The sequence below is a fragment of the Methylobacterium sp. WL19 genome (genome assembly GCF_008040005.1).
In the GTDB taxonomy this organism is placed as follows: domain Bacteria; phylum Pseudomonadota; class Alphaproteobacteria; order Rhizobiales; family Beijerinckiaceae; genus Methylobacterium; species Methylobacterium bullatum.
In genome coordinates, this window is the sequence record NZ_VRVC01000014.1 from 1 (window position 1) to 52,405 (window position 52,405).

Sequence of the window (52,405 nt, forward strand, 5' to 3'; positions counted from 1 at the left end):
GGCTGGCGGGTGCCGCCCGGCGACGCGCCGGCTCTGGCCGAGGCCCTGCTCGAAGCGCTCACCCTCGGGGCCAGCGCACGGGACGCCATGACCCGCCGGGGGCGCGCCCATGTGGAGGCGCATTTCTCCCTCGATGGCATGGTGGGCGCCACCCTCGACATCTATGCGGAACTTCTCGCCCGACGCCCGCGCTGACACTGTATGGGCCGGTTCGTGAACCAAACCCGCTCCTGCCTGTTGACACGGGACGCAGTTCGGACATGGTGTCCGCAACCGGATTGCCGGAGCGATTGGTGGCAGGTCTAGCCCTCCGGGCGATGTCCGCAGGCTGCCGTTTCGTCGTTCACTAGGAGATTGAAGCCATTCGTAGACCAATGAGAGCCATGCCGGCCCCGCAGAAGGACGGGCCGCGCGCCAATCGGGACATCCGTGGCGTCCGCGAGGTGCAGCTCATCGATGATACCGGGCAGAACCGCGGTGTCGTCGCCTTCTTCGATGCGCTCGCCCTTGCCGAAGAGGCGGGCCTCGATCTCGTGGAGATCGCGCCGAACTCCGTCCCTCCCGTCTGTAAGCTTCTCGATTACGGCCGCTTCCGCTTCAACGAACAGAAGAAGCAGAACGAGGCCCGCAAGAAGCAGAAGACGGTCGAGGTCAAGGAGATCAAGCTCCGCCCCGGTATCGACAAGCACGATTACGACACCAAGATGAAGGCGGTCATCCGCTTCTTCGAGGAGGGCGACAAGGTGAAGGTCACCCTGCGCTTCCGTGGCCGTGAGATGGCGCACCAGGATATCGGCCTGCGCCTGCTCGAACGGGTGAAGAACGAGACCCAGGAAATCGCCAAGGTGGAAAGTGAGCCGATGCTCGAAGGCCGCCAGATGATCATGATCCTGGCGCCGCGCTGAGGTCGCTTTCGTCCCACCACGGGACATGGACGTTCTGAAAGCCGCTTCCTCGGGGAGGCGGCTTTTTTTATCGCCTTACAGCCGGTCTCGAATGTCGTGTGATTCGGGGCAGCTTCGTGCTTGCCGCGAGGGTAGGGGGGCAGCCTGGGAGCCGCCCCCAAGTCCCAGGATTTATTTCACCACGGACACCTGCGCGTCGCCCACCCGCCTCAGCACGTTCACCGTGACGTCGCTGCCGTAGCGCTGCACCCGCAGGTCGATCCGTGAGTCGCCGAGCTTCAGGTTGAAGATCGAAACGCCTTCGAGGAAGTCCGGGAGGGTGGGGTTGCGCAGGCGGATGCGGTTGCGGTCGTGCTGGATCTCCAAACCGATGCAGGCCGAGAGGAAGGCGAACGGAGCCGCCGCCGCCCAGGCCTGGGGCGAGCAGGCCACAGGGTAAGAGACGGGGCCGCGCTGATTGCGGCGCATGAAGCCGCAGAACAGCTCCGGCAGGCGCTTCTGGTCCTGGTAGAGGGCGGTGTCGAACATGCCCTGGAAGATACGGGAGGCCTCCGGCTTCAGGTCGTAGCGCGCGAGGCCCATGGCCACCAGGGCGTTGTCGTGCGGCCAGATCGAGCCGTTGTGATACGACATCGGGTTGTAGCGGGCCTCGCCGCGCGCGATCGTGCGGACGCCCCAGCCGTTGAATCCGTCCTTCGACAGCAGGTTGGCGGCGACGCTCGCGGCGCGCTCCGGCAGGGCGATGCCGGTGAAGAGGGCGTGGCCGGCATTGGACGAGCGCACGGCGCATTGCTTCTTCGCCCCGTCCAGGGCCAGCGCGTAGGTGCCGATCTCCTCGCACCAGAAGGCCTTGTCGAAGTTTTCGCGAAGGGCCAGCGCCTCCTTTCCGAGGCGGGTGGCGAGGTCGTCGTGCCCGAGCAGTGTGGCGAGCTTGGCCATGCCGTTCTTGGCGGCATAGACGTAGCCCTGGACTTCGCACAGGGCGATCGGCCCCTTGGCGAGCTGTCCATCGGTATGGAAGATCGAATCGTGGCTGTCCTTCCAGCCCTGGTTCTCCAGGCCCTTGTCGGTGTCGCGGGCATATTCGACGAAGCCGTCGCCGTCCCGGTCGCCGTACTCGTTCATCCACGTGAGGGCGAGTTCGAGGGCGGGCCAGATGCGCTTGATCGTCTCGATGTCGCCGGTGACCGCGTAATACTCGTAGGCCAGCATGACGAAGAGCGGCGTTCCGTCGATGGTGCCGTAATAGTGGCGGAACGGCACCTCGCCGAGCATCGCCATCTCGCCGCGCCGGGTCTCGTGCAGGACCTTGCCCGGCTGGGCATCGGCGGCGGGGTCCACGGCCTTGGCCTGTGTCGAGGCGAGGTAGCGTAGGACGCCCTTGGCGAAGTTCGGGTCGATCCAGAGCGCCATCATCGCCGTGATGATGCCGTCGCGGCCGAACACGGTGGAGTACCAGGGGATGCCGGCGAAGGGGTAGATGCCCTCGGGCGTGCGGCTCGCCAGCATGTAGAGGTCGGCGGTGGCGCGGCAGGCCGCTTCGTTGAACTGGTCGTTCGACGAGATGATCGTGGTGATCCCGGCGGTGAGCTGGCGCAGGTCCCGGCGCGCGTCGCGATAGGCGCGGGCGAAGATCACGCCCTCGCCGAGGCCCTTGGGATGGCGTGCGCCGGCGCTGCTTCCCGCCGCCTGCGACAGGCCGGCGGCGGCGTCCTCGCCGACCTTCTCCGCGGCCGGAGCGCTGGTGAAGGCGCGGTGCGATTCGAAGACGACGCGGATGAACAGGGACGTCCGGCCGCCCGGGGGCAGCGAGACCTCGAACTCGGCGCGGCCCGGCTCGATACGGTGCGGCTTCGGACCGAAGTGGAGGCTCGTGGTGCGCACCACCTCGTCGAGGCCGACATAGCGAAACTGGACTTCCGATTCGTTCGCCACCTGCACGCTGCGCTTGCCGCGGACCGGCCGGTCCATTCCGCGCACCTCGAACAGGTCGCGGTAATCGGCGTCGAAGGTCACTCCGATCTTGAGCTTCCAATGGCGCGAATCGTAGTTGCGCAGGCCGATCCGGTCGTAGCAGGCACCCTTGAACAGGAACTTGGTGCGCTCGATGGCGATCAGCTCACGGGGGATCGTGGTCTCGTCATGGGCATCGATGCGGATGTCCGGCGTCGTCATGTCGACGCTCAGCGCGCCGTTGTCGTCCTGCATCACCGAGGAGAGCAGCAGCGGGCGCTGGTCCTCGATGGTGAAGCCGAGGCGCGACAGGTAGCGCGTATCCTGGAAATACAGGCCCTCGGGCCCGGGCAGCACGCCGATATCGCCGTAGCTGTCGAGGACGGCGAAGGCCTCGCCGTATTTCAGGGAGCGTAAGGGGCGCTCCACCAGCGAGGTCTGTGCCTCGATATGGTATTGCGGCAGCACCTCGTCGGCATCCTGGAAACCCTGCCCCAGCCCGTTCGTGCTGCTGTGACCGTCCTGTGTCGTCGCCGTGGAAGTGTTCGCCGCCATGCCTGAACGTCTCCGGGAAGTGGACTGTCGGACCCGCGGTATCGAAGCCGGGCCTCTCCGGCCCGATGTCGCAGATCGTCTCGGGCGCGTCGACGGGCTCGATCAAGCGACGTTCGCTCTCTGGCCCGAAGCGCTGGATCGTCTATCGCGAATCAAAAGGCCGCCGGTCGCGAAAGGGCGATCCAGCGGCCTTCGATAACCGGTATCGGTGGATCTCACGAATGAGGGCCGTCGACTCGGGAAGAGGTTAGCAAGGCTGGTGCCGTATGGCATCAGCCTTTCTGCAAGGATTTTCAGGCCGGCATGGCAGCCGCGGACAGCGACGGGCGGGCCGAGCCGTTCAGATCGCCGTAATGCGGGGTGAATGCCCCGGCGCGTGGCATCTTGATGATGGTCTTCTCGTTCTCGATCAGCTGCTCGTAGACCGCCACATACTTCTTCACCATGCACTCGGCGGTGAACTGCGTCTCGAAGTGGCGGCGCACGCCGGCGCGGCTCATGGTCTTGACCTTGTGTACGGCCGCGATGGCATCGTCCATCGTGTCGCACAGGACGCCACTGACGCCGTCGGCGATGACCTCCGGCACGGAGCCGTTGCGGAATGCGATCACCGGCGTGCCGGCCGACATCGCCTCGATCATGACGAGGCCGAAGGGCTCCGGCCAGTCGATCGGGAAAGCCAGGGCCAGGGCGTTGCCGAGGAAGTCCTTCTTCTGCTCTTCGTTGATCTCGCCGATGAACTCGACGAGCGGGTGGTGGATCATCGGCTCGATGACCTCGTCCCAATAATCCTGATCGGCCTTGTCCACCTTGGCGGCGATCTTCAGCTTCACGCCGGACTGGATCGCCATCTGAATCGCCCGGTCGGGGCGCTTCTCGGGGGAGATGCGGCCGAGGAAGGCGAGGTAGCCGCCCTTGGCTTCCGGATAATACGGGCAGTTCTCGGACGGCAGGCCGTGATGGATCGTCGCCTGCCAGTTCGAGTTCGACGGCATGGGCTCGCGCTGGTTGTCGGAGATCGACACCAGGGGCATGCCCGTGAAGGTGCGGTAGACCGGCATGAAATCCGGAACGTCGAGGCGACCGTGCATGGTCGTGACGCACTTGTGGTAGAGGTCTTCGAACATCGGATACTGCAGCAGATCGATGTGGAAGTGCAGCACGTCGAACTCGTGCGCCCGTTTGTGGACGGCGTGCAGCATCGCCAGATGGCTCGCGGTGTGATCGCGGTAACCGAGAAGGCGAAGACCCTCGGGCGTGCAGGCGGCGAGCTTGGCGGACGTCTCGGAATCGCCGCTGGCGAACAGGGTCACGTCATGTCCCTGCCGGACGAGTTCCTCCGTGATCCACGATACGACGCGCTCGGTGCCGCCGTAGAACTTCGGAGGCACGGCCTCCGAGAGCGGAGCAATCTGGGCAATGCGCACGAAACGTCTCCTGTAAGGTCGAATATTGCGACGACCTAACGCCATCCGGCCTGAGTGGGACATGAACGGAACTCACGGCCAAGGTTCTGGTTCCGTGTGCCCCATGAGTGCCGTTCCTCGCTATCTCCTCCGCCCGGATGTCCCCGAAATCCTCGGTCCCATCTCCCCCGACGGGGTCATCGAGCAGGGGCGGGGCCATGCAGGAAACCGGCCAGACCGGACACCGGCGACGACCGCGGGATTGCTGCTTGAGGGACCTGCGCGGATCGGTCGTGTTGCCGGATACGATCCGCCCCATACTTCCTGAGCATGGCCGGATTTGTGCGACGCACGACGCCCTTGTTTCGCTCAAGGGGGTCGTCTAAGCCTCGCGCCTGCGCAGTCTGGCATTGGAGCAATTCCATACCACACCGGCGCTCGCGAGGCGCTTCGCCCGCCACGAACACGAGAGGTGTCGCATGACAAGCCTGCTGGCGGATTACCTGCCCCTCATCGTTTTCATCGGCGTGTCCTTGTTCATCGCCGTGGCGCTGCTCGTCGCACCGTTCCTCGTCGCTCATAACAGCCCCGACCCGGAGAAGCTCTCTGCTTACGAGTGCGGCTTCAATGCTTTCGACGACGCCCGCATGAAGTTCGACGTGCGGTTCTACCTCGTCGCTATCCTATTCATCATCTTCGACCTTGAAGTCGCGTTCTTGTTCCCCTGGGCGATCACCTTCGGCGAACTCGGCTGGTTCGGTATGTGGTCGATGATGGCCTTCCTCGGCGTGCTCACGGTCGGGTTCGTCTACGAGTGGCGCAAGGGCGCCCTCGAATGGGACTAGACGTCCCGTCGACCTGACAATCGCATTGCCCGAAGCCGGATCCCGAGAAACCGATGGCCTTCAGTCCCGACATGACCCGGATCCCCGCCGTCGCACCCGCGCCGAAGGGGATCATCGATCCGAATACCGGCCGGCCCATCGGCGCCGACGATCCGACCTTCCTGTCGATCAACAGCGAACTCGCCGACCGCGGCTTCCTCATCACTTCGACCGACGACCTCATCAATTGGGCCCGCACCGGGTCGCTGATGTGGATGACATTCGGCCTCGCCTGTTGCGCGGTCGAGATGATGCAGATGTCGATGCCGCGCTATGATTGCGAGCGCTTCGGCTTCGCGCCGCGTGGCTCGCCGCGCCAATCCGACGTGATGATCGTCGCGGGGACTCTGACCAACAAGATGGCCCCCGCCCTGCGCAAGGTCTACGATCAGATGCCGGAGCCGCGCTACGTTATCTCGATGGGCTCCTGCGCCAATGGCGGCGGCTATTACCACTATTCCTATTCGGTGGTGCGCGGCTGCGACCGGGTGGTGCCCGTGGACATCTACGTGCCCGGCTGCCCGCCCACGGCGGAGGCGCTGCTCTACGGCGTGCTCCTCCTGCAGAAGAAGATCCGCCGCACCGGCACGATCGAGCGCTGAGGGGCCGGCATGAGCAACGGAATTTCGATCCTCGCCCATACCGCGGCCCCGGCCGACGGCTCCCTCCAGGCGCTCAGCGACCATGTCGGGTCGGCGCTGGGTCCGGCCATCGTCTCGCGGACCATCGCCTTCGGCGAACTCACGCTGAATGTGCAGGCGAGCGACATCGTCTATGCGCTGACCTATCTGCGCGACGACCCCGCTTGCGCCTTCCGCTGCTTCATCGACATCTGCGGCGCGGATTACCCGAACCGCGAAAAGCGCTTCGACGTCGTCTATCATCTGCTCTCCCTGCGCCATAACGCCCGCATCCGAGTGAAGGTACAGACCGACGACCAGACCCCGGTCCCCTCCGTCATCGACGTGTTCCCGGCCGCCAACTGGTTCGAGCGCGAGACCTACGACCTCTACGGCGTCCTCTTCTCCGGACATCCCGATCTGCGCCGCCTGCTGACGGATTACGGGTTCGAAGGGCATCCCCTGCGCAAGGACTTCCCCCTCACCGGCTTCGTCGAGGTCCGCTACGACCAGGACGAGGCCCGCGTGGTCTACGAGCCGGTGAAGCTGGCGCAGGAATTCCGGAACTTCGACTTCCTCTCGCCCTGGGAGGGCACCGAATACGTGCTCCCGGGCGATGAGAAGAAGTCGGCTTGAACAGCGGAGCGAGGCCATGACCGAGCACAACATCCGCAACTTCGCGATCAATTTCGGGCCCCAGCACCCGGCGGCGCACGGCGTGCTGCGCCTCGTGCTGGAACTCGACGGCGAAATCGTCGAGCGGGTCGATCCGCATATCGGCCTGCTCCATCGCGGCACCGAGAAGCTGATCGAGCACAAGACCTACCTGCAGGCCACGCCGTATTTCGACCGGCTCGACTACGTGTCGCCGATGAACCAGGAGCATGCCTTCTGCCTCGGCATCGAGAAGCTGCTCGGCCTTCAGGTGCCGCGCCGGGCCCAGCTCATCCGCGTGCTGTTCTGCGAGATCGGCCGCATCCTCTCACACCTCCTCAACGTGACCACGCAGGCCATGGATGTGGGCGCGTTGACGCCGCCGCTCTGGGGCTTCGAGGAGCGTGAGAAGCTGATGATCTTCTACGAGCGCGCGTCGGGTGCGCGTCTCCACGCCAACTACTTCCGGCCCGGCGGCGTGCATCAGGACCTGCCGCCGGCGCTGATCGACGACATCGAGGCCTTCATCGACCCGTTCCTGCAGGTGGTGGACGACCTCGACAACCTCGTCATGGGCAACCGCATCTTCAAACAGCGCAACGTCGACATCGGCATCGTCACCGTGGACGAGGCCATGGCCTGGGGCTTCTCCGGGGTGATGGTGCGCGGCTCCGGCATCCCGTGGGATCTGCGCAAGTCGCAGCCCTACGAGTGCTACGAGGAGATGGAGTTCGACGTCCCGGTGGGCAGGAACGGCGACACCTACGATCGCCAGGTCATCCGCATGGAAGAGATGCGCGAATCGGCCAAGATCATGCGGCAATGCTGCGTGAAGCTGCGCGAGCCCGCCGGACAGGGGCCGATCGCGGCCACCGACGGCAAGTTCGCCCCGCCGCCGCGCCGCGAGATGAAGCGATCGATGGAAGCGCTCATCCACCACTTCAAACTCTACACCGAAGGCTTCCACGTCCCGGCCGGCGAGGTCTACGCAGCGGTCGAAGCCCCCAAGGGCGAGTTCGGCGTCTATCTCGTCGCCGACGGCACCAACAAGCCCTACCGTTGCAAGATACGCGCTCCGGGTTTCGCCCATCTCCAGGCCATGGACTGGATGTGCCGCGGCCACATGCTGGCCGACGTGTCCTGCGTGCTCGGCACGCTCGACATCGTGTTCGGCGAGGTGGACCGGTGAGAACAGCTCTCTCGGTCACGGTAGCGTCGATGCTTGCCGGCAACTTGCCGGCTTGGGCCGACGTTTCCTGCGCCCAGTACGAAACGCTTCGCAGCCTGCCTGATGCCTTCAAGGAGACCGGCCGCGGGACTGTTGAGCGCCGCATCGGCGAGCCCGGTACGCCGGGTTTCACCGATCTCGTGCGGCATTCAGACTCGCATTGTGATTGCTTCAACATGCCCATGATCGAGAGGGATCGTGGTCGGCCGATTCCGGACGGTAAGTTCTGGGAGTGCGGTGCTGCCGAGACCGGTACGCCGCTGCCTGCTGACATAAAGGACGCCGAATAAGCTATGGCGAACCGCAGACTCGCCCCCGCCGCCGAGCAGCCCGCGTCCTTCGCGTTCTCTTCCGAGAACGCCGACTGGGCGAAGGGTCAAATCGAGAAATACCCGGAAGGGCGTCAGGCCTCGGCCGTGATTCCGTTGCTGTGGAAGGCGCAGGAGCAGAATGGCGGCTGGCTGCCGCAGAAGGCGATCGAGGCTGTGGCCGCCGAACTCGGTATGCCGCATATCCGCGTGCTCGAAGTGGCGACCTTCTACACGATGTTCGCCCTCGAGCCGGTGGGCCGGTTCTGGATCCAGCTCTGCGGCACGGTGCCGTGCGATTCCTGCGGCGCGCGCGAGTTGAAGGACTACCTTCACGAGCGTCTCGGTGCGCCCGGCCATGTGAGCGCCGACGGCAACTTCTCCTGGCTCGAAGTCGAGTGCCTCGGCGCCTGCTGCAATGCGCCTATGGCGCAGATCAACCAGGATTACTACGAGGACCTGACGCCGGATCTCCTCGGCACGCTGATGGACGATCTGGCGGCCGGCCGCCCGGTGAAGGTCGGCTCGCAGGTGGGGCGCACCTCGTCCGAGCCGAAGGGCGGCGCCGACACCCTCACCGACGCGACCTTGTTCGACGGCTCCCGAGTGGGCGCCTGGCGCAAGCGTTTCGAGGAGCATGCGGCCGACGACACCACGTCCGAGGGCAAATCCGAAGCTGCGTCTTCCGAGCAGCGCGCCGCCACCGATCCCAAACCCGCTAAACCCGATGCAGGCCGCGCCGCCGCCTCGTCGGCCTCGGACGGCCCTGCCCAGCGTTCGGCCGGAGGCGAAGAGCCGGTGAAGGCCGGTGATAAGGCTGATGCCGCGGATGCCACGGACTCCAAGGCCCAGCCGGGTCATCCCACGGCCGATGCCGGGGTGACGGTTGCGCGCGCCGAAGCCGCCGGAGCCGAAGCGGGAACGCAATCCGACCTGCCCCGGGACGAGCCGCCGCCGCAGCCCCTCGCCTCGGGTGCCAGCGAGGATCTGGGGCCGGACGACGCGACGCCGCCTCCGACGGCCGCCAAGCCGAGGAAGACGGCGCCCAATCCCGGCGCTCCGAAGACGGAGGGGAACTGACATGCTCTCCGATCAGGATCGCATCTTCACCAATCTGTACGGCCTTCATTCCCCCGGTCTCGACGAGGCCAGGAAGCGTGGTGCCTGGGACGGCACCAAGTTCCTGCTGGAAATGGGCCGCGACTGGATCATCGACGAGATGAAAGCGTCCGGGCTTCGCGGGCGCGGCGGTGCCGGCTTCCCGACGGGCCTGAAATGGTCGTTCATGCCCAAGAAGTCGGATGGGCGGCCGCATTACCTTGTGGTCAACGCCGACGAATCCGAGCCGGGCACCTGCAAGGACCGGGAGATCATGCGGCACGATCCGCATCTCCTGATCGAGGGCTGCATGCTAGCCTCGTTCTCGATGGCCGCCCATGCCTGCTACATCTACATCCGCGGCGAGTACGTGGCGGAGAAGCACGCCCTGCAGAAGGCGGTGGACGAGGCTTATGCGGCCCGCCTCGTGGGCAAGGACAACGTCCACGGTTACCCGTTCGACATCTACGTCCATCACGGTGCCGGCGCTTATATCTGCGGCGAGGAGACGGCGCTGCTGGAAAGCCTCGAGGGCAAGAAGGGCATGCCGCGGCTGAAGCCGCCTTTCCCGGCCAATATGGGCCTCTACGGCTGTCCCACCACGGTGAACAACGTCGAGTCCATCGCGGTGGCGGGCACCATCCTGCGCCGGGGCGGCGCCTGGTTCGCAGGGTTGGGCGGCAAGAACAACACCGGCACCAAGCTGTTCTGCGTGTCGGGCCACGTCAACAAGCCCTGCAACGTCGAGGAAGAGCTCGGCATCACCTTCCGCGAGCTCATCGACAAGCATTGCGGCGGCATGCGCGGCGGCTGGGACAACCTGCTCTGCTCCATCCCCGGCGGCTCTTCGGTGCCCCTGGTGCCGGCCGAGCAGATCATCGACGCCAAGATGGATTTCGACACCCTGCGCGGCCTCGGCTCCGGCCTCGGCACGGCGGCGGTGATCGTTCTCGACCGCTCCACCGACATCGTCTCGGCCATCGCCCGCATCGCCTATTTCTACAAGCACGAGAGCTGCGGCCAGTGCACGCCCTGCCGCGAGGGCACCGGCTGGATGTGGCGCGTGATGCTGCGCATGGCTGAGGGCCGCGCCCAGCGCCGCGAGATCGACATGCTCCTCGACGTGACGAAGCAGATCGAGGGCCACACGATCTGTGCCCTCGGCGACGCGGCGGCCTGGCCGATCCAGGGCCTCATCCGCCATTTCCGCCCCGAGATCGAAAAGCGCATCGACCGCTACAGCGCCAACCCGCATAGCGATCCTGTGCGGATCGCGGCGGAGTGATCGCCATGTCTTTCGGACCGATGTTCGACACCGAGAAGCACGCATGACCAAGCTCATCGTCGACGGCACCGAGGTCGATGTTCCGGCCGAGTACACCCTGCTGCAGGCCTGCGAAGTCGCGGGCGCGGAGATCCCGCGCTTCTGCTTCCACGAACGGCTGTCCATCGCCGGCAATTGCCGCATGTGCCTGGTGGAGTTGAAGGGCGCTCCGAAGCCCGTGGCCTCCTGCGCCTACGCGGTGAAGGATTGCCGGCCCGGCCCAAACGGCGAGCCGCCCGAGATCCTCACCCGGTCGGGAACCACGAAGAAGGCCCGCGAGGGGGTGATGGAGTTCCTCCTCATCAACCACCCGCTCGATTGCCCAATCTGCGACCAGGGCGGCCATTGCGACCTGCAGGATCAGGCCATGGCCTACGGCGTCGATTCGACCCGCTACGGCGAGAACAAGCGGGCGGTCGAAGAGAAATACATCGGCCCGCTGGTGCGGACCGCCATGAACCGCTGCATCCATTGCACCCGCTGCGTCCGCTTCCTGGCGGAAGTGGCCGGCGTGCCCGATCTCGGCGCCATCGGCCGCGGCGAGGACATGGAGATCACGAGCTATCTCGAGAGCGCGATGGGCTCGGAGCTTCAGGGCAACGTCGCCGATCTCTGCCCGGTGGGCGCCCTCGTCCATAAGCCGCAGAGCTACGAGGTGCGGCCCTGGGAGCTGTCGAAGACCGAATCCATCGACGTGATGGATGCCGTCGGCTGTGCCATCCGCGTCGATGCCCGTGGCCGCGAGGTCATGCAGATCGAGCCGCGCGTCAACGAGGACATCAACGAGGAGTGGATCTCCGACAAGACCCGCCACGCGGTGGACGGCCTGCGCGCGCAGCGCCTCGACCGTCCGTATCTGCGCGAGAACGGCCGCCTGCGTCCGGCCTCCTGGGGTGAGGCCTTCGCGGCCATCGCCGCGAAGACGAAGAGCGCCGATCCGAAGCGCGTCGGCGCCATCGTCGGCGATCTCGCCGCCGTGGAGGAGATCTATGCCCTGAAGACCCTGATGGGGTCGCTCGGCGTGACCAATCTCGATTGCCGTCAGGCCGGCGAGGCGATCGATCCCGCCTGGGGCCGGGCCGCCTACGCCTTCAATCCCACCATCCCGGGGATCGAGGATGCGGATGCGATTCTCCTGGTCGGGACCAATCCGCGCCTGGAAGCCTCGCTCCTCAACGTGCGCATCCGCAAGCGCTGGCGGATGGCGCCGCTGGCGGTGGGCCTCATCGGCGAGGCCGTGGATCTCACCTATCCCCATACCTATCTCGGCGCCGGCCCCGAGACCCTGGCCGACATCGCCGCCGGCCGGCACAGCTTCTCCGAGGTGCTGAAGGGCGCGAGCCGTCCCCTCGTCATCGTCGGGACCGGGGCGCTGTCCCGTCCGGACGGAGCCGCCATCCTCGCGGCGGCGGCCAAGCTCGCCAAGGACGTCGGGGCGGTCACCTCGGAATGGAACGGTTTCGCCGTGCTCCAGACCGCCGCCGCCCGTGTCGGCGCCCTCGATCTCGGCTTCGTGCCGGGGGAGGGGGGGCTCGACTTCGCCGCGATGGCCGAGCCGGGTGCCCTGGACGTGTTGTTCAACCTCGGCGCCGACGAGGTCGAGATCGGTGCCGGTGCCTTCGTGATCTACCAGGGCACCCACGGCGACCGTGGCGCCACCCGCGCCGACGTGATCCTGCCGGGGGCCGCCTATACCGAGAAGAACGCCACCTTCGTGAACCTCGAAGGCCGGGTGCAGACCACCAACCGCGCCGGCTTCCCGCCGGGCGACGCCCGCGAGGATTGGGCGATCCTGCGCGCCCTGTCCGACGTTCTCGGCAAGCGCCTGGCCTTCGATTCCCTCGGCGCCCTGCGGCGCGCGCTCTATGCGGAATATCCGCATTTCGCCGCCCTCGACGCGGTGGCGCCGGTCGACGTCGCCGCCACGGTCGAGACCCTGGCGGGCCTCGGCGGCGAGGCGAACCGCTCGTCCTTCGCCTCGGCGGTGCCGGACTTCTATCTCACCAACGCCATCGCCCGCGCCTCGCGCGTGCTGGCCGAATGTTCGAGCCTCGCGCGGACGCGCGGCCTCGAAGCGGCGGAATAGGGGCTGCCGACCATGCTGGAAATCGTCGGCACCGTCCTGCTTCTGGTGCTCAAGAGCTTCGTGCTCCTGGCGCTGCTTCTCGTCTTCATCGCCTACGCGCTGCTGGCCGATCGCAAGATCTGGGCGGCGGTGCAGCTGCGGCGCGGCCCCAACGTGGTCGGGCCCTGGGGCCTGCTGCAATCCTTCGCCGATCTCCTGAAGTTCGTGCTGAAGGAGCCGGTGATCCCGGCCGGCGCCAACAAGGCGTTGTTCCTGCTAGCGCCCCTGGTCTTCGCCACGCTGGCCCTGGCGGGCTGGGCGGTGATCCCGCTGGCGGAAGGCTGGGCCATCGCCGATCTCAATGTCGGCATCACCTACATCTTCGCGATCTCGAGCTTGGGCGTCTACGGCGTGCTGATGGGCGGCTGGGCCTCGAACTCGAAATACGCCTTCCTCGGCGCCCTGCGCTCCGCCGCGCAGATGATCTCCTATGAAGTGTCCCTCGGCTTCGTCATCATCTGCGTCCTGCTCTGCGCCGGCTCGCTCAACCTCTCGCGCATCGTCATGGCGCAGGACACTTCGCTCGGCATCCTCGGCTGGTACTGGCTCTGGCTGTTCCCGATGTTCGTGGTGTTCTTCATCTCGGCACTCGCCGAAACCAACCGCCCGCCCTTCGATCTGCCGGAGGCCGAATCGGAGCTCGTGGCGGGCTACATGGTCGAGTATTCCTCGACGCCGTACCTGCTGTTCATGCTCGGCGAGTACGTGGCGATCATGACCATGTGCGCGCTCGGAACGGTGCTGTTCCTCGGCGGCTGGCTCTCGCCGATCCCGTTCGCGCCCTTCACCTGGGTGCCGGGGCTGATCTGGTTCGCCCTGAAGGCGAGCTTCCTGTTCTTCATGATCGCCATGGTGAAGGCCATGGTGCCGCGCTACCGCTACGACCAGCTCATGCGCCTCGGCTGGAAGGTGTTCCTTCCGCTCTCGCTCGTCTCGGTCGTCGTCGTCGCCTTCGTCCTCAAGCTCACCGGTCTCGCGCCGGGGGCATGATGCAACGCATAAGGGAGATCGCGCCATGAAGCTCGATCAGGTCGCCAAGGGTCTGCTGCTGAAGGAGTTCGTGTCGGGGTTCGCCCTCGCCATGCGCTACTTCTTCAAACCCAAGGCCACGATCAACTACCCTTTCGAGATGGGGCATCGCGGTCCGCGCTTCCGCGGGGAGCATGCGCTGCGCCGCTATCCCAACGGGGAAGAGCGCTGCATCGCCTGCAAGCTGTGCGAGGCGATCTGCCCGGCGCAGGCCATCACCATCGAGGCCGGCCCGCGACGTAACGACGGCACGAGGCGCACCACGCGCTACGACATCGACATGGTGAAATGCATCTATTGCGGCATGTGCCAGGAGGCCTGCCCGGTGGATGCCATCGTCGAGGGGCCGAATCTCGAATTCTCCGTGGAGACCCGCGAGGAGCTTCTCTACGACAAGGACAAGCTGCTCCTGAACGGCGACCGCTGGGAGCGCGAGATCGCGCGCAACATCGCGGTGGACGCGCCATACCGGTGATGACGGGAGCCCCGGCGGTTGTGCGCCGCAGGGGTGGGTTCTATAGACGGGCGGCCTGCACGGGCTGGTTTGAATTTCGGCAGAAGGGGCCGTCCTCGGGACGGCTGATCTCCATAGTCGCATGAGTGCAGCCGCAGCCTTCTTCTACCTGTTCGCCGGCATCGCGATCGCGTCCGCGTTCATGGTGATCACCTCGCGCAATCCAGTCGCGTCGGTGCTCTTCCTCATCCTGACCTTCGTCAACGCGGCGGGCCTGTTCGTCCTGATGGGCGCCGAGTTCCTCGCGATGATCCTCGTGGTGGTCTATGTCGGCGCGGTCGCCGTTCTGTTCCTCTTCGTCGTGATGATGCTCGACGTGGATTTCGCGCAGCTGCGCCAGGGCTTCCAGCAATACCTCCCCGTGGGGGCGCTGATCGGGGCCGTCTTCCTCATCGAGCTCCTGCTCGTGGTGGGCTCCTGGACGATCGATCCCGGCCTTATGCAGGCGCCACTGGGTCCGCTCGCCAGTGTCGAGGGCGTCACCAACACCCAGATGCTCGGGCGCGTGCTCTACACGGATTATGTTTTCTACTTTCAGCTGGCCGGGCTCATCCTGCTGGTGGCGATGATCGGTGCCATCGTGCTCACCCTGCGCGACAGGCCGGGCGTGAAGCGCCAGAACATCTCCGTGCAGAACGCGCGGACGCAGGAGATGGCGGTGGAGACCCGCAAGGTGCCCTCGCGCCAGGGTGTCGAGGTCTGATGTCGGCTCTGCAGAAGGATCAGCGCTCATGATCGGCTTGAGCCATTATCTCACAGTGGCGGCGATCCTGTTCACGCTCGGCGTGCTCGGCATCTTCGTGAACCGCAAGAACATCATCGTCATCCTGATGTCGGTGGAGCTCATCCTGCTCGCGGTGAACATCAACCTCGTGGCGTTCTCCACCCATCTCAACGACATCACCGGCCAGGTCTTCGCCCTGTTCGTGCTCACGGTGGCGGCGGCGGAGGCGGCCATCGGGCTCGCCATCCTCGTCGTCTTCTTCCGAAACCGCGGCTCCATCGCGGTGGAGGACGTGAACATGATGAAGGGCTGATCTTCCCCCAAGCCGAGCCGCGCGGCACCCCGCGCGATCCCATTGACGAGAATGGAGCGAGGCCGGTCATCCGGTACGCTTCCGGAGGCCGGGCCAGCCAGCGATGTATCACGCGATCGTCTTCTTCCCGCTCATCGGCGCCCTGCTCGCCGGCCTGTTCGGCCGCCAGCTCGGCCCTCGCGTGTGCGAGTACATCACCACCGGCTTCCTCGCCTTCTCCGCCCTCCTGTCCTGGGGCGCCTTCTTCGAGGTACCGGGCTCGGACCACGCCACCCGCGTGCAGGTGGCGACATGGTTCACCGCCGGCGACCTCGTCGTCGACTGGGCTTTCCGGATCGACACGCTCACCGTGGTGATGCTGGTGGTGGTGACGACGGTCTCGACCCTCGTCCACCTCTACTCCGTGGGCTACATGGCGGAGGATCCGCACCGGCCGCGCTTCTTCGCCTACCTGTCGCTGTTCACCTTCGCCATGCTGATGCTGGTGACGGCCGACAACCTCGTGCAGATGTTCTTCGGCTGGGAGGGCGTCGGCCTCGCCTCCTACCTGCTGATCGGGTTCTGGTACGAGAAGCCCTCGGCCAATGCGGCGGCGATGAAGGCGTTCATCGTCAACCGCGTCGGCGATTTCGGCTTCTCGCTCGGCATCTTCCTCGTCTTCGTCCTGTTCGGTTCCGTGGCCTTCGACGGCATCCTGCCGCGCGCCGCCGAGTTCAAAGACGCCACCTTCCACTTCCTCGGCTACGACTGGAACGCCATGACGCTGGCGTGCCTGCTCCTGTTCATGGGCGCCATGGGCAAGTCGGCGCAGTTCCTGCTCCACACCTGGCTCCCCGATGCCATGGAGGGGCCGACCCCGGTCTCCGCCCTGATCCATGCCGCGACCATGGTCACCGCCGGCGTGTTCATGGTGGCGCGCCTGTCGCCCCTGTTCGAGGTGGCGCCCAATGCCCTCATCGTGGTGACCGTCATCGGCGGCATCACCGCGTTCTTCGCGGCCACGATCGGCATGGTGCAGAACGACATCAAGCGGGTCATCGCCTACTCGACCTGTTCGCAGCTCGGCTACATGTTCGTGGCGCTCGGCGTCGGCGCGTATTCGGCCGCTGTCTTCCACCTCTTCACCCATGCCTTCTTCAAGGCGCTGCTGTTCCTCGGCGCTGGCTCGGTCATCCACGCGATGCACCACGAGCAGGACATGCGGAACATGGGCGCTTTGCGCCGCTACATTCCCTTCACCTCGGCGATGATGACCATCGGCACCCTGGCGCTGATCGGCTTCCCCTTCACCGCCGGCTACTACTCGAAGGATGCGATCATCGAGGCGGCCTACGCCTCGACGCGGCCGGGCCACACGCTCGCCTTCCTGGCCACCGTCATCGCCGCCCTGATGACCTCGTTCTATTCCTGGCGTCTGTTCTTCATGACCTTCGAAGGACCGGCGCGCTGGGCCGGTCATGGCTCCGATCACGGCGCCGCTCATCATGACGACCATCACGCGGCACCGGCCTCGGCGAATGCGCACGTGGCGGTCCAGGCGGACGGTGCGCCGGGCCACCACGAAGGCGTCGCCCATGACGACAAGGGCCACGACGTCGAGCCCGCGTCGCACAGCGCCATCGAGCACCACGACCATGCGCACACGCCGCATGAGAGCCCGTTGGTGATGACGATCCCGCTGGCGATCCTCGCCTTCGGCGCGCTCTTCGCCGGTCTGATCTTCAAGAACCGCTTCATCGGCGAGGGCATGGAGTCGTTCTGGGGGCATGCCCTCGGCCACGGCCCCGACAACCACATCATGCACGACATCCATTCGGTGCCGGCGCTGGTCGCTTACTCGCCCTTCATCATGCTGGTGATCGGCTTCCTGCTGGCCTTCTGGATGTATATCCGCCGGCCGGAACTGCCGGGCCAGCTCGCCGCGCAGCAGCCGAGCCTGTACCAATTCCTGCTCAACAAGTGGTATTTCGACGAACTCTACGAGCGCATCTTCGTCCGGCCGGCCAAGAACTTCGGCAAGTTCCTCTGGAAGGAGGGCGACGGTCGCGTCATCGACGGGCTCGGCCCCGACGGGATCGCCACGCGCGTGCTCGACGTCACCCGCGGCGTGGTCCGGCTCCAGACCGGCTACGTCTATCACTACGCCTTCGTCATGCTCATCGGCGTCGCCGCGATCATCAGCTGGTACATGCTCACCGGCCTGCCGAAGGTCGGGCACTGATGTCTCGCGCAATGACGGTCGCCAACCCGTATCGGAGTGCCCGCTAGATGTTCGGCCTCGGCATTCTCTCAGGCCTGCTGATCGTACCGCTCTGCGGCGCGGCCTTCATCCTGTCCCTCGGCGATGAATCCGAGAGCGTGAAGCGCAATGCCCGCTGGGCAGCACTCGCGACCACCATCGTCACCTTCCTCCTCAGCCTCGTGGCCTGGGGCCGGTTCGATCCGTCGACGTCGAGCTTCCAGCTCGTGGAGACCCACGGCTGGCTCGCCGAGACGATCAAGTTCAAGCTCGGCGTCGACGGGTTCTCGATGCCGCTGATCCTGCTGACCACGTTCCTGATGCCGTTCTGCATCGGCGCGTCGTGGCTCTCGGTGAACACGCGGGTGAAGGAGTATTTCGTCGCCTTCCTCGTCCTCGAGACGACGATGATCGGCGTGTTCCAGTCCCTCGACCTCGTGCTGTTCTACCTGTTCTTCGAGGCCGGCCTGATCCCGATGTTCCTCATCATCGGCATCTGGGGCGGCAAGCGCCGGATCTACGCGAGCTTCAAGTTCTTCCTCTACACCCTGCTCGGCTCGGTGCTGATGCTCCTCGCCATCATGGCGATGTACTGGCACGCCGGCACCACCGACATCCCGACCCTGCTGCACACCCGCTTCCCCGTCGGCATGCAATACTGGCTGTGGCTCGCCTTCTTCGCCTCCTTCGCGGTGAAGATGCCGATGTGGCCGGTCCATACCTGGCTGCCCGACGCCCACGTGGAGGCGCCCACCGCCGGTTCGGTGATCCTCGCCGGCATCCTGCTCAAGATGGGTGGCTACGGCTTCATCCGGATCTCGCTGCCGATGTTCCCGGATGCCAGCGCCTATTTCGCGCCGATGGTCTTCGCCCTCTCGGTCATCGCGATCATCTTCACGTCGCTGATCGCGCTGATGCAGACCGACATCAAGAAGCTCATCGCCTATTCGTCGGTGGCGCATATGGGCTTCGTGACCCTGGGCCTGTTCACCCTCAACGAGCAGGGCATCCAGGGCGCCCTGTTCCTGATGATCTCGCACGGCATCGTCTCGGGCGCGCTCTTCGTCTGCGTCGGCGTGGTCTACGACCGGATGCATACCCGCGAGATCGCGGCCTATGGCGGCCTCGTGAAGCGCATGCCGCTCTATGCTGCGGCGATGATGGTGTTCACCATGGCCAATGTCGGCCTGCCCGGCACGTCGGGCTTCGTCGGCGAGTTCCTGGCCATGATGGGGGCCTTCAAGGCCAACCCCACCGTCGCCTTCTTCTCCGTCTTCGGCATCATCCTCTCGGCCGGATACGCCCTGTGGCTCTATGCCCGGGTGATCTACGGCAAGCTCGAGAAGCCCAACCTCCAGGGCATCCTCGATCTCGACCTGCGGGAGAAGATCATCATCGCGCCGCTCGTCGCCCTGACGATCTATTACGGCGTGCATCCCGCGCCCATCCTCGACACCTTCGCCCCCTCCACGGAGGCGCTGATGCAGAGCATGAAGACCGCGCTCTCGAACACGCAGACCGCGGCGGTGATCCCGCCCGTGGCGCGCTGAAGGTCTACGTCAGATGACCGCTATCCAGGCCGTCCTGCCCTCGCTTTCGCCGGTGATGCCGGAGCTGATCCTCGCGATCGGCGTGCTGGGGCTGATCCTCTACGGCGCCTTCCGGGGCGAGCGCTCTGTCGAGACCGTCAATGTCGGCGCACTCATCCTGCTGATCCTCGCCTTCTTCGTGGTCGTGTCGCAGTCGGGCGCGAAGGTCACGACCCTCAACGGGTCGTTCATCGTCGACAATTTCTCGAAGGTGATGAAGGCGCTGATCCTGCTCGGCTCGGCGGCCACGATCCTGCTGTCGCGCGACTATTTCCAGCGCGAACGCATCGACCGGTTCGAGTTCCCGATCCTGATCGTGCTCTGCACCATCGGCATGATGGTGATGGCCTCGGCCAACGACCTGATCGCCCTCTATCTCGGCCTCGAACTGCAGTCGCTGGCGGCCTATGTCATCGCCGCCTTCCACCGCGACAACCTGAAATCCACGGAAGCCGGGCTGAAATACTTCGTCCTCGGCGCCTTGTCGTCGGGGATGCTGCTTTACGGCTCGTCGCTGGTCTATGGCTTCACCGGAACCGTCTCCTTCCCCGGCATCGTCTCCGCGCTCAACGACAATGCCGGCATCGGCATCGTGCTCGGCATCGTGTTCGTGGCCGCCGGCGTCGCCTTCAAGATGTCCGCCGTGCCGTTCCACATGTGGACGCCGGACGTCTACGAAGGGTCGCCGACACCGGTGACGGCGTTCTTCGCCTCGGCGCCGAAAATGGCTGCCGTCGCCATGACCGTGCGAGTCTTCATCGGCGCCTTCCCGGATGTGACGTCGATCTGGCAGCAGATCATCGTCTTCGTCGCCATCGCGTCGATGACGCTCGGCTCCTTCGCGGCCATCGGCCAGCGCTCGATCAAGCGCCTGATGGCCTATTCCTCCATCGGCAATATCGGCTACGCGCTGATCGGTCTCGCCGCCGCCTCGGAGGAGGGGATCCGCGGCGTGGTGATCTACATGATCATCTATCTCGCCATGACGCTCGGCGCCTTCGCGGTGCTCCTGTCCCTGCGGCGCGGCGGCCAGATGTACGAGACGGTGGACGACCTCTCCGGTCTCTCGCGCACGCATCCGGTCCTGGCCTTCTGCCTCGCCGCGATGATGTTCTCTCTCGCCGGCATTCCGCCACTGGCCGGGTTCTTCGGCAAGTTCTACGTCTTCGCCGCCGCCATAAAGGCCGATCTCGTCGGTCTCGCGGTGATCGGTGTCGTCACCTCCGTGGTCGGCGCGTTCTACTACCTGCGCCTCGTCAAGGTGATGTATTTCGACGAGCCCCAGGCCCCGTACGAGACCATGGCGCCGGGCCTGCGCATCGTGCTGGGCCTGTCGAGCGCGGTGGTGGTGCTGTTCTTCCTCGTTCCGTCTCCTCTGGTCAGCGCGGCGGGGGCCGCGGCCAAGTCGCTGTTCTAGGATTGTGTCGGGATATCGCCTCGGCCCGGCGGCCAAGGCCGCCGGGCATCGTCTTCACGTTCACGAGAGCCTAGGCTCCACCAACACCCAGGCGATGGAGCTCGCGCGCCAGGGCGAGAGGGGGCCGCTCTGGGTCGTCGCGCTCAGGCAGGAGGCGGGGCGTGGTCGCAGGGGAAGCACCTGGGCCTCCCTGCCCGGCAACCTCACCGCCAGCCTGCTCTGGCCGGTCTCGGACGTCGATCCGGTCCAGGTGCCGAGCTTGGGGTTCGTGGCAGGCGTCGCGCTGATCGCGGCTCTGAAGCGAACGATCAAATTACCTCTTCATCCTGAGGCGCCGGAGCGCAGAGGAGGCTTCGCAGGAGGGCTCCAGTTCTCGCGCGATCCACGGGAGCCCTCCTGCGAGGCCGCTGGCGCGGCACCTCAGGATGAGATCGATTGTCTGAGATCTGGTGGGATAAGCCCCTTCCGGCTGAAATGGCCCAACGACGTTCTGGTCTCCGGCGCGAAGCTCGCGGGTCTGCTTCTGGAAGCGGAGACTCATCCCGGCGGGCGCAGATCGGCGGTGATCGGCTTTGGCGTCAACGTCGCCGCGTCACCGCAGGACTTGCCTTATCCCGCGACAAGCCTCAGTCAGAGTTCGTACGAAACGCGCGCCGAGGATCTGTTCGATTACCTGTCGGACGAGATCGTCGCTGCAGCGCGACTCTGGAGCCGGGGCGGCGGATTCTCAGCGATCCGCCGGCTTTGGCTCGACGACGCCGCCGGGATCGGCGCACCGGTCTCGGTGCGGATCGGCGGCGAGATCGTGCAAGGAATTTTCGAGACGATCGACGAGGCGGGGCGGCTCGTCGTCCGATCGGATGATGGGACGCGACGGACCGTGACGGCGGGCGAGGTGCATTTGGGTTCGGCCGCGACGGCGGCTTGAGGTTTGACAGTGATGACGACAGGGCAAGACGAACTCGTCTTCGTGCCGCTCGGCGGCGTGGGCGAGATCGGCATGAATGCGGCGCTCTACGGCTTCGGGCCGGAGAAGCGGCGGAAATGGATCATGGTCGATTGCGGGATGGGCTTTGCCGGGGAAGAGGGCTTCCCCGGCATCGACCTGATGTTCCCCGATCTCAGCTTCATCGAGGAGCGCAAGGACGACCTCCTCGCCATCTTCATCACCCATGCGCACGAGGACCATATCGGCGCCATCGGTGAGCTGTGGCCCAAGCTCAAGGCGCCGGTCTACGCCACGCGCTTTGCCAAGAACCTGCTCGAGGCGCGCCGTCTCAGCGAGCCGGGCGCGCCGAAGGTGATCCTGCGCGAGATCGCGGCCCACAAGCCGGTGACCGTCGGCCCGTTCGAGATCGAGTACGTTCCGGTCTCGCACTCGATCCCGGAATCGAACGCGGTCGCCATCCGCACGGCGCACGGCCTCGTCCTGCATACGGGCGATTGGAAGCTCGACGCCACGCCGATCCTCGGCGACGTCACCTCGGAAGCCTCGTTCCGCAAGCTGGGCGACGAGGGCATCCTCGCCATGATCAGCGATTCGACCAATGTCGTGCGCGAGGGCCGCAGCCCGAGCGAGGCCGAGGTCGCCGCCACCTTGCGCGAATTGATCGCCGAAGCCCCTCACCGGGTCGCCGTCACCACCTTTGCCTCCAACGTCGCCCGCATGCGGGCGGTGGCCGAAGCGGCACGCGATTGCGGCCGCGAGGTCATCGCCGTCGGCCGGGCCATGGACCGGGTCATCGGCGTCGCCCGCGAATGCGGCTTCCTCGACGGCCTGCCCGATTTCCGTTCCGCCGACAGCTACGGCTACCTTCCCCGCGACAAGGTGGTCTGCCTGCTCACCGGCTCGCAGGGCGAGGAGCGCGCGGCGCTGGCCCGTGTCTCCCGTGACGATCATCCCGACGTGACGCTGGCTGCGGGCGACCGCGTGATCTTCTCGTCCCGCGCCATTCCCGGCAACGAGCGGGCGGTCGGCGCGATCATCAACGACCTGATCAATGCCGGCATCGAGGTGGTGACCGACCGGACGAAGCTCGTCCACGTCTCGGGCCACCCGCGCCGCGACGAGATGGCCGAGATGTATGCCTGGACCCGGCCGAGGACCGCGATCCCCGTTCACGGCGAGGCGCTGCATCTCGACGAGCACGCCCGCTTCGCCCTGGCCCAGGGCGTCGGCAACGTGGTCAAGGCCCGCAACGGCAGCGTCGTGCGCCTCGCCCCCGGCACGCCGGAGATCGTCGAGCACGTGAAGGCCGGCCGCCTCTTCAAGGATGGCAACATCCTCATCGACGCCAAGGACCGCGCCATCCCCGAGCGGCGCAAGCTGTCGCAATCCGGCGTTGTGTCCGTCGCCATCGCCATCGATGTCCAGGGCGAGGTTCTGGGCGAGCCGGCCATCGACATCATGGGCCTGCCCAATCGCGGCAAGAACGGCCAGCCGATGCTCGACGTTGCCGTCGAGGCGGTGACGCGCACGCTCAGCGGTCTGTCGAAGCAGAAGCGCAAGGATGCCGAGGCCGTCGAGAAGGCGGTCGACCGCGCGATCCGCTCGGCCGTGAACGAGGCCTGGGGCAAGAAGCCCGCCTGCCACGTGCAGGTGGTGGAGGTGTGAGACAAACAGGGGCGGAGCGGCGGATGAACCCGTCCTTCCGCCCCACAACCTCATCCTGAGGTGTCCGGAGCGTAGCGAAGGCCTCGAAGGAGCCCTCCAGTGCGCGTTGCGATCACTGAAGGGCTCCTTCGAGGCCGCTGGCGCGGCACCTCAGGATGAGGGGGATGGGTAGGATCACAAGAACCAAAAGAGGGAGCAGACCATGATCGGACGCCTGAACCACGTGGCCATCGCCGTGCGCGACCTCGACGCGGCTTGTGCTATCTATCGTGACACCCTCGGCGCCACTGTCACCGAGCCCCTGCCGCAGCCGGAGCACGGCGTCACGGTGGTGTTCGTGAACCTGCCCAACAGCAAGGTCGAGCTGATGTCGCCGCTGGGCGAGGGCTCGCCTATCGAGAGCTTCGTGGAGCGCAACCCGAATGGCGGCGTGCACCATGTCTGCTACGAGGTCGACGACATCATCGCCGCCCGCGACAAGCTGAAGGCCCAGGGCGCCCGCGTCCTCGGCACCGGCGAGCCGAAGATCGGCGCCCATGGCAAGCCGGTTCTCTTTCTCCACCCCAAGGACTTCCTCGGCACCCTCGTCGAGTTGGAGCAGGTGTGAGCGGCGTGAACGCCCTCGTCCGGACCGTCTCGGCGACGGTCTGGCGCACGCTGGCCACCATGGTCGTCATCGTCTCGGCCGTGGCGGCTCTGGCCGTGGTGTTGTTCAAGCTGACGGTGTTCGGGGCCTTCGCCCTGTATTTCGTGGTGTGGTGGACGCTGCTCTTCGTCATCCTGCCGCTCCGCAATCAGGTCGAGACCGATCCGTCGCGGATCGTGCCTGGGCAGGATCCGGGGGCGCCCGCGGCGCCGCGTCTGCTCGAGAAGGCGATCTGGACGACGTTGCTCGCCAGCCTCGTGTTTCTCGTGGTGATCCCGATCTTCGAGCTGTCGGGGCTGTAGCACCGCGATCCGGTGACGGGCCGGATCGGTCCCCACCCATATCCGCGGGTCGGTTCCGGCCATAAAAAAAGCAAGGCGCGAGCCTTGCTTTTGAGACGACAGATGACGTGTCAGCCTATTTTATCTCACGCATTTCTGACGGCGTGGCGGCTGAAATTTCCTCCCGAGACTCGGACCTCGCGCTGCCTCTCCGGGCGTCGCGACCATCACGGGGGCGCTTATAGGAACTGGATTGCGCATTGTCACGCCTTCGGAGATGATTCCTGGCGTTTTTTTGCAAGAGTTGGCGGGTTTGGGCTCCATTTTCGCCTGCGACCTACTTCCGTGACCATGCGGGGCTTTCGCTAAGCCGCACGGCGCTTGTCTTTTCTCGATGCAATGTGTTGTGTGCCCCGCAACGATGCGCGGTACGATCGCGCTCCAAAACGATCCAGGGTTCCCGATGCGTCTCTCCCGCTATTTCCTGCCGACCCTGCGCGAGACGCCCAAGGAGGCGGAGATCGTTTCCCACCGCCTGATGCTGCGGGCCGGCCTGATCCGTCAGGAAGCGGCGGGCATCTATGCGTGGCTGCCCCTGGGCCTGCGCGTGCTCAACAGGGTCTGCGCGGTGGTCCGCGAGGAGCAGGATCGGTCCGGCGCCATCGAGCTGCTGATGCCGTCGATCCAGTCGGCGGAGTTGTGGAAGGAATCCGGACGCTACGAGGCCTACGGCAAGGAGATGCTGCGCATTTCCGACCGGCACGACCGCGAGATGCTGTTCGGCCCCACCGCCGAGGAAGTGATCACCGAGATCTTCCGCGGCAGCGTGCGCTCCTACAAGGACCTGCCGAAGAATCTCTACCAGATCTCCTGGAAGTTCCGTGACGAGGTGCGGCCGCGCTTCGGCACCATGCGCTCGCGCGAGTTCCTGATGAAGGACGCCTACTCGTTCGATATCGATCAGGCGGCGGCCCGGCACGCCTACAACAAGATGTTCGTCGCCTACCTGCGCACCTTCGCCGGCCTCGGCCTCAAGGCGATCCCCATGCGCGCCGATACCGGCCCGATCGGCGGCGATCTCAGCCACGAATTCATCATCCTGGCCCAGACGGGCGAGAGCGAGGTGTTCTGCGACAAGCAGTATCTCGATTTCGATATCCCGCCGGTGACCACCGATTTCGACGACGTCGCCGGCCTCCAGGGCACCGTGGACCGTTGGACCTCGCTCTACGCCGCCACCTCAGAGATGCACGAGCCCGCCGCCTTCGCCGAAGTCGGCGAGGACAAGCAGATGGCCGCGCGTGGCATCGAGGTCGGGCACATCTTCTATTTCGGCACCAAGTATTCCGAGGCCATGGGCGCCAAGGTCACCGGGCCGGACGGCGTCGACCGCCCCGTGCATATGGGTTCCTACGGCATCGGCCCGAGCCGGCTGGTTGCGGCGATCATCGAGGCCTCGCACGACGAGGCCGGCATCATCTGGCCGGATTCCGTGGCGCCCTTCGACGTCGCCCTCATCAACCTCAAGACCGGCGACGCGGCAACCGACGCGGCCTGTGCCGAGATCCAGGCCAACCTCGAGGCCAGCGGCCTGACGGTGCTCTACGACGACCGTGACGAGCGTCCCGGCGCCAAATTCGCCACCGCCGACCTCATCGGCCTGCCCTGGCAGGTCGTGGTGGGTCCGCGCGGCCTCGCCGAGGGCAAGGTCGAGATCAAGCGGCGCTCCGGCGGCGAGCGCGAGAGCGTGGCTCCCATCGATCTGATCTCGCGCCTGAAGCGGAGCTGAGGCCGGTATGGCTCTGGCAGAGACGGTGAAGGAACGGCTGGCGGGTCTCTCCGGCCTGTTCAAGCGCGGCAGCACGCCGCCCTTCGCGGCCTTCGAGTGGATCATCGCCGGGCGCTATCTCCGCGCCCGGCGGCGCGGCGGCGGCGTCTCCGTCGTCGCCTTCTTCTCCGTCCTCGGCATCACCCTGGGGGTCGCCACCCTCATCATCGTGCTCTCGGTGATGAACGGGTTCCGTACCGAACTGCTCTCGAAGATCGTCGGTATCAACGGCCACGTCTTCGTCACGCCTATCGACAAGCTGTTCACCGATTACGTCGATCTCTCCGACCGCCTCTCCAAGGTCGCCGGCGTCCGCTCGGCGATTCCCCTCGTGGAAGGTCAGGCCTTCGCTTCGTCGCCCTATGGCGGCAGCGGCGTCCTGGTGCGCGGCATCAGGGGCGAGGACATCGATTCCATCGGGTCCATCGCCAAGACCATCCGGGGCGGCACGCTCGATGGGTTCGACGACGGCACCGGGGTCGCCATCGGCCGGAGGCTCGCCGAATCCCTGGGCCTGCAGGCCGGCGACCAGATCACCCTGTCCACGCCGAAGGGCGCGACGACACCGTTCGGCACCGCGCCGCGCACCAAGGCCTATACGGTCAAGGCGATCTTCGAGATCGGCATGACCGAGTTCGACGCTACTTTCGTGTTCATGCCGCTGGCCGAATCCCAGGCCTTCTTCAACCGTGACAGCGACGTCAGCCTGATCGAGGTCTATCTCGACAATGCCGATGCGGTGGCGCAGCTGCGGCCGGATCTCGAGATGGCGGCAGAGCGGCCCGTCCTTCTCACCGACTGGCGCCAGCGCAACCGAACCTTCTTCGGGGCGCTGGAGGTGGAGCGGAACGTGATGTTCCTCATCCTCAGCCTGATCGTCGTGGTGGCGACCCTCAACATCGTCTCCGGCCTGATCCTGCTGGTGCGCGACAAGTCGAGCGACATCGCGATCCTGCGGACGATGGGGGCGACCCCCGGGACGGTGATGCGAGTCTTCCTCATCAACGGGGCGCTCATCGGCGTGGTCGGGACGCTGGGCGGGCTGGCACTGGGCACGCTCATCACCCTCAACATCAAGCCGATCCAGCGGGTGCTGTTCCCCTCCGCCTGGGACCCGACCGTGCGGTTCCTCGCCGAGATCCCCGCCGAAATGAATTCCGGTGAGATCACGGTGGTGGTCCTCACCTCTATCGCCCTGTCGCTCGTGGCGACGCTCTATCCCTCCTGGCGCGCCGCCCGGCTCGATCCGGTGCAGGCCCTGCGTTACGGCTGAGGGGAGATTCAACCATCATGACCACCTCTGCCGACCAGGCCGGTGCGCCGCCGGTCCCGGCCCTGTTCTTCGCCAAGGTCGAACGCCGCTACGCGCAGGGAACGGGAGCCCTCGACATCCTGCGCGGCGCCGATCTCGCGATCTGGCCCGGCGAACTCGTGGCCCTGGTGGCACCCTCGGGGGCCGGTAAATCCACGCTTCTGCATCTCGCCGGCCTATTGGAGCGGCCGGATGGGGGCGAGGTCTATATCGGCGGCCAGCCCACGGCGGCCATGCCGGACGCCGAGCGCACCCGGTTTCGCCGCGAGGAGATGGGCTTCGTCTACCAGTTCCACCACCTCCTGCCGGAATTCTCGGCCCTGGAGAACGTGGTGATGCCCCAGCTCATCCGAGGCCTCGGGGCCAAGGAGGCCAAGGCGCGCGCCACCGAGCTTCTGAGCTTCCTCGGCCTGAAGGAGCGTCTGGTCCACCGCCCGGCCGAATTGTCGGGCGGCGAGCAGCAGCGCGTCGCCATCGCGCGGGCCGTCGCCAACGGCCCGCGCCTGCTGCTGGCCGACGAGCCCACCGGCAACCTCGATCCGCACACGGCGGCGCATGTCTTCGGCATCCTCGTCTCGCTGGTCCGCGCTTCGGGCCTCGCCGCGCTCGTGGCCACCCACAACATGGAGCTCGCCGCCCGCATGGACCGGCGCGTCACCATCCGGGACGGGTTGATCGAGCAGCTGGCCTGAGGCCAGACCGCCCTGCCTCCGTCCCCGCCGGCGGCGCGCCATCTGCCTGATTGAGCTTTCAAGTGCTCCGGAGTCGAACGGCTTACGCAGGGAGGACTATCTGTCCGCTTTACGACGAAGCTCAAGGATAGGTCGCGGGAGTCTCGGGCATGGCCGTAGGGGAGCATGTCGGGCGGCGGAGCAAACCGTCGACGCATGGCGCATGGGGGAGGGCACCGCGCTCCAGCGGCGTGTTTACTGCCCGCTAACCACGAAGCGGAGTGCGCTGAATTCCCGCTTTACACAGAACAAAACAAGAACAAAGATCGCCGCGTCAACGAGAGGCGATCACAATGCTCAAGCGGATGATCCTGACCGGCGCGGTGGAATTCATGGCCTTCGGGTTGCTCTCCGGCGCGTTCGTCGTCTGGGCGGTGGCGCTGGCACCTCTGCGGTAGGGGGCCTGCCTTAACGTTCGGTGAGCTTCAGCTCGATGCGGCGGTTGCGGGCGTAGACGTCGTCGCTGGTACCGGCCTCAATGGGCTGGAATTCACCGAAGGCGGCGGCGAGCAGGCGCTGGGGCGGGATGCCCCTTCCCGCCATGTACTGCACCACGGCGATGGCGCGGGCGGCCGAAAGCGACCAGTTCGACGGGAATTGCGAACTGGCGATGGGACGGGCATCGGTATGCCCGTCGACACGCAGGACCCAGGGAATGTCCGCCGGAATCTGCTTCGACAGATCGAGGATGGCGGTGGCGATCCGGTCGAGTTCGGGCGCCGCTTCGGGCTTCAGGCTCGCCGAGCCCGCCGGGAACAGCACCTCCGATTGCAGGACGAACCGGTCGCCGACCACGCGGATGTCGCTGCGGTTGCCGAGGATCTGGCGCAGGCGGCCGAAGAAGTCCGAGCGGTAGCGCGCGAGTTCCTGAACCTTTTGGGCGAGGGCCACGTTCAGCCGGCTACCGAGATCGGCGATGCGGGCCTGGCTCTCGCGGTCGCGGCTCTCGCTGGCGGCCAGCGCGTCTTCCAGGGCGGCGAGCTGGCGGCGCATGGCGCCGATCTGCTCGTTGAGGAGATCGATCTGCGACGCGGCGCGGGCATTGGTGGCGCGCTCGGCCACCAGCTGCTTGTCGAGCTCGCCCTGGCGGTTGTCGCCGCTCGCGGCGGCGCCGGCCTGTTCCTTCAGCTTGTCGCGCTCGGCCTCGGTGCCCAGAAGCGTGGTGCGCAGGTTCGAGGCCTTCTCCTCCTGCGCCCGGCGCGTGGAGCGCTCCAGCGCCAGGAGGTCGGTGAGGTCGGCGATCTGCCGGTTGAGCCGGTTCAGCACCGAATCGCGGCCCGTGATCTCCTGGGACAGGAAGAACTGCCCGACGACGAAGATCGTCAGCAGGAAGACGACGGCTAGCAGCAGCGTCGCCAGGGCGTCGACATAGCCCGGCCAGACGTTGAGGCTCCGGTCCCGGCGCGTGCGCAGCGAGGCCATCAGGTCTTCTCGCGGCCGAGCCGGTCGAGCACCTGCTTGAGTTCACGTTCCCGCGTCGCCTGAGCCTCGACCCAGTCGCGGATCATCTGCTGCTCGGCCCGCATGTGCTGGACGAGCCCCTGGATGCCCTCCGCGAGGTTGGTCATCGCCTGGGTCGCCACGCGGCCGTTGGCGCCCTCCGAGATGATGGCCGAGAGCCGGTCCACCGCCTCGGTGAGTTCACGGGCCGAGGCCGGCTCCTGCGCCGCCACGGGGCGCGCCGCGACGGCCTGCTCCTCGCCGGAGACCAGCCAATCTTCCAGTTCGTTGTGGAAACGGGCATGGGCCTGGCCCGCCTGGAGATCGAGGAAGCCGGTGACGAGCGAGCTCGACAGGCCGAACAGCGAGGCGGAGAAGGCGAGGCCGATGCCGGAGAGCGGCTTGGCGAGGCCGTTCTTCAACTCGTCGAACATCGCGCTGGCCTCGCCGCCGCCGCGCATGCTCTGGATCACGCTGCCCACCGCGCTCAGCGTGTCGATGAGGCCCCAGAAAGTGCCGAGCAGGCCCAGCAGGATCAGCAGCCCGGCGATGTAGCGCAGGATCTCGCGGCCCTCGTCGAGGCGGGCGGCCACGGTGTCGAGATAGGAGCGGATGCCGGTCTGCGTCGTGCCCTCGCGCCGCGCCAGGATCGCCGGGGAGAGGGGCGCCAGGAGCGAGGGCGGCTTGGCCGAATCCTCACTGGCCGCGACCGCGTTGACATAGGCGACCTCGCGGAAGAGGCGGATCACCTGGCCGAAGGCGAGCAGGATGGCGATGAGGAGGACGCCGAGGATCAGCCCGTTCAACCCGGCATTGGCGAGGAAGGCCGGCGTGATCTGCCGGAACAGGACGAAGGCGAGAAACCCGACCAGGGTCAGGAAGACCAACATCCGGATCAGGTAGATGCCCGGGCGGCTCAGGGGGGCAGTCGCGGAGCGGGTCGCCATGGGATGTCGGGGACTCTATCTGCGCGGGCTCGCGAAACGGGCGAGTCGACCGTGCCCGCACCTTGGCTTCATGCCCCGCTGCGATCAAGCCGCAGTGAGGCTCATCACCAGCTCAAGGGGCCTAATCCCAGGAGCGAGGCCAGGTTTCTTCGAGATGCGGGCCGAGGCGGACCGCCGAGACCATGGTGGCGAGTCCCGTCGCATTGTCGGTCTCGACGGCGATCCCGCACAACGTGCCCTTGCCCTGGGCCGCTTCCAGGCGCGCGCCGGGGGTCTTCTGCAGGAAGCGCCGCAGGGGCTCGTCCTTCTGCATGCCGAGGATCGAATCGTAATCGCCGCACATGCCGGCATCCGACAGGTAGGCGGTGCCGCCGGGGAGGATGCGGTGGTCGGCGGTGGGGGTGTGGGTATGAGTGCCGACGACGAGGCTGGCGCGGCCGTCGAGGAAGTGCCCGAAAGCCTGCTTCTCGCTGGTCGCCTCGGCATGGATGTCGACGATGACGGCGTCCGCCACCTCGCCCAGGGGGCAGGCGGAGAGTTCGCGCTCGGCGGAGGCGAAGGGATCGTCCAGCGCATCCATGTAGATGCGGCCCATGACGTTGAGGACGAGGACGCGGGCGCCCCCCCGCGTCTCCACCACGGTGGCGCCGCGACCCGGAGTACCGGGCGGGTAGTTCGCCGGGCGGACGAGGCGCGTCTGCCGCTGGATGAAGACGAGGGCTTCGCGCTGGTCGAAGGAATGGTTGCCCAGCGTCACCGCATCGGCGCCCGCCTGGAGGAGTTCGTCGCAGATCGCCTCGGTGATGCCGAAGCCGCCGGCCGCGTTCTCGCCGTTGATGACCACGCAATCGAGGCGCCAGCGCTCGCGCAGTTTCGGCAGCCGGTCCATCACCGCATTGCGGCCGGGGCGGCCCACCACATCGCCGAGGAAGAGAAGTCGCATGTGTCGGTGTCAGTCCCGGACGAGCGGGACCGGTCCCGCTTCGGTGATGAGATGGTCGAGGGGCTGGTCGTGCGGCTCGGACGGCACGGTCTCCACTTCCTGGACGGAGAACGCGATACCGATCGTCAGGACCGGGCCGTTGCGGGAGAGCCGCTCGATGGCCTGATCGTAATAGCCGCGACCGTAGCCGATGCGATGCCCGCGCCGGTCGAAGGCGGCGAGCGGCACGATGAGGGCGGTGGGATCGAGGGGCGGAAGGTCGTCGCGCGGCTCGCTGAGGCCGAAGGAGCCCGGCACCAGCGCTTCTCCCGCCCGCCATTCGCGGAACACGAGGCCGTCCGGCGTCACCTTGGGGAGGGCGACCCGTTGTCCGCGCGCGAACAGCATCTCGATGAGGGGAAGCGGATCGACCTCGCTGCGGATCGCCCAGAAGGCACCGACGATGGCCGCATCGGCCAGGGCCTCGACCCGCATGACGCTCTGCGCGATCCGCAGGCCGCCGGCCCGGCGGGTCTCGGGATCGAGTCCGTCACGCCGGGCGAGGGCCTGCTTGCGAAGCTCGGCTTTCAGGGCGGGGAAATCAGAGTGCGGAGCCACGTGAGCCGTTGGAGTTGCGATCCCGGGAAACCTACAGTGTAGGTGGGCGCCGTGTTGGCCAAGTCCAGGGACAGGGCCAGGGACAGCTCCCTGGGGAGTCGATAAGGCCCCGGGGAAAAGTACTCCTGACGAACCCCGCAGCACCGCTCGACTCATGTAGCGTCGGCGGGCGTTTCGCGCCAGGGGGTGGGGCGGGCAATCGTGCGCGGGACGCTCATCCCGCCGCCAGCGCATACGCTAGCCGCTCGATCCTGTCCGCCGCCCGGCCGAGCCCTTCGGCGATACGGGCCTCCTCGTTGGCGCGGAGGGAGTCCGCGGTCTCGACGCGCTCCCGGAGCGTGACCGTTTCGGCCTCGAGATCCGCCAGGCGACGCTTGAGCTCCGCGAGTTCGTCCGCCTGGGTGAGGGCAGCCATCACATGCAGACGCATGTCGCCGATCTCGCCGAAGGATTTCCTCATGTCGGTGACGCGGGTGTCGAGTTCCGCAGCCAGAGCCGAGAGATGCGCCTCCTCGCCTTCGGCGCAGGCCATCCGGTAGCTCTTGCCGTCGATGGTGACGCTGATCTGGGGCATGTCCGACAGGGCTGGTGTGAGAGGTGGCAGACTAGCGTGCGACGCGGGGGCGGGCCAGCACGCCCTCCACCGCTTCGATCGCCCGCCCCAGGCGGTGGCCGACATCGCTCGTGGTCGCCTCCACCGTGGCGAGGCGCGCGCTGGCGGCGTCGAGTTCCGCCGCGAGGCGCGCGCGATCCTCCGCCATGATCGCGAGCTCCGTTTCCAGGTCGCCCGGTTCGCGCTCGGCCTCAAGGCGATGGGCCACCGAGGCCTCGAGGCGGGTCAGTACCGTATCGAGCCGAGCAAGGGCATGGTCCACGTTCGGCCGGTCTGGCGTCTGGCTCATCGTTCTACCTTCCGCCGGATCATGAAGGAGCTGGCGCATCTGTTTCGGAAACGCGGATTTGTAGCCAAACCTCTGTCGATCCGCGCGCGAAATCGACGCTTTGCCATCATATGCGGGGAAGGAAAACGAATCGATCGGGCAAAACCTTTGCCAGCGGTTTCCCCCATGTTAGAGACCGCGCGCCCCTCGAACCGACCGCCGGATTGGAAATTCGAGCCCGTGACCCGTTCGGCCATCGATCCCGCATCGGTCCTTTCGCGGACGCATGAGGGTCCGAGGATGGGCCAATCGGTTCATCTGACGTTCAACGGTGTACATGACACAGCGACGCCGAATGGCGGCTCCGCCCCTCCGGCCCGCTGTCTCGCTCTTGCTGCTTACGGGTTCCGCGAGGTCGGCGCCCGGTACATAGAAGGATTCACGCCGTGTCGGTGAAGGTTGCCATCAACGGGTTCGGACGCATCGGCCGCAACATCCTGCGCGCCATCCACGAGTCGGGCCGCAAGGATATCGAGGTCGTCGCGATCAACGATCTCGGCCCCGTCGAGACCAATGCCCACCTGCTGCGCTTCGATTCGATCCACGGCCGCTTCAACGCCAAGGTCGAAGTGGACGGCGACTTCATCGTCGTCGACGGTCAGCGCATCAAGGTCACCGCCGTGCGCAACCCGGCCGAGCTTCCGCACCGCGAACTCGGCGTCGACATCGCCCTGGAATGCACCGGCATCTTCACCTCGAAGGACAAGGCCAAGGCCCATCTCGACGCCGGCGCCAAGCGCGTCATCGTCTCGGCCCCCGCCGACGGCGCCGACCTTACCGTGGTCTACGGCGTCAACCACGATCAGCTGACCGCCGATCACCTCGTGATCTCGAACGCGTCCTGCACCACCAACTGCCTCGTGCCGGTGGCCAAGGTGCTCAACGATCTCGTCGGGATCGAGCGCGGCTTCATGACGACGATCCATTCCTACACCAACGACCAGCCGTCCCTCGACCAGATGCACAAGGACCTCTACCGGGCCCGTGCCGCCGCCCTGTCGATGATCCCGACCTCCACGGGCGCGGCCAAGGCCGTCGGCCTCGTCCTGCCGGCGTTGAAGGGCAAGCTCGACGGAACCTCGATCCGCGTGCCGACCCCCAACGTTTCGGCCGTCGACCTCGTGTTCACCGCCAAGCGCCAGACCTCCGTCGAGGAGATCAACAACGCGATCCGCGCCGCGGCCGACGGTCCGCTGAAGGGCGTGCTGGCCTATACCGACCAGCCCAACGTCTCCATCGACTTCAACCACGATCCTCATTCGTCCACCTTCCACCTCGACCAGACCAAGGTGATGGACGGCACGTTCGTGCGTATCCTCTCCTGGTACGACAACGAGTGGGGCTTCTCGAACCGCATGGCGGACACCGCCGTGGCGATGGGAAAGCTGCTCTGAGAGCAGCGCTTCCGGGCGGCCCGTTGGCCGCCCGGGATGCCTCGTGAACGACACCCTTTGATCGACCAGCACTGGTGCGTCCGACATGACCGAGCCTTCGCCGACCCCGTCGACCGGAACCAGCTTCATCCCGGGCGCCAAGACTTCCGAGAGCAAGACTTCCCATAATATGACTTCCGAGAGCACCGCGCTCGCGGGTGTGGCGCCGTCGCCGGTGCCCGAGACCCAGGCGATCGCCAACCAGCAGGCGACGCCGCCGCTCGTGGTCGGCAAGGCCGAGCCCCTGGCTCAATCCGCGCCCGCCCCATCCTCGCCCGGCAGCGACCAACTCGCCCGCATCGAGGACAAGTGTGCGCGGATCGAGGACAAGTACGCCCGCTCCGAGGCACTGCTCTCCCGCGTCGAGGAGAAGATCGAGGGGGCGACCACGCGCATGAGCGAGGCAGCGCGCCAGTCCGACCTCGCCGCCCTGCGCAGCGAAGTCCGCGCCGTCGCCGACCGCACGCGCCGGCTGCCCGGTTCCGGGGCCCTGGTGCTGACGGCGATCATCACCGCCGTGCTCACCGTGGTGCTGACCATCGCCGCCCAGCGCTTCCATCTCGACGGGCTCATCACCCCGCGCTGACATTTCTCTCGACGACACTGAAGGCCAGGATGACCGCTTTCCGCACCCTCGACGATGCCGGCTCCCTCCAGGGCAAGCGCGTGCTTCTCCGCGTCGACCTGAACGTGCCGATGGAGGGGGCGCGCGTCACCGACGCTACCCGTATCGAGAGGATCGTCCCGACGATCCGCGAGATCGCCGATGGCGGCGGGCGTGTGGTGCTGCTGGCGCATTTCGGCCGCCCCAAGGGCAAGCCGGTGGTGGCCGATTCGCTCAAGCAGGTGGTCTCCGCCCTGTCCGACCGTCTCGGCCGCCCGGTCGCCTTCGCCGAGGATTGCATCGGCGAGGCCGCGTCCTCGGCTATCTCGGCGCTGAAGGACGGCGACGTTCTCCTCTTGGAGAACACCCGCTTCCACTCCGGCGAAGAGACAAACGAGACCGGTTTCGTAGCGGCGCTCGCCGCCAACGGCGATGTCTTCGTCAACGAGGCTTTCTCGGCCGCCCACCGCGCCCATGCCTCGACCGAGGGCCTCGCCCATGTGCTGCCGGCCTATGCCGGCCGGCTGATGCAGGCGGAGCTCGACGCGCTCACCAAGGGGCTGGAGGCGCCGAGCCGCCCGGTCATCGCATTGGTCGGCGGCGCCAAGGTCTCCTCGAAGATCGACCTCCTGCAGAACCTCGTCGCCAAGGTGGACATGCTCGTCATCGGCGGCGGCATGGCCAACACCTTCCTGCACGCTCAAGGGAAAGCCGTCGGCAAGTCCCTGTGCGAAAAGGATCTCGCCGAGACGGCGCTCCGCATCCTCGACGCCGCCGCGTCCGCCAAGTGCCGCATCATCCTGCCCGTGGACGCCGTGGTCGCCGCCGAGTTCAAGGCCAACGCGGCACATGAGACCGTGGGCGTCGACGCCGTGTCGGAGACCGGCATGATCCTCGATGCCGGCCCGGCCTCGGTGGCCGAGATCGACGCCGCCATCGACGAGGCCGCCACCCTGGTCTGGAACGGTCCGCTCGGCGCCTTCGAGCTGACCCCCTTCGACGCCGCCACGGTGGCGGCTGCGCGTCACGCGGCCGAACGCACCATGGCCGGCAAGCTCGTCTCGGTGGCGGGTGGCGGCGACACGGTGGCCGCCCTCAACCATGCCGGCGTCGCCGACGATTTCTCCTACGTATCCACCGCCGGCGGCGCGTTCCTCGAATGGCTGGAAGGCAAGGTCCTGCCCGGCGTCGAGGCCCTGCGCGTCAAGGGGTGACCGGTTCCATCCCAGGTCCCGTCATCTCATCCTGAGGCGCCTGATGCAGCGGGCCTCGAAGGAGGGCTCCGGCATCCTCCGCGCGAACTGGAGGGCTCCTTCGACGCCTTCGCTGCGCTTGGGCACATCGGGATGAGGTGTTTGGCTGGGATCTGGGAAGACGACACAGCGTTCTGTCACCGAAGTCTTCGCGATGGAGTTGCGAAGGACCCAGTAAGGTCCGACAAGGCAGACGAATTTCAGCGGATGGCGGCCCACGGGTCGGCCCCATCGTTTTTAGGAGACACCAATGGCACGTATCACCCTGAGGCAGCTCCTGGATCACGCCGCCGAATACGAATACGGCGTTCCGGCCTTCAACCTGAATAACATGGAACAGGGCCTTGCCATCATGGCGGCGGCGGATGCCACCGATTCGCCGGTGATCCTTCAGGCGAGCAAGGGCGCGCGCGCCTATGCCAACGACGTGGTGCTGGCCAAGCTCATCGACGGGCTCGTGGAGATCTACCCCCACATCCCGGTCTGCATGCATCTCGACCACGGCAACAACGAAGCCACCTGCGCCACGGCGATCCAGTACGGCTTCACCTCGGTGATGATGGACGGTTCGCTCAAGGCCGACGGCAAGACCCCCGCCGACTACGCCTACAATGTCGAGATCACCGGCAACGTCACCCGCATGGCCCATTGGGCCGGCGTCTCGGTGGAGGGCGAGCTCGGCGTGCTCGGCTCGTTGGAGAGCGGCCAGGGCGAGGCCGAGGACGGCCACGGCGCCGAGGGCGTGCTGAGCCACGACCAGCTCCTCACCGACCCGGAAGAGGCGGTGAAGTTCGTCACCGCCACCAAGGTCGACGCGCTCGCCGTCGCCATGGGCACCAGCCACGGCGCCTACAAGTTCACCCGCCAGCCCGACGGCGACGTGCTGGCCATGAACGTGATCGAAGAGATCCACCGCCGCCTGCCGACGACTCACCTCGTCATGCACGGCTCTTCCTCGGTGCCGCAGGATCTGCAGGACATCATCAATTCCTACGGCGGCCAGATGAAGCCCACCTGGGGCGTGCCGGTGGCCGAGATCCAGCGCGGCATCAAGCACGGCGTGCGCAAGATCAACATCGACACCGACAACCGCATGGCCATGACTGGCCAGATCCGGAAGGTTCTCACCGAGAACCCGGCCGAGTTCGATCCGCGCAAGTACCTGAAGCCCGCCATGGATGCGATGACGAAGCTCTGCCGCCAGCGTTTCGAGGAATTCGGCACCGCCGGTCAGGGCTCGAAGATCCGCCCGATCTCGGTCTCCGAGATGGCCAAGCGCTATGCCAACGGCTCGCTCGACCCGAAGATCGGCGCCGCCTGAGACCCTGTTCCGTGGTACCGGATCGCATCCGGAACCATGCCGTGACGCGGTGATCTCGCATCGCCTGTCCCCGAGACGCGGAGCCCGCGCCTCGGGATGATGCCGTTAGGACGACAAGAATGGCCGAACCCCGCACCCGCCTCGCACTCCTGTCCCCCCATCGGGTGGATTCCGACCGGGCCGATGCCCTCGCCGAAGCGCTGACCGCCGCCTGCGCGGCGGGGGACGTGGCGGCGGTGCTCCTGCGGCTCGCCCCGGCCGACGAGCGCAGCCTCGTGAACCTCGTCAAGCGGCTCGCTCCGGCCGCGCAATCGACCGGCGCCGCCCTGGTCATCACCGTGTCCGATTTCGCCGGCGACGTCGTCAGCGTGGCCGCGCGTGGCGGGGCGGACGGGGTTCATCTCGACAAGGCGCGGGATGGTGCCCTGCAGGATCTGCGCGAACGCCTCAGCGACGGTCGAATCCTCGGAGCCGGCGGGCATGAGCAGAAGCACGCGGCGATGGAGGCCGGCGAGGCCGGTGTCGATTACGTGATGTTCGGGGGGATCTACTCGGACGGGATCGCGCCCGATGCCGATACCGTTCGCGAGCGCGCGGAATGGTGGGTCGAAATCTTCGAGACTCCGTGCATCGCCGTGGCCCATGATCTGGCCCAGGTGGACGGTCTCCTGGCGACGGGGGCCGAGTTCCTCGGGCTGGAAAGCCACCTGTGGATGGGAGAAGGGGCGGATATCGCCGCCATCCAGGCCTTGGTCGCGGCGTCGGAGGCCGATACGTGAGGCGGGTCCGCCGGGCCGCCTTCGCCCTCGCCCTGGCGGAGGGCTTGGCGTTCGCTGCCTGCGCCGAAGCGCCGAAGGTGATGCCGACCGACCCGGCCGGACCCCAATCGCTGACGCCTCGCCCCAAGGAGACGCTGAAGGGGCAGCTGCGGGAACTCCCGACGCCGTATTCCATCGGCGCGACCGGCGCGGTGCCGCCCCGTTCGAAGACCGAGCCGGACATCGCCTTCGGCGCCTATCAGCGCGGCCAATATACCACCGCCTTCCGCGAGGCGACGAAGCGGATCGCCGCCGACAACAAGGACGCCGCGGCGATGACGCTGCTCGGCGAGCTCTACAACCAGGGCCTCGGGGTCAAGCAGGACCCGGTGAAGGCGGCCGAATGGTACCGTCTGGCCGCCAACCAGGGCGACACCCACGCCATGGCCTCCCTCGGCCTGATGTCGATCGATGGCCGCGGCGGCACGAAGGACCCGAAAGCCGGGCGCCGCTGGCTCGAACAGGCATCCCTGAAGGGCGACACCACGGCCGCCTACAACCTCGCCCTGATCCTGATCGGCACGGGAACCGAGCCGGACGAAGCCAAGGCGGCCGAGTTGTTCCGCAAGGCGGCCGAGGGTGAGATCGGCCCCGCCCAACACGATCTCGGCGTGCTCTACCTCCAGGGGAGGGGGGTGCCGAAGGATCCCAAACAGGCGGCCGAGTGGTTCCGGCGCGCCGCCGATAACGGCGATCTCGCCGGTGAGGTCGAGTTCGCGATCCTGCTGTTCAACGGCATCGGTGTCGAGAAGGACGAGGCCCGCGCGGCCCGCTACTTCCTCCACGCCGCGTCGCGCGGCAACGCCATCGCGCAGAATCGCGTCGCCATCCTCTATGCCCTGGGACGGGGGATGCAGAAGAACCCTGTCGAGGCGGCGGCCTGGAATCTCGCCGCCGCCGCCCAGGGGCGCTCCGACCCGAAGCTCGACGAGACCCTCGCCGGCCTCACCGCCGAGGAGCGAAGCCGGGCCGAGCGACTGGCCGAGGCGCGGATGAAGGTGGAGTGATACCAGTCGACGATGGGGAGACCTCATCGTCGACTGCCCGCGCGCGGCTTGCCGCGGACGATGCGGCATCCATGGGCGCCTGCGCGCGTTTCTCCTCTGCCCCGCATCGGCGAGGGGTGAGGCGGGCGGCAAACATGCTATGGCCGCGCAAGACCGTTCTTTGAATCGACCCGGACCTTTGCATCGATGATCAGCTCACCTCTCATGACCGTCATGGTCGACGCCGTCCGCAAGGCCGCCCGTGGCCTCAAGCGCGACTATGGCGAGATCGAGAACCTCCAGGTTTCCCGTAAAGGTCCCGGCAACTTCGTCTCCGCCGCCGACCGCAAGGCCGAGGAGGTGCTGCGCGACGCCCTGATGAAGGCGCGTCCCGGCTACGGCCTGATCCTCGAGGAATCCGGGAATATCGAAGGGCAGGACAAGAGCCATACCTGGCATGTCGACCCCCTCGACGGCACCACCAACTTCCTCCACGGCATCCCGCATTTCGCGATCTCGGTGGGTCTCGAGCGCGAGGGCCAGATCGTCGCCGGCGTCATCTACGATCCGGCCAAGGACGAGCTGTTCGTGGCCGAGCGCGGCAAGGGCGCCTATCTCAACAACCGCCGCCTGCGCGTCTCCGGCCGGACCGATCTCGCCGACGCTCTCGTCGCTTATGGCTCGCCCTATCTCGGGCGCGGCGACCACCCGAAGCTCCTGCGCGAGGTGGCGGCGGTGATGGCGGTGACCGGCGGTGCCCGCCGCTTCGGCTCTGCCGCCCTCGATCTCGCCTACGTCGCCTGCGGCCGCTCGGACCTCTACTGGGAGCGTGACCTGCAGACCTGGGACATCGCGGCCGGCATCATCCTGGTCCGCGAGGCCGGCGGCTTCGTGACCAGCGCCGATGGCGGAGCGGAGCCCCTGGCCGCCCGCTCGGTGGCGGCTGGCAACGAGAGCCTGCACGGCGATCTCGTGAAGCTCCTGCGTCGCGCCAACGCCTGAGATCCGAGGCCCCGGCTTTCCAGCTGGGGCTCGGCATGGTCCAACCCGCTCCGATCCTGACCTATCCTAGCGAAAGCCGCCCGTATGGAAGCTCGCCGCCACTCCGCACTGAAGGATTCGATCCGCTCGATTCCGGATTACCCGAAGCCCGGTATCGTCTTTCGCGACATCACCACGCTCCTGAGCGATCCGCGCGCGTTTCGCCGTGCAGTCGATTCGCTGGTCCATCCTTTCGCGGGCGGGCGGATCGATCAGGTAGCGGGAATCGAGGCGCGGGGCTTCATCCTCGGCGGCGCGGTGGCGCACCAGCTCTCCTCGGGCTTCGTGCCGATCCGCAAGAAGGGCAAGCTGCCCCACAAGACCGTCTCCATCGCCTACGCGCTGGAATACGGCACCGACGAGATGGAAATCCACGTGGACGCCATCAAGCCGGGCGACAAGGTGCTGCTGGTGGACGACCTCATCGCCACCGGCGGCACTGCCTGCGCGGCGGTGAACCTGCTGCGCCAGATCGGCGCCGAGGTGGTGGCGGCCTGCTTCGTCATCGACCTGCCCGAGATCGGCGGGGCGCAGAAGCTGCGCGACCTCGACGTGCCGGTGCGGACGCTGATGGAATTCGACGGGCATTGATGCGCGACGCGTCCTTCTCTCGTGTGCGAGAGAAGGTGGCTCGCGGCAGCGGGTCGGATGAGGGGAGCGCCACCTTCGGAGAGGTCTTCCCCTCTCCCGTCTGCTGCACCGGCCTCCTCTCCCGCGAGGCTACTGGATTCACCCAGCTTCTCTACGGGTGTTTACTCTATCCGAGAGAGTTCGACTGAGGCGCAACGGAACTCCCTCTTCTGGAAGGAGAGGGGACTCGTGCCACCCGCGAGACGTGTGAATGCCGTAGCCCGCAAAGGGGAGAGGGGGTCTTTACGCGTTACGCCGCGAGGCTTTCGAACAACCCGCGCCCGTCGACCCCGCCGATGAGACCTTCGACGAAGTTCTCCGGGTGCGGCATCATCCCGAGCACGTTGAGGTTTTCGCTGTAGATGCCGGCGATGGAGTTCAGCGAGCCGTTCCGGTTGGCATCCACGGTCAGGTCGCCGGAGGCGTCGGAATAACGGAAGGCCACGCGGCCGTCGCCTTCGAGGCGCGCCACCGTATCGGCATCGGCGAAGTAGTTGCCCTCGCCATGCGCCACGCAGACGTCGATCACCTGGCCTTTGGCATAGGACGACGTGAAGCGCGTATCGGCACGCTCCACCCGGAGCAGCTGGCGGTGGCAGATGAAGCGCCGGTCGACGTTGCGCATCAGCACGCCCGGCAGGAGGCCGGATTCGCACAGGATCTGGAAGCCGTTGCAGATGCCGAGCACCAGACCGCCGCGGGCGGCGTGGTTGCGGACGGCATCCATGGCGGCGGCGCGTCCGGCGATGGCCCCGCAGCGGAGATAGTCTCCGTAGGAGAACCCGCCCGGAAGCACCGCGAGGTCGGTGCCGGCCGGCAGCGCCGTCTCGGTGTGCCACACCTTGACCACCTCCGCGCCGGCGAGGCGCAGGGCGCGGGCGACGTCGCCGTCGCGGTTGGAGCCGGGGAAGACGACGATCGCGGCGCGCATCAGACGATCTCGATCTCGTAGTTCTCGACCACGGTGTTCGCGAGCAGCTTCTCGCAGGCGCTCTTCAGCGTCGCTTCGGCGCTGGCCGGGTCCGCGTCGGCGATCTCGACGTCGAACACCTTGCCTTGGCGGACACCCTCGATGCCGGAGATGCCGAAGGATGAGAGAGCGGATTCGATCGCCTTGCCCTGAGGGTCGAGCACGCCGGTCTTCAGGGTGACGATGATGCGGGCTTTCATGGTCTCGGACTCGGTGCTGTGGCTCGACCCGTCAGGCGATAGTCGGGAAATGCCGACCATGCAACGCGGCTGCCCCATCGCGGCGGGGATGTTTCCCAGCCCGTTCCACCTCCGTCAGCCGCAAAAGCGATTCGGGATTATGTCGTGGATCAGCGACGGGCGGCCGGTGCGGCGGCGCGAATCGGCTCGATGCTCACCGCACGGCGCCAGAGCTGGACCATGATCCAGACGGCGATCGCACTGAACAGGACCATGAGGACATGGCCGACGGTGTCGCCGAGATCGAACAGACCGGCGAGCGCCCAGCCTGCGGCGATGGCGACGGCGAAGACTTCGGTGCCCACCAGCACCATCATGCTGACGATCGTGATCAGGTTGCGCGTATTCACGGGGATGCATCTCCGTCGACCCCGGAGCAGCGATTGCGGCGGGCGGCCGGAGCTTTACAGCGCCGGTCCGGTCCCGCGCAACATCGCGGCGCCGGGGTCGTCGTCAGGGACGGGTCAGCGCGGCGCGCGCTTGGCGAGGATACGCTGGAGCGTGCGCCGGTGCATGTTGAGGCGGCGTGCCGTCTCCGAGACGTTGCGGCTGCACAATTCATACACCCGCTGGATATGCTCCCAGCGCACGCGATCAGCCGACATCGGGTTTTCCGGCGGGTCGGCCCGCTCGCCCGGCTGCGCCATCAACGTGCCGTGGATCTCGTCCGCATCGGCGGGCTTGGCGAGGTAATCGAACGCACCGAGCTTCACGGCGGTGACGGCGGTGGCGATGTTGCCGTAGCCGGTGAGGATGACGCCCCGGGCCTCGGGCCGCTTCTCCTTCAGCCGCGCGATCACGTCGAGGCCGTTGCCGTCACCGAGGCGCATGTCGATGACCGCGAAGGCGGGTGCACGGCTCTCCACCAGGGACACGCCCTCGGCCACGCTCTCGGCCACCTGAACCTCGTAGCCGCGGGCTTCCATCGCCCGCGCCAGGCGGGTTGAGAACGGCCTGTCGTCGTCCACGATCAGCAAGGTGCGGTCGGCATAAGCCGCCAGCGGATCGGATTCCGACGTCTGCAGCGCATCGGCAGCAAGCCCCGGACTTACACTCTGCGTCAGCATCCGACGCTCCTCCATTTTCCAAAACCGAGTTGTTGGCAACTTATATAGGGGCCGGACTGCGTTCGGTCAGGGGCACCTCGGCGTTGAATTCCGTGCCGCGCCGGGGAAGCGTGTCGCGCTCGAAGATGTGGCGCGCCCAGGATACGCGGACCACGGCTCCGGTTGCTTGGTGGCCCGACACGTTGGAGAGCGTAAGCTGCGCGCCGGAGCGTTCGATCAGGGTCTTTGCGATGAACAGACCGAGGCCGAGGCCGGCGCCGACGCTGTTCCCGCCGCGCGTTTTGTCGGGGCTTCGGGTGGTGACGTAGGGCTCGCCCGCCCGCAGCAGAATCTCGCTGGAGAAGCCCGGGCCGTCGTCGCTGATCTCGAGGGAGACCCGCTCGGCGGTCCAGCGCGCCTCGATGACGACGCGGCTGGTGGCGAAGTCCACGGCGTTGTCGACGATGTTGGCGAGGCCGAACAGCACCCCCGGATTGCGCCGGCACGCCGGCTCGATTCCGTCGCCCCGGCTGGTGACGTCGAGCGCGATGCCCATGGCGCGCTGGGGCGCCACCAGCTCCTCCACGAGATGGCTCAGGGTCACGGTCTGAAGGATGCCGGCTTCGTCCCCGTCGAGGGAGGTCAGTTTCGACAGGATGCCGCGACAGCGGTCGACTTGGTCGCGCAGGAGGTCGAGGTCGTCCTTCACGGCGGGTGAGGCCGTGGGGGCGAGCTGGCGCGTGAGTTCCTTGGTGACGAGCATGATCGTGCCGAGAGGCGTGCCGAGCTCATGCGCCGCCGCCGCCGCCAACCCGTCGAGCTGCGAAAGGTGCTGCTCGCGCGCCAGCACGAGTTCCGTGGCCGCGAGGGCCTGGGCGAGCTGCCGGGTCTCTTCGGAGACCTTCCAGGCATAGACCCCGGTGAAGGCGGTGCCGAGGAGGATCGCCGTCCACACTCCCGAGACGTAGAGGAACGGGAGTTCGAGCCGCCCGTCCGCGAACCACGGCAGCGGCCGGTGGATCAGCGCCAGCATGGTCGCGAGCCCCACCGCCAGGAGCCCCAGCGCCAGGGTCCGCTCGGGGGGCAGGGCCGTGGCCGAGATCAGCACGGGGGCGAGGAAAAGCAGCGAGAATGGGTTCTGCAGGCCGCCGGTGAGGAAAAGGAGGGCGGCGAGCTGGATGATATCGAAGGCCAGGAGCAGGGCCGCCGAATCGTCGCTCAGGCGGTAGCTCGCGGGAAACCGGATCCGCAGGGCGAGGTTCAGCCAGGAGGACGCCGCGATGACGAGGAAACACCAGCCGAAGGGCAGGGGCAGGCCGAGGCCGAACTGGGCGCCGACGACAGCTGCGCTCTGCCCGGTGATCGCGAGCCAGCGCAGGCGCACGAAGGTGTCGAGCCGAAGGTGCCGGGCATCGCGGACGAAGCCATTGGTGCTCATGTCGATCATGTCCGCTCAACGATAGCGCTCGACGGCTGCGAATCCATGGTTCGCCCGCCGATTGCGCCCATCCTTGCGCACTCCGCACCTGTACGAATGTCCCGAACCGAACGTTTCGCGAGGCGCGGCGTTCTCTACCGCGCCGGGTCGCGCCGGTAGTCGGGTCGCGCGGGTAGTCGGGTCGCGCGGGAAATCGAGACGCGGGACGACGAGGGAGGGGCGGATATGAGCTTGGCCTACACCTGGTATGAGTTCGGTCGCATGATGACGGCCCCGGCGCGCCTCGCGGCCGACATGGTCAAGCACAGCCTGCAGAATCCCGCCAACCCGCTCGCCTACTCGCCCTATGCGAAGTCCATGGCCGCGGCCTGCGAGATGTTCGAGCGCGGAACCCGGCGCTACGCCAAGCCGGCCTTCGGGCTCACCGGAACCTGGATCGACGGGGCGAGCGTGCCCGTGAGCGAGCGGGTGGTGTGGGAGAAACCGTTCTGCCGGGTCGTGACCTTCGACCGCTCCTTCGCGCGCGGCCCCTCCGAGCCGCAGCCCAAGCTCCTGATCGTGGCGCCGATGTCGGGGCACTACGCCACGCTCCTGCGCGGCACCGTGGAGGCGATGCTCCCCAATCATCAGGTCTTCATCACCGACTGGACCGATGCGCGCCTCGTGCCGATTACGGAGGGGCGGTTCGATCTCGACACCTACATCGACTACCTGAAGGAGATCTTCGTCGCCCTCGGTCCGGACCTTCACGTCATGGCCGTGTGCCAGCCGGCGGTGCCGGTGCTGGCCACCGTGGCGTTGATGGAGGCGCAAGGCACGATGCCGGTGCCGCGCTCGATGACCCTGATGGGCGGCCCCATCGACACCCGCCGCTCGCCCACCGCCGTCAACTGCCTGGCGCAGGAGCGCGGCACCGCATGGTTCGAGCGGAACTGCATCACCATGGTCCCGCTGGCGTATCCCGGTGCCCTGCGCAGCGTCTATCCGGGCTTCTTCCAGCTCGGCGGATTCATGGCGATGAACCTCGATCGTCACGTCAACGCCCATACCGAGATGTTCGATCATCTCGTCACCGGCGACGGCGATTCCGCCGAGAAGCACCGGGAATTCTACGACGAGTATCTCGCGGTGATGGACCTGACGGCGGAATTCTACCTTCAGACGATCAAGACCGTCTTCGTCGACCACGCCCTGCCGAAGGGCGAAATGCTCCATCGCGGCGAGCGGGTGGACCTCACCGCGATCCGGACATGCGCGATCCTCGCCATCGAGGGCGAGAACGACGACATCTCCGGTGTCGGCCAGACCAAGGCTTCCCTCGACCTGACCCCGAACCTGCCGCCCGAGCGCAAGGCCTATCACCTGCAGGAGCGCGTCGGCCATTACGGGGTGTTCAACGGCTCACGCTATCGCACGGTCATCGCCCCGCGCATCGCCTCCTTCATCCGCGAGATGCAGGCCTTGCCGGCTCTGGAGCGACGACCCGCTGCGTAGTGCGGGATCGGCCCCCGCAAAAGTTCTGGACGTGACCCACGCCCCGATGGCGGCGGCGGGAGGCTGCCGCTAAGCTGACGCCATGAGAGTCGCCCTGCTGCGCGGGTCCGATCCCGACCATATCGACATCCTCCACGAGGGCGCGAAGCTCCGCGTCTCCCTGCGCCGCCGCCCGGCGGCCCGCAGGCTGACCCTGCGCGTGTCGAGTGCCACCGGCGAGGTGGTGATGACCCTGCCAGCCCGGACGTCCCTCGCCGTGGCGCGCACCTTCGCGGTCAGCCATGGCGGCTGGATCGCCATGCGGCTCGCCAAGGTTCCGGACCGTGTGGCGTTCGAGGCGGGGGCGGAACTCCCGCTGCGCGGTGTCGGCCATCGCATCGTCCACCGGAGCGAGCGCGGCGGCGTGACCCTGGTGACGGAGGAGGAGGGCGGTCCGGTCCTCTCCGTGGCGTGCGAGGCGCCCCATCTGCCGCGCCGGGTCAGAGATTTTCTGGAGCGGGAGGTCCGCAAGGATCTCGCCCAGGCGGTGTCGGTCTATACGGAGAAGTTGGGCCAAGGCCCGAAACGGATCACCATCCGCGATACCCGCTCGCGCTGGGGTTCCTGCACCGCGCGTGGCGAGTTGAACTTCTCGTGGCGCCTGATCCTGGCGCCGCCCCTGGTGCTCGATTACCTCGTGGCCCACGAGATGGCCCATTTGCGCGAGATGAACCATTCCCAGCGGTTCTGGTCGCTGGTGGGATCCCTGTGCCCGCATGTGGACGAGGCCGAGCGCTGGCTCAAGCGCAACGGCGCCAGCCTCCACCGCTACGGCTGAGGCAGGGGCCGGGTCCAACCCTTGCCCAATCGTGACCTACCCGCGTGCGCGTAGTACCCGGCGGCGCTCGACCTGCTCCACCGGCCAGGTCGGACGGGCATCCACATCGCCCGGCCGCAAGGTACGGGGCGCGACGCTGTCGCAGACTTCGCGCTGACGCAGGATCGTCGGGTTGCCGAACTCGTCGAGGCGACGGACATACCCGCCATCGCGGCAGAAGCCGGCGATCTCGGCCGAATTGGAATTGATCCGGCCCCCCGGCATGCGCCGGATCGGGCGGTGCTCGACCACGAGCGGCCCGTCCCGGTTGAGCGACCGCTCCACATAGGTGGTCTCGTCGACGGGCAGGGACTCGGCCGAGGCGGGAGCGATCCCGGCGAGGATCAGGAACGCGGCGGTAGCAGGAAATCGCATGGGCTCGGTCCGTTGGCGCTTGGGGCTTTGCCCCGTGAACTAGGGCGTCATCCTGGGTAACGATAGTCCGTGAGAGTAAACTAGTGGTCACGCTTGACACAGAATAGCCGCGCATGGTCGGAACACCGCGGGTTTCATCGGGTGCCCCCCAGCCATGAGGGGTGAGGCGAGAGGGATCGGCGCGTGGGTTTTCGAGCAATGCTGGGGCGTGCGAGGCGGGTCGCCGAGGATCGGGCGACCTCTCTCGGGCGTCCGGCGCGGATCGGTCTGATCTGCATGGCCGCACTCGCCGGCATGGGGCTGGCCGGGGGCGGCCGTGCCGAGGCGCAGGGCATGGTGCGCAACACCTTCGGGGACTGGCAGCTCCGCTGCGAGACGCCGGCGGGGGCGAAGGCCGAGCAATGCGCCCTGGTCCAGTACCTCGCCGCCGAGGACCGGCCCAACCTCACCCTCGTCGTCATCGTCCTCAAGACGGCGGACAATCGCGGCTACCTGCTGCGCGTGGTGGCGCCGCTGGGCGTGCTGCTGCCCTCCGGCCTCGGCCTGAAGATCGACAAGACCGATGTCGGCCGGGCCGGGTTCGTGCGTTGCCTCACCACGGGCTGCGTCGCCGAGGTGGTCATGGACGACAACCTCATCAAGCAGTTCAGCGCCGGGGTGCAGGCCACGTTCATCGTGTTCCAGACCCCGGAAGAGGGGGTCGGCATCCCCCTGTCGATGAAGGGCTTCGGCGACGGGTTCGCCAGCTTGAAATAGGCCTGTTCCGGCGCCCCGCGCCGGAGGTTCAGCGGGATCTGAGGATGCGGACACGCGCGAAAACGGTCGGGATCGCCCTGATTGCGGGATTCCTGCCTTTGGCGGCCACAATGCCCGGGACGGCCCTGGCCGAGGACGGGAACTGGTTCACCAACATGCTCAAATACGGCGGGACCACGGTTCCGCCGTCTCAGCCCGCCGACCTCGGCGAGGTCTATTGCCCCACGGTGGACGTCGCGGAGAACGGCGCCGCCCTGCGCAGCTATGGCGGCCGGGCCGACGACAATGCCAGCCTGCGCAGCCAGATCACCCTCGGTCGTCTCGCCCGTGAATGTGTGCGCCTGGCCGATGGCTCGGTGAGCGTGAAGGTCGGCGTCGAGGGGCAGGTGCTGCTGGGGCCGCAGGGACGGCCCGGACGGTTCGAGGCCCCGGTCTATTTCACGATCAAGGCCGGGGACCAGACCATCGTCGCGCGGGCGCGCAAGGTGGCGGTGTCGATCGGACCGGGCGAGGCGCAGGGCCTGTTCACGGTGATCGAGGAGAACCTCGTGGTGCCGCGCCCCCTGAGCGAGAGCTACGAGATCGGCGTCTCGCTGCACGGAGCGCCCGGCAAGGCTGCGGCGAAGCGCAAGCGCAAGCCCGCTCCGACAAGTGCCGCCGCCCCCGCAGAGGCGGCACCCGAGGCGTCGCAATAGCGCTCCGCCACGCACTCTCCCGTCGATGCGCCACGAAAAAGGGGCCTCCGCTCGCGCGGGGCCCCTTTTTTAGGTCGTCTCGGTGAAGTCTTTTACTGAACCAGGCGCGGGCCGCCGGACTGGACCTTCTCGTTCTCGGACATGATGCCGAGACGCTTGGCCACTTCCGTATAGGCCTCGATCAGGCCGCCAAGATCCTTGCGGAAGCGGTCCTTGTCGAGCTTGTCCTGGCTCTTGATGTCCCACAGGCGGCAGGAATCCGGGGAGATCTCGTCGGCCACGACGATCCGCATCAGGTCGCCTTCCCAGAGGCGGCCGGTCTCGATCTTGAAGTCCACGAGACGGATGCCGACGCCGAGGAAGAGGCCCGACAGGAAATCGTTGACGCGGATGGCCAGCGCCATGATGTCGTCGATCTCCTGGGGCGTCGCCCAGCCGAAGGCGGTGATGTGCTCTTCCGACACCATCGGGTCGTTGAGCGCGTCGTTCTTGTAATAGAACTCGATGATCGAGCGCGGCAGCTGCGTGCCTTCCTCGAGACCGAGGCGGGTGGCGAGCGAGCCGGCGGCGACGTTGCGCACCACCACCTCGAGAGGGATGATCTCGACTTCGCGGATCAGCTGCTCGCGCATGTTGAGGCGGCGGATGAAGTGGGTCGGCACGCCGATATCGTTGAGGTGCTGGAACACGAACTCGGAGATCCGGTTGTTCAGCACACCCTTGCCGTCGATGACCTCGTGCTTCTGCGCGTTGAAGGCGGTGGCATCATCCTTGAAATGCTGGATGAGCGTTCCCGGCTCGGGTCCCTCGTACAGGACCTTCGCCTTGCCCTCGTAGATGCGACGGCGGCGGTTCATAGGCGTATACCGTGGTTTGAGGAAGTCCATGGGCCGTGACTCCTTCGGACAGTCGATGTGCGGAATCCGCGGCGTGGCGGCCTCGATGAGACCGGGCCGCGAGAACACATCGTTTGTCGAAAGCCTCGACGACCGTGGCGCAAACTACCCGAAGCGGGTTTGCAGTACAACGCGTCCGCCCGCAGCCCGGCCTTGCGGTACGAGTCGGATACGCATGACGAGGCAAGCGCCGTCCCGTCAGGCCGCGACGGTCTTGCCCGGATAGCGGCAGAGATCGGCGATGAGGCAGGTCGGGCATTCGGGCTTGCGCGCCTTGCACACGTAGCGGCCGAACAGGATCAGCCAATGGTGGGCGTTCAGGCGGAACGGCTCCGGCACGATCGCCTCCAGTCCCGCCTGGACCTTGTCCGTCGTCGCCGCGACCACGAGGGGGATGCGGTTCGAGACCCGGAAGATATGGGTGTCGACGGCGATGGTGGGCACGCCGAAGGCGACGTTCATGACCACGCTCGCGGTCTTGGTGCCGACACCCGGCAGGATCTCGAGATGCTCGCGCGAGGCCGGCACCTCTCCGCCATGCTGCTCCAGCAGGATGCGGGACAGCGCGATGACGTTCTTCGCTTTGGTGTTGAACAGGCCGATGGTGCGGATGAAGCCGCGCACCCGTTCTTCTCCCAAGTCCAGCATCGCCGCCGGCGTATCGGCAATGGCAAAGAGGGGTGCGGTGGCGAGGTTCACGCTTTTGTCGGTGGCCTGGGCCGACAGTACCACCGCTACGAGAAGCGTGAACGGGTTGAGATAGTCGAGTTCCGCCCTCGGCTCCGGGTTGGCGGCACGCAGCCGCGAAAAGATCTCGATGACCGTCTCTGCATCGGCAGGGGAGGGGGCCGTCTTCACCCCGGTGACGAGGGGGGCGGCGAGGGTCGCCGCCCGTGTGGCCTTCGGCGCGGGCGATGTCGTCGCGGTCACGGACTTCTTGAGGGGCTTCGACTGTCGGGTCTTCATCGGTGGGTTATATGTGTCCCACGGAGAGCGGCAACACGGTTCGCGACATGATCCCATCCCATCCCGACGGGCTCGACCCGAACAGCATCGATGTCCCGGTTTTTCAGGCGACCATTCGCCCGCATCAATCGCTGACCTATCATGGCTTTCGGAACGTCATGATCGGCTGCGGCGTCGTCTCGCTGGTGACGTCGATCGCCTGTGTCCAGGCGGGGTTCTGGCCGGTGGCGGGCTTTTTCGGCCTCGATATGATCGCCCTCTACGTGGCGCTGAAAACGAGCATCAGGCGCGGGCGCTCCTTCGAGGAAGTGATGATTTCGCCCATCGAGGTCATGCTCGCCCGCGTGACCCATCGCGGCGAGCGGCGCGAATGGCGCTTCAATCCCCTGTGGACCAAGCTGACCAAGGTCGAGGACGAGGAGTACGGCCTCCAGACCCTGACGCTGGTCTCGCGCCGGGAATACGTGGTGGTGGCCCGCGATGCATCGCCCCCCGTCCGTGAGCGGATCGCCGAGGGACTGACGCGGGCACTGGCGGATGTGAAGAGGGGGTACTGAGGTTTGCGCGCGTTGCTCCTGCAACTCGCCCTCGTTCTCGTCGGCTTTGCCGGCTCCGCGATCGCCGCCCCCACCGGATCGGTGGAGGTCCGCTTCATCGAGCCGGACAAATACGTCGACGCCAACAACCGGTTCAGTTCCGGCCTCAAGCCCGAGGCGACACTGGCCGAGTTGCGCCGAGTCATCGAGCAGGCTGCCTCATCCTTCCTCGCCCCCGGCGAGCGTCTGGTCGTCGAAATCTTGGATGTGGACCTAGCGGGGTTTCCCAATCCGGGTGCCAATTTCCCTTACGGCCTGCGAGTGGTCACCGATGCGACTCCTCCTTCGTTTCGCCTGCGCTACGCGCTGACGGACCGGCGCGGTCGGCGCAAAGCGTCGAACGAGGAGCGGGTGAGCGATATCAACTTCCTGCTCGGTGCCCGCGCCGCACAATCGGGCGGCTTTCCCTATGAACGCGAGTTGCTCCGGGAATGGGCGAGACGCCGGTTCGCGAACCGGCCCTGAGCGGACGCCCAGTCGGGCCAATCGACGGATGAGGCCGGGTCGAGGACACCGCAGGGGAGGGGAGACGGCATGACGAGCCGGCTCGGAAATTTCGCATCCCTCGATTTTTGCGGTTGACGCCCGCCGGGCTGGTCCGTATATCCCTGTTCATCGGCGGCGGCCAGCGGGGACTTCGGTTCGGCGGGCGGCTGTTGTGTCTTCTGGGCGATGATCGGATGGATGATCCGGCTGGTTAGCTGGGTGATCGTCTGTTTTTGTTGTCTGGTGTTGGTTCTATGTGATCTGGTTTTGCTGGATTGCCGGGGTTGACAGGGTGATTTGGGTGGCTTAGACGGCCCCCACCGCTGAGGCGCTCCACCGGA

At 66.8% G+C, this 52,405-nt stretch carries 53 protein-coding genes, 1 other RNA gene and 1 pseudogene; 38 read left to right on the plus strand and 17 right to left on the minus strand.

Going from position 1 to position 52,405, the window contains the following annotated elements:
* Both FV220_RS04735 and infC read left to right on the plus strand, forming a co-directional pair.
* Positions 1–195: pseudogene (locus tag FV220_RS04735) on the plus strand (glycosyl transferase); the annotation flags it as partial.
* Positions 196–383: 188 nt separating this feature from the next.
* Positions 384–905 (plus strand): translation initiation factor IF-3, encoded by a 522-nt coding sequence (gene infC, locus FV220_RS04740; RefSeq protein WP_018042013.1) that lies wholly within the window; start codon positions 384–386, stop codon positions 903–905.
* A gap of 171 nt (positions 906–1,076) precedes the next feature.
* Here infC and FV220_RS04745 read toward each other — a convergent pair whose 3' ends face one another.
* A complete protein-coding gene (locus tag FV220_RS04745; RefSeq protein WP_187273330.1) occupies positions 1,077–3,413 on the minus strand; it encodes an amylo-alpha-1,6-glucosidase in 2,337 nt (778 codons plus the stop codon).
* A gap of 293 nt (positions 3,414–3,706) precedes the next feature.
* Positions 3,707–4,840 (minus strand): glycosyltransferase family 4 protein, encoded by a 1,134-nt coding sequence (locus tag FV220_RS04750; RefSeq protein WP_147829937.1) that lies wholly within the window; start codon positions 4,838–4,840, stop codon positions 3,707–3,709.
* Positions 4,841–5,298: 458 nt separating this feature from the next.
* Between FV220_RS04750 and FV220_RS04755 the strand changes: the two genes are divergently transcribed.
* From FV220_RS04755 to FV220_RS04860, 22 genes are all read left to right on the plus strand, one after another.
* Positions 5,299–5,664, plus strand: a complete 366-nt coding sequence (locus FV220_RS04755; protein ID WP_147829939.1) for an NADH-quinone oxidoreductase subunit A — start codon at positions 5,299–5,301, stop codon at positions 5,662–5,664.
* Positions 5,665–5,717: 53 nt separating this feature from the next.
* On the plus strand, positions 5,718–6,305 hold the full coding sequence (locus FV220_RS04760; protein WP_018042017.1) for an NADH-quinone oxidoreductase subunit B: 588 nt from the start codon (positions 5,718–5,720) through the stop codon (positions 6,303–6,305).
* A gap of 9 nt (positions 6,306–6,314) precedes the next feature.
* Positions 6,315–6,959, plus strand: coding sequence for an NADH-quinone oxidoreductase subunit C (locus FV220_RS04765; RefSeq protein ID WP_018042018.1), 645 nt, complete (start codon positions 6,315–6,317; stop codon positions 6,957–6,959).
* A gap of 16 nt (positions 6,960–6,975) precedes the next feature.
* Positions 6,976–8,166 (plus strand): NADH-quinone oxidoreductase subunit D, encoded by a 1,191-nt coding sequence (locus FV220_RS04770; RefSeq protein ID WP_018042019.1) that lies wholly within the window; start codon positions 6,976–6,978, stop codon positions 8,164–8,166.
* A 29-nt stretch (positions 8,167–8,195) separates the two neighbouring features.
* Positions 8,196–8,495, plus strand: a complete 300-nt coding sequence (locus tag FV220_RS04775; protein WP_056147314.1) for a hypothetical protein — start codon at positions 8,196–8,198, stop codon at positions 8,493–8,495.
* Between the two features lie 3 nt (positions 8,496–8,498).
* Entirely contained in the window at positions 8,499–9,593 is a 1,095-nt protein-coding gene (gene nuoE, locus FV220_RS04780; RefSeq protein WP_147829941.1) for an NADH-quinone oxidoreductase subunit NuoE, read from the plus strand.
* A 1-nt stretch (position 9,594) separates the two neighbouring features.
* A complete protein-coding gene (nuoF, locus tag FV220_RS04785; protein WP_056147306.1) occupies positions 9,595–10,896 on the plus strand; it encodes an NADH-quinone oxidoreductase subunit NuoF in 1,302 nt (433 codons plus the stop codon).
* 43 nt (positions 10,897–10,939) lie between these two features.
* Positions 10,940–13,021: an NADH-quinone oxidoreductase subunit NuoG gene (gene nuoG, locus FV220_RS04790; protein ID WP_147829943.1), complete on the plus strand. Its 2,082-nt coding sequence runs from the start codon at positions 10,940–10,942 to the stop codon at positions 13,019–13,021.
* Between the two features lie 12 nt (positions 13,022–13,033).
* Entirely contained in the window at positions 13,034–14,050 is a 1,017-nt protein-coding gene (nuoH, locus tag FV220_RS04795; protein WP_018042023.1) for an NADH-quinone oxidoreductase subunit NuoH, read from the plus strand.
* Between the two features lie 25 nt (positions 14,051–14,075).
* Positions 14,076–14,564, plus strand: a complete 489-nt coding sequence (gene nuoI / locus FV220_RS04800) for an NADH-quinone oxidoreductase subunit NuoI (protein WP_018042024.1) — start codon at positions 14,076–14,078, stop codon at positions 14,562–14,564.
* Between the two features lie 121 nt (positions 14,565–14,685).
* Positions 14,686–15,306 (plus strand): NADH-quinone oxidoreductase subunit J, encoded by a 621-nt coding sequence (locus tag FV220_RS04805; RefSeq protein ID WP_056247895.1) that lies wholly within the window; start codon positions 14,686–14,688, stop codon positions 15,304–15,306.
* A gap of 28 nt (positions 15,307–15,334) precedes the next feature.
* A complete protein-coding gene (nuoK, locus tag FV220_RS04810) occupies positions 15,335–15,640 on the plus strand; it encodes an NADH-quinone oxidoreductase subunit NuoK (protein WP_018042026.1) in 306 nt (101 codons plus the stop codon).
* A gap of 103 nt (positions 15,641–15,743) precedes the next feature.
* Positions 15,744–17,861, plus strand: coding sequence for an NADH-quinone oxidoreductase subunit L (gene nuoL / locus FV220_RS04815; protein ID WP_147829945.1), 2,118 nt, complete (start codon positions 15,744–15,746; stop codon positions 17,859–17,861).
* Between the two features lie 47 nt (positions 17,862–17,908).
* Positions 17,909–19,429: an NADH-quinone oxidoreductase subunit M gene (locus FV220_RS04820; protein WP_147829947.1), complete on the plus strand. Its 1,521-nt coding sequence runs from the start codon at positions 17,909–17,911 to the stop codon at positions 19,427–19,429.
* A 13-nt stretch (positions 19,430–19,442) separates the two neighbouring features.
* Positions 19,443–20,885: an NADH-quinone oxidoreductase subunit NuoN gene (gene nuoN, locus FV220_RS04825; RefSeq protein WP_018042029.1), complete on the plus strand. Its 1,443-nt coding sequence runs from the start codon at positions 19,443–19,445 to the stop codon at positions 20,883–20,885.
* A 4-nt stretch (positions 20,886–20,889) separates the two neighbouring features.
* Entirely contained in the window at positions 20,890–21,813 is a 924-nt protein-coding gene (locus FV220_RS04830) for a biotin--[acetyl-CoA-carboxylase] ligase (RefSeq protein ID WP_147829949.1), read from the plus strand.
* 12 nt (positions 21,814–21,825) lie between these two features.
* Entirely contained in the window at positions 21,826–23,499 is a 1,674-nt protein-coding gene (locus FV220_RS04835) for a ribonuclease J (protein WP_056147279.1), read from the plus strand.
* A 202-nt stretch (positions 23,500–23,701) separates the two neighbouring features.
* On the plus strand, positions 23,702–24,106 hold the full coding sequence (mce, locus tag FV220_RS04840) for a methylmalonyl-CoA epimerase (RefSeq protein WP_018042032.1): 405 nt from the start codon (positions 23,702–23,704) through the stop codon (positions 24,104–24,106).
* Entirely contained in the window at positions 24,103–24,447 is a 345-nt protein-coding gene (locus FV220_RS04845; protein ID WP_018042033.1) for a DUF1467 family protein, read from the plus strand. The genes mce and FV220_RS04845 overlap by 4 nt, the downstream gene beginning before the upstream one ends.
* 442 nt (positions 24,448–24,889) lie before the next feature.
* Positions 24,890–26,215 (plus strand): proline--tRNA ligase, encoded by a 1,326-nt coding sequence (proS, locus tag FV220_RS04850; RefSeq protein WP_056147883.1) that lies wholly within the window; start codon positions 24,890–24,892, stop codon positions 26,213–26,215.
* Between the two features lie 7 nt (positions 26,216–26,222).
* Positions 26,223–27,527, plus strand: coding sequence for a lipoprotein-releasing ABC transporter permease subunit (locus tag FV220_RS04855; protein WP_018042035.1), 1,305 nt, complete (start codon positions 26,223–26,225; stop codon positions 27,525–27,527).
* Between the two features lie 17 nt (positions 27,528–27,544).
* Positions 27,545–28,258, plus strand: a complete 714-nt coding sequence (locus tag FV220_RS04860) for an ABC transporter ATP-binding protein (RefSeq protein WP_147829951.1) — start codon at positions 27,545–27,547, stop codon at positions 28,256–28,258.
* Between the two features lie 447 nt (positions 28,259–28,705).
* Here FV220_RS04860 and FV220_RS04865 read toward each other — a convergent pair whose 3' ends face one another.
* From FV220_RS04865 to FV220_RS04895, 7 genes are all read right to left on the minus strand, one after another.
* A complete protein-coding gene (locus FV220_RS04865; protein WP_147829953.1) occupies positions 28,706–29,719 on the minus strand; it encodes a peptidoglycan -binding protein in 1,014 nt (337 codons plus the stop codon).
* On the minus strand, positions 29,719–30,684 hold the full coding sequence (locus tag FV220_RS04870) for a MotA/TolQ/ExbB proton channel family protein (RefSeq protein ID WP_147829955.1): 966 nt from the start codon (positions 30,682–30,684) through the stop codon (positions 29,719–29,721). The genes FV220_RS04865 and FV220_RS04870 overlap by 1 nt, the downstream gene beginning before the upstream one ends.
* A gap of 121 nt (positions 30,685–30,805) precedes the next feature.
* Positions 30,806–31,627 (minus strand): TIGR00282 family metallophosphoesterase, encoded by an 822-nt coding sequence (locus FV220_RS04875; protein ID WP_147829957.1) that lies wholly within the window; start codon positions 31,625–31,627, stop codon positions 30,806–30,808.
* A 9-nt stretch (positions 31,628–31,636) separates the two neighbouring features.
* Entirely contained in the window at positions 31,637–32,224 is a 588-nt protein-coding gene (locus FV220_RS04880; RefSeq protein WP_147829959.1) for a 5-formyltetrahydrofolate cyclo-ligase, read from the minus strand.
* Positions 32,214–32,371, minus strand: a non-coding RNA gene (gene ssrS, locus FV220_RS04885) — 6S RNA. The genes FV220_RS04880 and ssrS overlap by 11 nt, the downstream gene beginning before the upstream one ends.
* 67 nt (positions 32,372–32,438) lie before the next feature.
* Complete coding sequence (locus FV220_RS04890) at positions 32,439–32,798, minus strand: cell division protein ZapA (RefSeq protein ID WP_147829961.1); 360 nt, start codon at positions 32,796–32,798, stop codon at positions 32,439–32,441.
* Positions 32,799–32,829: 31 nt separating this feature from the next.
* On the minus strand, positions 32,830–33,126 hold the full coding sequence (locus FV220_RS04895; RefSeq protein WP_018042045.1) for a DUF4164 domain-containing protein: 297 nt from the start codon (positions 33,124–33,126) through the stop codon (positions 32,830–32,832).
* 425 nt (positions 33,127–33,551) lie between these two features.
* Between FV220_RS04895 and gap the strand changes: the two genes are divergently transcribed.
* The 8 genes from gap to FV220_RS04935 all read left to right on the plus strand — a co-directional run bounded on the left by gap (position 33,552) and on the right by FV220_RS04935 (position 41,212).
* Positions 33,552–34,559: a type I glyceraldehyde-3-phosphate dehydrogenase gene (gene gap, locus FV220_RS04900; RefSeq protein WP_147829963.1), complete on the plus strand. Its 1,008-nt coding sequence runs from the start codon at positions 33,552–33,554 to the stop codon at positions 34,557–34,559.
* A gap of 85 nt (positions 34,560–34,644) precedes the next feature.
* Complete coding sequence (locus tag FV220_RS04905; RefSeq protein ID WP_082473246.1) at positions 34,645–35,184, plus strand: hypothetical protein; 540 nt, start codon at positions 34,645–34,647, stop codon at positions 35,182–35,184.
* 29 nt (positions 35,185–35,213) lie between these two features.
* Positions 35,214–36,416 carry a phosphoglycerate kinase gene (locus FV220_RS04910; protein WP_147829965.1) on the plus strand — a complete coding sequence of 401 codons (1,203 nt, stop codon included), beginning with the start codon at positions 35,214–35,216 and terminating at the stop codon, positions 36,414–36,416.
* Positions 36,417–36,705: 289 nt separating this feature from the next.
* Entirely contained in the window at positions 36,706–37,776 is a 1,071-nt protein-coding gene (gene fba / locus FV220_RS04915; protein WP_018042049.1) for a class II fructose-bisphosphate aldolase, read from the plus strand.
* A 119-nt stretch (positions 37,777–37,895) separates the two neighbouring features.
* Positions 37,896–38,555 carry a thiamine phosphate synthase gene (locus FV220_RS04920; protein ID WP_018042050.1) on the plus strand — a complete coding sequence of 220 codons (660 nt, stop codon included), beginning with the start codon at positions 37,896–37,898 and terminating at the stop codon, positions 38,553–38,555.
* Positions 38,552–39,601, plus strand: coding sequence for a tetratricopeptide repeat protein (locus FV220_RS04925; RefSeq protein ID WP_238253770.1), 1,050 nt, complete (start codon positions 38,552–38,554; stop codon positions 39,599–39,601). The genes FV220_RS04920 and FV220_RS04925 overlap by 4 nt, the downstream gene beginning before the upstream one ends.
* Before the next feature lie 186 nt (positions 39,602–39,787).
* Positions 39,788–40,582 (plus strand): inositol monophosphatase family protein, encoded by a 795-nt coding sequence (locus FV220_RS04930; protein ID WP_026175625.1) that lies wholly within the window; start codon positions 39,788–39,790, stop codon positions 40,580–40,582.
* 84 nt (positions 40,583–40,666) lie between these two features.
* The gene (locus tag FV220_RS04935; protein WP_027170828.1) at positions 40,667–41,212 is read left to right on the plus strand and encodes an adenine phosphoribosyltransferase; all 546 of its coding nucleotides are present in this window, start codon (positions 40,667–40,669) and stop codon (positions 41,210–41,212) included.
* Between the two features lie 289 nt (positions 41,213–41,501).
* Here the strand turns inward: FV220_RS04935 and purQ are convergent, their stop codons facing one another.
* From purQ to FV220_RS04960, 5 genes are all read right to left on the minus strand, one after another.
* On the minus strand, positions 41,502–42,182 hold the full coding sequence (gene purQ, locus FV220_RS04940) for a phosphoribosylformylglycinamidine synthase subunit PurQ (RefSeq protein ID WP_147829967.1): 681 nt from the start codon (positions 42,180–42,182) through the stop codon (positions 41,502–41,504).
* The gene (purS, locus tag FV220_RS04945; RefSeq protein ID WP_147829969.1) at positions 42,182–42,421 is read right to left on the minus strand and encodes a phosphoribosylformylglycinamidine synthase subunit PurS; all 240 of its coding nucleotides are present in this window, start codon (positions 42,419–42,421) and stop codon (positions 42,182–42,184) included. The genes purQ and purS overlap by 1 nt, the downstream gene beginning before the upstream one ends.
* Positions 42,422–42,570: 149 nt before the next feature.
* Complete coding sequence (locus tag FV220_RS04950) at positions 42,571–42,810, minus strand: hypothetical protein (protein ID WP_056147217.1); 240 nt, start codon at positions 42,808–42,810, stop codon at positions 42,571–42,573.
* A 114-nt stretch (positions 42,811–42,924) separates the two neighbouring features.
* Positions 42,925–43,527, minus strand: a complete 603-nt coding sequence (locus tag FV220_RS04955; protein WP_056147213.1) for an ActR/PrrA/RegA family redox response regulator transcription factor — start codon at positions 43,525–43,527, stop codon at positions 42,925–42,927.
* Positions 43,528–43,567: 40 nt separating this feature from the next.
* Positions 43,568–44,953: an ActS/PrrB/RegB family redox-sensitive histidine kinase gene (locus tag FV220_RS04960; RefSeq protein ID WP_056147209.1), complete on the minus strand. Its 1,386-nt coding sequence runs from the start codon at positions 44,951–44,953 to the stop codon at positions 43,568–43,570.
* Between the two features lie 216 nt (positions 44,954–45,169).
* Here FV220_RS04960 and phaZ point away from each other — a divergent pair, with 216 nt between their 5' ends.
* Positions 45,170–46,438, plus strand: a complete 1,269-nt coding sequence (gene phaZ, locus FV220_RS04965) for a polyhydroxyalkanoate depolymerase (RefSeq protein WP_056161120.1) — start codon at positions 45,170–45,172, stop codon at positions 46,436–46,438.
* An 82-nt stretch (positions 46,439–46,520) separates the two neighbouring features.
* Positions 46,521–47,255 (plus strand): SprT family zinc-dependent metalloprotease, encoded by a 735-nt coding sequence (locus FV220_RS04970; protein WP_018042060.1) that lies wholly within the window; start codon positions 46,521–46,523, stop codon positions 47,253–47,255.
* 36 nt (positions 47,256–47,291) lie between these two features.
* On the opposite strand, the gene FV220_RS04975 is transcribed toward FV220_RS04970, so the two are convergent.
* Positions 47,292–47,669 carry a hypothetical protein gene (locus FV220_RS04975; protein WP_018042061.1) on the minus strand — a complete coding sequence of 126 codons (378 nt, stop codon included), beginning with the start codon at positions 47,667–47,669 and terminating at the stop codon, positions 47,292–47,294.
* Between the two features lie 276 nt (positions 47,670–47,945).
* On the opposite strand from FV220_RS04975, the gene FV220_RS04980 reads away from it, so the two are divergent.
* The gene (locus tag FV220_RS04980) at positions 47,946–48,425 is read left to right on the plus strand and encodes an invasion associated locus B family protein (protein ID WP_043764423.1); all 480 of its coding nucleotides are present in this window, start codon (positions 47,946–47,948) and stop codon (positions 48,423–48,425) included.
* Between the two features lie 44 nt (positions 48,426–48,469).
* Positions 48,470–49,120, plus strand: a complete 651-nt coding sequence (locus FV220_RS04985; protein WP_056147206.1) for a hypothetical protein — start codon at positions 48,470–48,472, stop codon at positions 49,118–49,120.
* A gap of 92 nt (positions 49,121–49,212) precedes the next feature.
* Here the strand turns inward: FV220_RS04985 and purC are convergent, their stop codons facing one another.
* Both purC and nth read right to left on the minus strand, forming a co-directional pair.
* Positions 49,213–50,007 (minus strand): phosphoribosylaminoimidazolesuccinocarboxamide synthase, encoded by a 795-nt coding sequence (gene purC, locus FV220_RS04990; protein WP_026175628.1) that lies wholly within the window; start codon positions 50,005–50,007, stop codon positions 49,213–49,215.
* Positions 50,008–50,214: 207 nt separating this feature from the next.
* Positions 50,215–50,982: an endonuclease III gene (gene nth / locus FV220_RS04995; RefSeq protein ID WP_210322675.1), complete on the minus strand. Its 768-nt coding sequence runs from the start codon at positions 50,980–50,982 to the stop codon at positions 50,215–50,217.
* A gap of 47 nt (positions 50,983–51,029) precedes the next feature.
* Here nth and FV220_RS05000 point away from each other — a divergent pair, with 47 nt between their 5' ends.
* Positions 51,030–51,539 carry a DUF2244 domain-containing protein gene (locus tag FV220_RS05000; protein WP_018042066.1) on the plus strand — a complete coding sequence of 170 codons (510 nt, stop codon included), beginning with the start codon at positions 51,030–51,032 and terminating at the stop codon, positions 51,537–51,539.
* Between the two features lie 3 nt (positions 51,540–51,542).
* A complete protein-coding gene (locus tag FV220_RS05005) occupies positions 51,543–52,043 on the plus strand; it encodes a DUF3016 domain-containing protein (RefSeq protein ID WP_246689382.1) in 501 nt (166 codons plus the stop codon).
* Positions 52,044–52,405: the final 362 nt, after the last annotated feature.

What these genes read in the sequence shown, in the direction of transcription:
- FV220_RS04865 (WP_147829953.1), bottom strand. Translation starts at nt 29,719, where the DNA reads ATGGCCTCGCTGCGCACGCGCCGGGACCGGAGCCTCAACGTCTGGCCG.
- nuoK (WP_018042026.1), top strand. Translation starts at nt 15,335, where the DNA reads ATGATCGGCTTGAGCCATTATCTCACAGTGGCGGCGATCCTGTTCACG.
- purQ (WP_147829967.1), bottom strand. Translation starts at nt 42,182, where the DNA reads ATGCGCGCCGCGATCGTCGTCTTCCCCGGCTCCAACCGCGACGGCGAC.
- FV220_RS04970 (WP_018042060.1), top strand. Translation starts at nt 46,521, where the DNA reads ATGAGAGTCGCCCTGCTGCGCGGGTCCGATCCCGACCATATCGACATC.
- FV220_RS05000 (WP_018042066.1), top strand. Translation starts at nt 51,030, where the DNA reads ATGATCCCATCCCATCCCGACGGGCTCGACCCGAACAGCATCGATGTC.
- infC (WP_018042013.1), top strand. Translation starts at nt 384, where the DNA reads ATGCCGGCCCCGCAGAAGGACGGGCCGCGCGCCAATCGGGACATCCGT.
- FV220_RS04755 (WP_147829939.1), top strand. Translation starts at nt 5,299, where the DNA reads ATGACAAGCCTGCTGGCGGATTACCTGCCCCTCATCGTTTTCATCGGC.
- FV220_RS04985 (WP_056147206.1), top strand. Translation starts at nt 48,470, where the DNA reads ATGCGGACACGCGCGAAAACGGTCGGGATCGCCCTGATTGCGGGATTC.
- FV220_RS04760 (WP_018042017.1), top strand. Translation starts at nt 5,718, where the DNA reads ATGGCCTTCAGTCCCGACATGACCCGGATCCCCGCCGTCGCACCCGCG.
- FV220_RS04895 (WP_018042045.1), bottom strand. Translation starts at nt 33,126, where the DNA reads ATGAGCCAGACGCCAGACCGGCCGAACGTGGACCATGCCCTTGCTCGG.
- nuoF (WP_056147306.1), top strand. Translation starts at nt 9,595, where the DNA reads ATGCTCTCCGATCAGGATCGCATCTTCACCAATCTGTACGGCCTTCAT.
- fba (WP_018042049.1), top strand. Translation starts at nt 36,706, where the DNA reads ATGGCACGTATCACCCTGAGGCAGCTCCTGGATCACGCCGCCGAATAC.
- FV220_RS04855 (WP_018042035.1), top strand. Translation starts at nt 26,223, where the DNA reads ATGGCTCTGGCAGAGACGGTGAAGGAACGGCTGGCGGGTCTCTCCGGC.
- FV220_RS04960 (WP_056147209.1), bottom strand. Translation starts at nt 44,953, where the DNA reads ATGATCGACATGAGCACCAATGGCTTCGTCCGCGATGCCCGGCACCTT.
- FV220_RS04820 (WP_147829947.1), top strand. Translation starts at nt 17,909, where the DNA reads ATGTTCGGCCTCGGCATTCTCTCAGGCCTGCTGATCGTACCGCTCTGC.
- FV220_RS04835 (WP_056147279.1), top strand. Translation starts at nt 21,826, where the DNA reads ATGACGACAGGGCAAGACGAACTCGTCTTCGTGCCGCTCGGCGGCGTG.
- nuoL (WP_147829945.1), top strand. Translation starts at nt 15,744, where the DNA reads ATGTATCACGCGATCGTCTTCTTCCCGCTCATCGGCGCCCTGCTCGCC.
- mce (WP_018042032.1), top strand. Translation starts at nt 23,702, where the DNA reads ATGATCGGACGCCTGAACCACGTGGCCATCGCCGTGCGCGACCTCGAC.
- FV220_RS04935 (WP_027170828.1), top strand. Translation starts at nt 40,667, where the DNA reads ATGGAAGCTCGCCGCCACTCCGCACTGAAGGATTCGATCCGCTCGATT.
- nuoN (WP_018042029.1), top strand. Translation starts at nt 19,443, where the DNA reads ATGACCGCTATCCAGGCCGTCCTGCCCTCGCTTTCGCCGGTGATGCCG.
- nuoG (WP_147829943.1), top strand. Translation starts at nt 10,940, where the DNA reads ATGACCAAGCTCATCGTCGACGGCACCGAGGTCGATGTTCCGGCCGAG.
- FV220_RS04745 (WP_187273330.1), bottom strand. Translation starts at nt 3,413, where the DNA reads ATGGCGGCGAACACTTCCACGGCGACGACACAGGACGGTCACAGCAGC.
- FV220_RS04870 (WP_147829955.1), bottom strand. Translation starts at nt 30,684, where the DNA reads ATGGCGACCCGCTCCGCGACTGCCCCCCTGAGCCGCCCGGGCATCTAC.
- FV220_RS04765 (WP_018042018.1), top strand. Translation starts at nt 6,315, where the DNA reads ATGAGCAACGGAATTTCGATCCTCGCCCATACCGCGGCCCCGGCCGAC.
- FV220_RS04980 (WP_043764423.1), top strand. Translation starts at nt 47,946, where the DNA reads ATGGCCGCACTCGCCGGCATGGGGCTGGCCGGGGGCGGCCGTGCCGAG.
- FV220_RS04775 (WP_056147314.1), top strand. Translation starts at nt 8,196, where the DNA reads ATGCTTGCCGGCAACTTGCCGGCTTGGGCCGACGTTTCCTGCGCCCAG.
- purS (WP_147829969.1), bottom strand. Translation starts at nt 42,421, where the DNA reads ATGAAAGCCCGCATCATCGTCACCCTGAAGACCGGCGTGCTCGACCCT.
- purC (WP_026175628.1), bottom strand. Translation starts at nt 50,007, where the DNA reads ATGGACTTCCTCAAACCACGGTATACGCCTATGAACCGCCGCCGTCGC.
- FV220_RS04875 (WP_147829957.1), bottom strand. Translation starts at nt 31,627, where the DNA reads ATGCGACTTCTCTTCCTCGGCGATGTGGTGGGCCGCCCCGGCCGCAAT.
- nuoH (WP_018042023.1), top strand. Translation starts at nt 13,034, where the DNA reads ATGCTGGAAATCGTCGGCACCGTCCTGCTTCTGGTGCTCAAGAGCTTC.
- FV220_RS04860 (WP_147829951.1), top strand. Translation starts at nt 27,545, where the DNA reads ATGACCACCTCTGCCGACCAGGCCGGTGCGCCGCCGGTCCCGGCCCTG.
- nuoI (WP_018042024.1), top strand. Translation starts at nt 14,076, where the DNA reads ATGAAGCTCGATCAGGTCGCCAAGGGTCTGCTGCTGAAGGAGTTCGTG.
- FV220_RS04890 (WP_147829961.1), bottom strand. Translation starts at nt 32,798, where the DNA reads ATGCCCCAGATCAGCGTCACCATCGACGGCAAGAGCTACCGGATGGCC.
- FV220_RS04910 (WP_147829965.1), top strand. Translation starts at nt 35,214, where the DNA reads ATGACCGCTTTCCGCACCCTCGACGATGCCGGCTCCCTCCAGGGCAAG.
- FV220_RS04955 (WP_056147213.1), bottom strand. Translation starts at nt 43,527, where the DNA reads ATGCTGACGCAGAGTGTAAGTCCGGGGCTTGCTGCCGATGCGCTGCAG.
- phaZ (WP_056161120.1), top strand. Translation starts at nt 45,170, where the DNA reads ATGAGCTTGGCCTACACCTGGTATGAGTTCGGTCGCATGATGACGGCC.
- proS (WP_056147883.1), top strand. Translation starts at nt 24,890, where the DNA reads ATGCGTCTCTCCCGCTATTTCCTGCCGACCCTGCGCGAGACGCCCAAG.
- FV220_RS04805 (WP_056247895.1), top strand. Translation starts at nt 14,686, where the DNA reads ATGAGTGCAGCCGCAGCCTTCTTCTACCTGTTCGCCGGCATCGCGATC.
- FV220_RS04975 (WP_018042061.1), bottom strand. Translation starts at nt 47,669, where the DNA reads ATGCGATTTCCTGCTACCGCCGCGTTCCTGATCCTCGCCGGGATCGCT.
- FV220_RS04920 (WP_018042050.1), top strand. Translation starts at nt 37,896, where the DNA reads ATGGCCGAACCCCGCACCCGCCTCGCACTCCTGTCCCCCCATCGGGTG.
- FV220_RS04930 (WP_026175625.1), top strand. Translation starts at nt 39,788, where the DNA reads ATGATCAGCTCACCTCTCATGACCGTCATGGTCGACGCCGTCCGCAAG.
- nuoE (WP_147829941.1), top strand. Translation starts at nt 8,499, where the DNA reads ATGGCGAACCGCAGACTCGCCCCCGCCGCCGAGCAGCCCGCGTCCTTC.
- FV220_RS04770 (WP_018042019.1), top strand. Translation starts at nt 6,976, where the DNA reads ATGACCGAGCACAACATCCGCAACTTCGCGATCAATTTCGGGCCCCAG.
- nth (WP_210322675.1), bottom strand. Translation starts at nt 50,982, where the DNA reads ATGAAGACCCGACAGTCGAAGCCCCTCAAGAAGTCCGTGACCGCGACG.
- FV220_RS04905 (WP_082473246.1), top strand. Translation starts at nt 34,645, where the DNA reads ATGACCGAGCCTTCGCCGACCCCGTCGACCGGAACCAGCTTCATCCCG.